The 54581-nt window shown below is 66.8% G+C and carries 57 protein-coding genes, 1 tRNA gene and 1 pseudogene (2 of these 59 cut by a window edge); 39 read left to right on the top strand and 20 right to left on the bottom strand.

The features are described from left to right. Together O4G76_RS09070 and O4G76_RS09065 are read right to left on the bottom strand one after the other, a co-directional pair. On the bottom strand, positions 1–300 hold the 5' portion of the coding sequence (locus O4G76_RS09070; protein ID WP_269397027.1) for a DUF1178 family protein. 123 nt of this gene lie to the left of the window's left edge; 300 of the gene's 423 nt are visible here — the first part of the coding sequence; it begins with the start codon at positions 298–300; its stop codon lies off the left edge, out of view. Positions 301–369: 69 nt separating this feature from the next. Beyond that, positions 370–861 (bottom strand): NUDIX hydrolase, encoded by a 492-nt coding sequence (locus O4G76_RS09065; protein WP_269397026.1) that lies wholly within the window; start codon positions 859–861, stop codon positions 370–372. A gap of 138 nt (positions 862–999) precedes the next feature. On the opposite strand from O4G76_RS09065, the gene O4G76_RS09060 reads away from it, so the two are divergent. From O4G76_RS09060 to modC, 4 genes are all read left to right on the top strand, one after another. Next, positions 1000–2124 carry an acetoin utilization protein AcuC gene (locus O4G76_RS09060; RefSeq protein WP_269397025.1) on the top strand — a complete coding sequence of 375 codons (1125 nt, stop codon included), beginning with the start codon at positions 1000–1002 and terminating at the stop codon, positions 2122–2124. A gap of 62 nt (positions 2125–2186) precedes the next feature. Then, a complete protein-coding gene (gene modA, locus O4G76_RS09055) occupies positions 2187–2966 on the top strand; it encodes a molybdate ABC transporter substrate-binding protein (RefSeq protein ID WP_269397024.1) in 780 nt (259 codons plus the stop codon). Next, positions 2963–3655 (top strand): molybdate ABC transporter permease subunit, encoded by a 693-nt coding sequence (gene modB / locus O4G76_RS09050; protein WP_085894681.1) that lies wholly within the window; start codon positions 2963–2965, stop codon positions 3653–3655. The genes modA and modB overlap by 4 nt, the downstream gene beginning before the upstream one ends. Beyond that, on the top strand, positions 3652–4716 hold the full coding sequence (gene modC, locus O4G76_RS09045; protein ID WP_269397023.1) for a molybdenum ABC transporter ATP-binding protein: 1065 nt from the start codon (positions 3652–3654) through the stop codon (positions 4714–4716). Before modB ends, modC begins: the two co-directional genes overlap by 4 nt. A 58-nt stretch (positions 4717–4774) precedes the next feature. On the opposite strand, the gene O4G76_RS09040 is transcribed toward modC, so the two are convergent. Together O4G76_RS09040 and nhaC are read right to left on the bottom strand one after the other, a co-directional pair. Further along, positions 4775–5044 carry a DksA/TraR family C4-type zinc finger protein gene (locus O4G76_RS09040; protein WP_085894682.1) on the bottom strand — a complete coding sequence of 90 codons (270 nt, stop codon included), beginning with the start codon at positions 5042–5044 and terminating at the stop codon, positions 4775–4777. A gap of 132 nt (positions 5045–5176) precedes the next feature. Further along, positions 5177–6685 (bottom strand): Na+/H+ antiporter NhaC, encoded by a 1509-nt coding sequence (gene nhaC / locus O4G76_RS09035; RefSeq protein WP_269397022.1) that lies wholly within the window; start codon positions 6683–6685, stop codon positions 5177–5179. 253 nt (positions 6686–6938) lie between these two features. Here nhaC and yghU point away from each other — a divergent pair, with 253 nt between their 5' ends. After that, positions 6939–7805 (top strand): glutathione-dependent disulfide-bond oxidoreductase, encoded by an 867-nt coding sequence (yghU, locus tag O4G76_RS09030; protein WP_269397021.1) that lies wholly within the window; start codon positions 6939–6941, stop codon positions 7803–7805. Between the two features lie 74 nt (positions 7806–7879). Here yghU and O4G76_RS09025 read toward each other — a convergent pair whose 3' ends face one another. Both O4G76_RS09025 and O4G76_RS09020 read right to left on the bottom strand, forming a co-directional pair. Beyond that, on the bottom strand, positions 7880–9310 hold the full coding sequence (locus O4G76_RS09025) for a phospholipase D-like domain-containing protein (RefSeq protein ID WP_269397020.1): 1431 nt from the start codon (positions 9308–9310) through the stop codon (positions 7880–7882). Between the two features lie 80 nt (positions 9311–9390). Continuing rightward, a complete protein-coding gene (locus O4G76_RS09020; protein WP_269397019.1) occupies positions 9391–10620 on the bottom strand; it encodes a lytic murein transglycosylase in 1230 nt (409 codons plus the stop codon). A 191-nt stretch (positions 10621–10811) separates the two neighbouring features. Here O4G76_RS09020 and O4G76_RS09015 point away from each other — a divergent pair, with 191 nt between their 5' ends. The 6 genes from O4G76_RS09015 (at position 10812) to O4G76_RS08990 (ending at position 16766) form a co-directional block, all read left to right on the top strand. After that, positions 10812–12089, top strand: a complete 1278-nt coding sequence (locus O4G76_RS09015) for a cation:proton antiporter (RefSeq protein ID WP_269397018.1) — start codon at positions 10812–10814, stop codon at positions 12087–12089. A gap of 460 nt (positions 12090–12549) precedes the next feature. Next, positions 12550–12771, top strand: a complete 222-nt coding sequence (locus tag O4G76_RS09010; RefSeq protein ID WP_269397017.1) for a hypothetical protein — start codon at positions 12550–12552, stop codon at positions 12769–12771. Beyond that, positions 12768–13565 carry a bifunctional DNA primase/polymerase gene (locus O4G76_RS09005; RefSeq protein WP_269397016.1) on the top strand — a complete coding sequence of 266 codons (798 nt, stop codon included), beginning with the start codon at positions 12768–12770 and terminating at the stop codon, positions 13563–13565. Before O4G76_RS09010 ends, O4G76_RS09005 begins: the two co-directional genes overlap by 4 nt. A gap of 53 nt (positions 13566–13618) precedes the next feature. After that, entirely contained in the window at positions 13619–14629 is a 1011-nt protein-coding gene (locus O4G76_RS09000; protein WP_269397015.1) for a helicase RepA family protein, read from the top strand. Between the two features lie 375 nt (positions 14630–15004). Beyond that, entirely contained in the window at positions 15005–15238 is a 234-nt protein-coding gene (locus O4G76_RS08995; RefSeq protein ID WP_269397014.1) for a hypothetical protein, read from the top strand. 271 nt (positions 15239–15509) lie between these two features. Continuing rightward, complete coding sequence (locus O4G76_RS08990; protein ID WP_269397013.1) at positions 15510–16766, top strand: phage major capsid protein; 1257 nt, start codon at positions 15510–15512, stop codon at positions 16764–16766. Between the two features lie 660 nt (positions 16767–17426). Here O4G76_RS08990 and O4G76_RS08985 read toward each other — a convergent pair. Together O4G76_RS08985 and O4G76_RS08980 are read right to left on the bottom strand one after the other, a co-directional pair. Then, positions 17427–17828, bottom strand: a complete 402-nt coding sequence (locus tag O4G76_RS08985; RefSeq protein WP_269397012.1) for a hypothetical protein — start codon at positions 17826–17828, stop codon at positions 17427–17429. Positions 17829–18053: 225 nt separating this feature from the next. Next, positions 18054–18473, bottom strand: coding sequence for an Arc family DNA-binding protein (locus O4G76_RS08980; RefSeq protein WP_269397011.1), 420 nt, complete (start codon positions 18471–18473; stop codon positions 18054–18056). An 84-nt stretch (positions 18474–18557) separates the two neighbouring features. Between O4G76_RS08980 and O4G76_RS22035 the strand changes: the two genes are divergently transcribed. From O4G76_RS22035 to O4G76_RS08955, 6 genes are all read left to right on the top strand, one after another. After that, entirely contained in the window at positions 18558–18713 is a 156-nt protein-coding gene (locus O4G76_RS22035; protein WP_373568025.1) for an Arc family DNA-binding protein, read from the top strand. Between the two features lie 63 nt (positions 18714–18776). After that, on the top strand, positions 18777–19235 hold the full coding sequence (locus O4G76_RS08975; protein ID WP_269397010.1) for a hypothetical protein: 459 nt from the start codon (positions 18777–18779) through the stop codon (positions 19233–19235). Then, positions 19232–19432, top strand: coding sequence for a hypothetical protein (locus O4G76_RS08970; protein WP_269397009.1), 201 nt, complete (start codon positions 19232–19234; stop codon positions 19430–19432). Before O4G76_RS08975 ends, O4G76_RS08970 begins: the two co-directional genes overlap by 4 nt. A gap of 88 nt (positions 19433–19520) precedes the next feature. After that, positions 19521–20081: a hypothetical protein gene (locus O4G76_RS08965; protein ID WP_269397008.1), complete on the top strand. Its 561-nt coding sequence runs from the start codon at positions 19521–19523 to the stop codon at positions 20079–20081. A gap of 128 nt (positions 20082–20209) precedes the next feature. Then, on the top strand, positions 20210–20497 hold the full coding sequence (locus O4G76_RS08960) for a hypothetical protein (RefSeq protein ID WP_269397007.1): 288 nt from the start codon (positions 20210–20212) through the stop codon (positions 20495–20497). Beyond that, a complete protein-coding gene (locus O4G76_RS08955; RefSeq protein ID WP_269397006.1) occupies positions 20484–21551 on the top strand; it encodes a tyrosine-type recombinase/integrase in 1068 nt (355 codons plus the stop codon). Before O4G76_RS08960 ends, O4G76_RS08955 begins: the two co-directional genes overlap by 14 nt. 74 nt (positions 21552–21625) lie before the next feature. Here O4G76_RS08955 and O4G76_RS08950 read toward each other — a convergent pair. Then, a tRNA-Cys gene (locus tag O4G76_RS08950) sits at positions 21626–21699 on the bottom strand. A 413-nt stretch (positions 21700–22112) separates the two neighbouring features. On the opposite strand from O4G76_RS08950, the gene O4G76_RS08945 reads away from it, so the two are divergent. From O4G76_RS08945 to O4G76_RS08935, 3 genes are all read left to right on the top strand, one after another. Continuing rightward, the gene (locus tag O4G76_RS08945) at positions 22113–22766 is read left to right on the top strand and encodes a protein-L-isoaspartate O-methyltransferase (RefSeq protein WP_085894688.1); all 654 of its coding nucleotides are present in this window, start codon (positions 22113–22115) and stop codon (positions 22764–22766) included. Positions 22767–22799: 33 nt separating this feature from the next. Beyond that, positions 22800–24188 (top strand): TolC family outer membrane protein, encoded by a 1389-nt coding sequence (locus O4G76_RS08940; protein WP_269397005.1) that lies wholly within the window; start codon positions 22800–22802, stop codon positions 24186–24188. Positions 24189–24261: 73 nt separating this feature from the next. Then, positions 24262–25149, top strand: a complete 888-nt coding sequence (locus O4G76_RS08935; protein ID WP_269397004.1) for a hypothetical protein — start codon at positions 24262–24264, stop codon at positions 25147–25149. 4 nt (positions 25150–25153) lie between these two features. Here the strand turns inward: O4G76_RS08935 and O4G76_RS08930 are convergent, their stop codons facing one another. Next, the gene (locus O4G76_RS08930; protein WP_269397003.1) at positions 25154–26605 is read right to left on the bottom strand and encodes a cobyric acid synthase; all 1452 of its coding nucleotides are present in this window, start codon (positions 26603–26605) and stop codon (positions 25154–25156) included. Between the two features lie 72 nt (positions 26606–26677). Between O4G76_RS08930 and O4G76_RS08925 the strand changes: the two genes are divergently transcribed. Further along, positions 26678–27247 (top strand): cobalamin biosynthesis protein CobQ, encoded by a 570-nt coding sequence (locus O4G76_RS08925; RefSeq protein WP_269397002.1) that lies wholly within the window; start codon positions 26678–26680, stop codon positions 27245–27247. 73 nt (positions 27248–27320) lie between these two features. On the opposite strand, the gene O4G76_RS08920 is transcribed toward O4G76_RS08925, so the two are convergent. Continuing rightward, a complete protein-coding gene (locus tag O4G76_RS08920; protein ID WP_026147324.1) occupies positions 27321–27644 on the bottom strand; it encodes a DUF6280 family protein in 324 nt (107 codons plus the stop codon). Between the two features lie 241 nt (positions 27645–27885). Between O4G76_RS08920 and efp the strand changes: the two genes are divergently transcribed. Continuing rightward, positions 27886–28449, top strand: a complete 564-nt coding sequence (gene efp / locus O4G76_RS08915; RefSeq protein ID WP_269397001.1) for an elongation factor P — start codon at positions 27886–27888, stop codon at positions 28447–28449. 98 nt (positions 28450–28547) lie between these two features. Then, entirely contained in the window at positions 28548–29375 is an 828-nt protein-coding gene (locus O4G76_RS08910; protein WP_269397000.1) for an inositol monophosphatase, read from the top strand. Here O4G76_RS08910 and O4G76_RS08905 read toward each other — a convergent pair. From O4G76_RS08905 to O4G76_RS08895, 3 genes are read right to left on the bottom strand one after another with little or no spacing between them, the layout of a single operon-like run. After that, complete coding sequence (locus tag O4G76_RS08905; protein ID WP_269396999.1) at positions 29372–30109, bottom strand: folate-binding protein YgfZ; 738 nt, start codon at positions 30107–30109, stop codon at positions 29372–29374. The two genes, O4G76_RS08910 and O4G76_RS08905, sit on opposite strands and share 4 nt — an antisense overlap. Before the next feature lie 32 nt (positions 30110–30141). Next, positions 30142–31935 (bottom strand): ABC transporter ATP-binding protein, encoded by a 1794-nt coding sequence (locus O4G76_RS08900; RefSeq protein ID WP_269396998.1) that lies wholly within the window; start codon positions 31933–31935, stop codon positions 30142–30144. Then, positions 31932–32612, bottom strand: a complete 681-nt coding sequence (locus O4G76_RS08895) for a tyrosine-protein phosphatase (RefSeq protein WP_269396997.1) — start codon at positions 32610–32612, stop codon at positions 31932–31934. The genes O4G76_RS08900 and O4G76_RS08895 overlap by 4 nt, the downstream gene beginning before the upstream one ends. 120 nt (positions 32613–32732) lie before the next feature. Between O4G76_RS08895 and O4G76_RS08890 the strand changes: the two genes are divergently transcribed. Both O4G76_RS08890 and O4G76_RS08885 read left to right on the top strand, forming a co-directional pair. Then, entirely contained in the window at positions 32733–33347 is a 615-nt protein-coding gene (locus O4G76_RS08890; RefSeq protein ID WP_269396996.1) for a hypothetical protein, read from the top strand. Positions 33348–33414: 67 nt separating this feature from the next. Beyond that, complete coding sequence (locus O4G76_RS08885) at positions 33415–34596, top strand: alanine--glyoxylate aminotransferase family protein (RefSeq protein ID WP_269396995.1); 1182 nt, start codon at positions 33415–33417, stop codon at positions 34594–34596. A gap of 448 nt (positions 34597–35044) precedes the next feature. Here the strand turns inward: O4G76_RS08885 and phaZ are convergent. Then, positions 35045–36298: pseudogene (phaZ, locus tag O4G76_RS08880) on the bottom strand (polyhydroxyalkanoate depolymerase); the annotation flags it as partial. 124 nt (positions 36299–36422) lie between these two features. Here phaZ and O4G76_RS08875 point away from each other — a divergent pair. From O4G76_RS08875 to O4G76_RS08860, 4 genes are all read left to right on the top strand, one after another. Further along, positions 36423–38255, top strand: coding sequence for an alpha/beta hydrolase (locus O4G76_RS08875; protein ID WP_269396994.1), 1833 nt, complete (start codon positions 36423–36425; stop codon positions 38253–38255). Positions 38256–38397: 142 nt separating this feature from the next. After that, positions 38398–38862, top strand: a complete 465-nt coding sequence (locus tag O4G76_RS08870; RefSeq protein ID WP_085894700.1) for a phasin family protein — start codon at positions 38398–38400, stop codon at positions 38860–38862. Between the two features lie 120 nt (positions 38863–38982). Next, positions 38983–39522 carry a polyhydroxyalkanoate synthesis repressor PhaR gene (gene phaR, locus O4G76_RS08865; RefSeq protein ID WP_085894701.1) on the top strand — a complete coding sequence of 180 codons (540 nt, stop codon included), beginning with the start codon at positions 38983–38985 and terminating at the stop codon, positions 39520–39522. 175 nt (positions 39523–39697) lie between these two features. Next, positions 39698–40492, top strand: coding sequence for a class I SAM-dependent methyltransferase (locus O4G76_RS08860; RefSeq protein WP_269396993.1), 795 nt, complete (start codon positions 39698–39700; stop codon positions 40490–40492). A 64-nt stretch (positions 40493–40556) separates the two neighbouring features. On the opposite strand, the gene O4G76_RS08855 is transcribed toward O4G76_RS08860, so the two are convergent. Both O4G76_RS08855 and O4G76_RS08850 read right to left on the bottom strand, forming a co-directional pair. Further along, positions 40557–41333, bottom strand: a complete 777-nt coding sequence (locus O4G76_RS08855; RefSeq protein WP_269396992.1) for a Bax inhibitor-1/YccA family protein — start codon at positions 41331–41333, stop codon at positions 40557–40559. A 12-nt stretch (positions 41334–41345) separates the two neighbouring features. Next, positions 41346–41855, bottom strand: a complete 510-nt coding sequence (locus O4G76_RS08850; protein WP_269397097.1) for a hypothetical protein — start codon at positions 41853–41855, stop codon at positions 41346–41348. Between O4G76_RS08850 and O4G76_RS08845 the strand changes: the two genes are divergently transcribed. Next, positions 41811–42179 carry a helix-turn-helix domain-containing protein gene (locus tag O4G76_RS08845; protein WP_085894704.1) on the top strand — a complete coding sequence of 123 codons (369 nt, stop codon included), beginning with the start codon at positions 41811–41813 and terminating at the stop codon, positions 42177–42179. The two genes, O4G76_RS08850 and O4G76_RS08845, sit on opposite strands and share 45 nt — an antisense overlap. 101 nt (positions 42180–42280) lie before the next feature. Further along, positions 42281–43093: a histidinol-phosphatase gene (hisN, locus tag O4G76_RS08840; RefSeq protein WP_269396991.1), complete on the top strand. Its 813-nt coding sequence runs from the start codon at positions 42281–42283 to the stop codon at positions 43091–43093. Between the two features lie 115 nt (positions 43094–43208). On the opposite strand, the gene guaD is transcribed toward hisN, so the two are convergent. Further along, entirely contained in the window at positions 43209–44498 is a 1290-nt protein-coding gene (guaD, locus tag O4G76_RS08835) for a guanine deaminase (RefSeq protein WP_269396990.1), read from the bottom strand. A 109-nt stretch (positions 44499–44607) separates the two neighbouring features. On the opposite strand from guaD, the gene mgtE reads away from it, so the two are divergent. From mgtE to O4G76_RS08810, 5 genes are all read left to right on the top strand, one after another. Beyond that, positions 44608–45996: a magnesium transporter gene (gene mgtE, locus O4G76_RS08830; protein WP_269396989.1), complete on the top strand. Its 1389-nt coding sequence runs from the start codon at positions 44608–44610 to the stop codon at positions 45994–45996. Further along, positions 45993–46559 carry a 5-formyltetrahydrofolate cyclo-ligase gene (locus O4G76_RS08825; RefSeq protein WP_269396988.1) on the top strand — a complete coding sequence of 189 codons (567 nt, stop codon included), beginning with the start codon at positions 45993–45995 and terminating at the stop codon, positions 46557–46559. The genes mgtE and O4G76_RS08825 overlap by 4 nt, the downstream gene beginning before the upstream one ends. Before the next feature lie 136 nt (positions 46560–46695). Beyond that, positions 46696–47511 carry a TIGR00282 family metallophosphoesterase gene (locus O4G76_RS08820; protein ID WP_269396987.1) on the top strand — a complete coding sequence of 272 codons (816 nt, stop codon included), beginning with the start codon at positions 46696–46698 and terminating at the stop codon, positions 47509–47511. A gap of 66 nt (positions 47512–47577) precedes the next feature. Beyond that, positions 47578–49356: an SLC13 family permease gene (locus tag O4G76_RS08815; protein WP_269396986.1), complete on the top strand. Its 1779-nt coding sequence runs from the start codon at positions 47578–47580 to the stop codon at positions 49354–49356. Between the two features lie 75 nt (positions 49357–49431). Further along, positions 49432–50181 carry a YebC/PmpR family DNA-binding transcriptional regulator gene (locus O4G76_RS08810; RefSeq protein WP_269396985.1) on the top strand — a complete coding sequence of 250 codons (750 nt, stop codon included), beginning with the start codon at positions 49432–49434 and terminating at the stop codon, positions 50179–50181. A gap of 68 nt (positions 50182–50249) precedes the next feature. On the opposite strand, the gene O4G76_RS08805 is transcribed toward O4G76_RS08810, so the two are convergent. Together O4G76_RS08805 and O4G76_RS08800 are read right to left on the bottom strand one after the other, a co-directional pair. Next, a complete protein-coding gene (locus O4G76_RS08805; RefSeq protein ID WP_269396984.1) occupies positions 50250–50855 on the bottom strand; it encodes a LysE family translocator in 606 nt (201 codons plus the stop codon). A gap of 810 nt (positions 50856–51665) precedes the next feature. Then, positions 51666–51875, bottom strand: a complete 210-nt coding sequence (locus O4G76_RS08800; protein WP_269396983.1) for a DUF1127 domain-containing protein — start codon at positions 51873–51875, stop codon at positions 51666–51668. Between the two features lie 318 nt (positions 51876–52193). Between O4G76_RS08800 and O4G76_RS08795 the strand changes: the two genes are divergently transcribed. From O4G76_RS08795 to rsmH, 3 genes are all read left to right on the top strand, one after another. Next, positions 52194–53297 (top strand): Mrp/NBP35 family ATP-binding protein, encoded by a 1104-nt coding sequence (locus O4G76_RS08795; RefSeq protein WP_269396982.1) that lies wholly within the window; start codon positions 52194–52196, stop codon positions 53295–53297. 662 nt (positions 53298–53959) lie between these two features. After that, positions 53960–54454, top strand: a complete 495-nt coding sequence (locus tag O4G76_RS08790; RefSeq protein ID WP_085894713.1) for a division/cell wall cluster transcriptional repressor MraZ — start codon at positions 53960–53962, stop codon at positions 54452–54454. A 3-nt stretch (positions 54455–54457) separates the two neighbouring features. Beyond that, positions 54458–54581, top strand: partial view of a 16S rRNA (cytosine(1402)-N(4))-methyltransferase RsmH gene (gene rsmH, locus O4G76_RS08785; protein ID WP_269396981.1) — the beginning only. The gene runs 851 nt beyond the window's last position; 124 of the gene's 975 nt are visible here — the first part of the coding sequence; its start codon is at positions 54458–54460; its stop codon lies off the right edge, out of view.

Genomic DNA, 54581 nt, shown 5'->3' with positions numbered 1-54581 from the left:
ATGCATGGCACGGGCCTCGCGCGCGAAGGCGTCGCCGACGTAATCCGAACTGCTTTCGACCTTGCGCCTGAGTTCGGCCATCGCCCGCTCCAGCGGGTTGCCGGGCTCGGAGAGACGACGCGCGGGCGCCTTGGCGTTCTCGCTCACCGACGGCGCCATCAGCGCCTTGGAGACCCGCGCATCGCCGCAGACCGCGCAGGACAGCTGTCCGGCGCGTTCGAGGGCGTCATAGGCGCTCGCGGAGGCGAACCAGCTGTCGAAGGCGTGGCCGTTCTTGCAGGTGAGGTCGTAGCGGATCATCGGCGCAGGTCCCGGTGGAGGATATGCTTCAGATAGGCGCTGTCGGGGCCGGGTGCAAAGCGCGGCCGATCACGAGCCTGCAAAGGGTGGCGGCGGCGCCGCAACCGGGCGCAGCGGCGCCGGGTCGAACAGCAGCACCATCTGCCGCAGCTCGGGGGCGTCGAGCTTGGTCGCCGCGCGCTCGCGGCTAAACCATTTGCGCCGCCTCTGGCCGCGCTCTGGCCAGTCGCCGAGCACCTGCGTGACATGCACCGGGAACACCATCGCGAAATGCGGGGAGCCGGTCTTGGCGCCGCCCTTCACGTAGGACCAGACGCCGAGGCAGCGATCCTCGGGCTGGCCGATGAGACCGGCCTCCTCGCGCGCCTCCCGCGCCGCGGCCTCTGCGGGGGTGGCACGGTCCATCGGCCAGCCCTTGGGCAGGATCCAGCGGCCACGCCCCCGGCTGGTGATCAGGCAGATCTCCAACGAGTCGTTCACCATGCGCCAGGGCAGGGCGGCGAATTGGGTGCGCCCGAGGCGCTGGTGGCGCCTTGCGACGCGGAGCGGAAGCTGAATCATGGGGCCTCTGGGATCGCGCCTGTCGGGCGAGGTTCCACGACCGCGCCGGGGCTGGCAAGACTGCAATCGGTGCTATCTGCCACGCGGGCGGCGGCGACTTCGCGTCGGGTCCCGCAGAGGTTGCAGCGAAAGGGCCGCATGACCGCCACGGCACGTTTCATCGGATCCGAAATCTATCGCGGCTCGAGCTACGGGGCGTGGCACCCGCTCCGGGTGCCGCGCGTCTCGACGGTCATGGATCTGGCCCGGGCGCTGGGCTGGCTGCCGCCCGATGTCTATCTGCGGAGCCCGCGCGCCCGGCCGGCGGCACTGCACGGGTTTCATACGCCCGAATACGTCGCGGCGTTGATCGCGGCCGAGGCGACGCAACAGGTCGGGCCCGAGATCCGCGCCAAGCATCATCTCGGCACCCCAGCGAACCCGGTCTTCGCGGAGATGTTCCGCCGCCCCGCCACGGGAGCCGGGGGTGCACTGCTGGCGGGCGAGTTGCTGCGGCATGGCGGCCGGTTGCACCTGCCGGGCGGCGGCACCCATCATGGCCTCCCCGACCGGGCCAACGGGTTTTGCTACCTCAACGATCCGGTTCTGGCGATCGGCTCGCTCAGGGCGCATGGCGCCCGGCGCATCGCCTATGTCGATATCGACGCGCATCATTGCGACGGGGTCGAGGCGGGCTTCGCGCATGACTCCGACACGCTGATCGTCTCGACCCATGAAGAGAACCGCTGGCCCCGTACCGGCGCGGTCGAGGACGAGGGGGCGGGCCAGGTCTTCAACCTGCCGCTCCCCAGCGGCGCGGGCGACGATGTCATGGCAGTGGCGCGCGATCGCGTGATCCTGCCCGCCGTCGCGATGTTTCGCCCCGATGCCATCGTGCTGCAATGCGGTGCCGATGCGTTGCTCGAGGATCCGCAATCGCGGCTCGCCATGTCGGGGCACGCGCATCTCGGAGTACTGCGGGCCTTGCTGCCGCTCGCTCCGCGGTTTCTTCTGCTGGGCGGCGGCGGCTACAACCCCTGGAGCGTCGGGCGTCTCTGGACCGCCGCGTGGGCGGTGCTGGCTGGCCGCGAGATTCCCGATCGCCTGCCGGTGCCCGCGCAGGCGGTGCTGCGGGGGCTGGAGTGGCACAAGCAGAGGCGGGCGGTCTCCCCACCCGAAAGCTGGCTCACGACGCTGCTCGATCCGCCGCGCCCGGGCGAGATCCCGGGCGGGTTTCGGGACCGTGTCGCGACGCTCGAGGCACGGCTCCTGGCCTGGGTGTGAGGCGTGCTCTTGCGGGGCGGGGCCACGGGATGCGAGAGGGAGGTCGAGACACGAGGTGGATGATGCTGTTGAGACCCCTGATCGCGGCGCTGTTTCTGGCGCTGCCCGGTGCCGCGCGGGCCGACCTGCTGGTTTTCGCGGCGGCGAGCCTCGGAGGCCCGCTGGACCGGGTGGTCGCGGCTTGGGAAGAGCAGGGCGGTTCGGAGGTGACGGTCTCCTATGCAGGGAGTTCGGCCCTCGCACGGCAGATCGCGGCGGGCGCGCCGGCGGATATCTTCATCTCGGCCAGCGCGGAGTGGATGGACGATCTCGAAGGCGCCGCCCTGATCGAGCCGGGCAGCCGCCGCGACCTTCTGGGCAACGACCTCGTCCTGATCGCTGCCGATCCGCAGGCTGTCCCGGTCGATATCGACCCCGATCTCGACCTCGTCACGATGCTGGGCTCTGGCCGCCTCGCCATGGCTCTGGTCGATGCCGTGCCCGCCGGCCAGTATGGCCGCGCCGCGCTGGAAAGCCTTGGTCTCTGGGCGGAGGTGGAGGCCCGGGTCGCGCAATCCGAGAACGTGCGCGCGGCGCTGGCTCTCGTTGCCAGCGGTGCCGCGCCGATCGGCATCGTCTATGGCACCGATGCCATCGAGGAGCCGCGCGTAACGGTCTTGGGCCGGTTTCCCGCGGATAGCCATCCGCCGATCCGTTACCCCGCGGCGCTCGTCGCGGATGCCGATCCCGCTGCGGCGGCATTTCTCGATTTCCTCTCCGGCGCGGAGGCGGCCGCGACCTTCGAGGCGGCGGGGTTCTCCATACCCCGGACGTCTCAACCTGACGAGAAGGTTTCTCAATGACCGACTGGCTCGGGCCAGAGGAATGGCAGGCGGTGCGCCTGTCGCTCAAGGTTTCGGCCAGCGCCGTCGCCGCGAGCCTGCCGCTGGGGTTGATCTGCGCGCTGGCGCTGGCCAAGGGTCGATTTCCGGGGCGGCAATTGCTCAACGGGCTGGTGCACCTGCCGCTGATCCTGCCGCCTGTGGTGACGGGCTACCTGCTGCTGATCGCCTTCTCGCGGCAGGGCCCGCTGGGGTCGCTGCTCGAACCGTTTGGAATATCCTTCGCCTTCAGCTGGACCGGCGCGGCGCTGGCCGCCGCGATCATGGCGTTCCCCCTCATGGTGCGGCCGATGCGGCTTGCCTTCGAGGCGGTCGATCCGGGGCTCGAAGCGGCGGCGGCGACGCTCGGAGCCTCGCGGCTCAGGGTCTTTGCCACGGTGACGCTGCCGCTAGCGCTGCCGGGCGTGGTGGCGGGCGCGATCCTCGCCTTTGCCAAGGCGATGGGCGAATTCGGCGCGACGATCACCTTCGTCTCAAACATTCCCGGCGAGACCCGGACCATCCCGACCGCGATCTATGCCTTCCTGCAGATGCCGGGCGGCGAGGGCGCGGCGCTGCGGCTGGTCGCGGTGTCGGTGGCGCTGGCCATGGGCGCGCTGCTGGCATCCGAATGGTTGTCGCGGCGGATCGCGCGGCGGGTCGCGGCATGATCGCGATTCACGTGAAAAAGCGCCTCGGTGCCTTCGATCTCGACGCAGGCTTCGAGGCACCGCCCGGCGTCATCGCGCTGTTCGGAAAATCGGGCTCGGGCAAGACCAGCCTGATCAACGCCGTGGCGGGGCTTCTGCGTCCCGAGGCGGGGCGGATCGAGGTGGACGGGGCGGTACTCTTTGACGGGGCCGCGCGCATCGACATCCCCGTGCACCGTCGGCGCGTCGGTTATGTCTTTCAGGATGCGCGGCTGTTTCCGCATATGAGCGTGGCGAAGAACCTCGCCTATGGCGGCCGCCACGACCGCGACAGGGTGATCGACCTGCTGGGGCTGGATACGCTGCTCGATCGCCGCCCCGCCGCGCTGTCGGGAGGCGAGCGGCAGCGCGTGGCGATCGGACGGGCGCTGATGTCGGATCCGCGCCTGTTGCTGATGGACGAGCCGCTTTCGGCGCTCGATGCCGAGCGCAAGGCGGAGATCCTGCCGTGGCTGGAGCGGCTGCGCGACGAGGCCGGGCTGCCGATCCTCTATGTCAGCCACGCCGCCTCCGAGGTCGCGCGGCTCGCCACCACGGTGGTGGTGATGGAGGCGGGTGGCGTGCGCCGGGTCGGCGCGGTGGGCGAGGTACTTTCCGATCCGGCCGCCGTGGGCATGATCGGTGCGCAGGAGGCGGGTGCGGTGGTGCGCGCGCGCATCGCGGGGCTGGACCGGATCGACGGCCTGACCGAACTGGCGCTGTCGGGCGGGCGGATCGTGCTGCCGGGGCGGCTGGGGCGGCTCGGCACGCATCTTCGTCTCAGGATCTCGGCACAGGACGTGATCCTCGCGCGCGAAAAGCCGCAGGGGCTGAGCGCGTTGAATATCCTGCCCGCCGAGGTGACGGCCGTCGACGAGGGGCCGGAGGGCGCGGCGGTGGGGCTGCTATGCGGTGCGGACAGGCTGCTTGCCCGGGTCACCCGCCGCTCGGCTCGCGCACTTAGGCTGGAGCCTGGCCAACGGGTCTGGGCCATCGTCAAGGCCAGCGCGGTGGCGCCGGACGATGTGGGCGGCGCGGTCTGAGAGACACGCCGGCGCGTTGCTCGATCCTCATTCGAATTCGCAGACCCGGCACCGGAAATCAGCGCAGCTGGCTGTCCTTGGAGCCGCGCCGGTTGATGCCGCCCCGCGCCTCCGGGCGGCTGTCGCGCCCCTGCTGGCAATCGACGCAAAGCTTGACCCCCGGGATCGCCGCGCGCCGCCTTTCGGGGATCTCCTCCTCGCATTCGGCGCAATGGGTGCGGCTTTCGCCTGAGGGGCCACGCCGCGCCTGCATGCGCTTCAGCTCGTCATTGATCGAGGCTTCGATCTGCTCTTCCACCGCACCGTCGCGGGCCCAGCCTCCGGCCATGTGATGTCCTTTCGCATGAGGTCTGTTTCCGACATAGGCAGAACCCATCGCGATCCAACCCGTGAGACGCGAAACGCCCCGCCGGTGAGGGCGGGGCGTTCCGTCGCATGACTTGCGGCTCGGAGCCTTGGATCAGACCGGCATGGCCTCCTTGGCCGGGCCGGGATCGCCGAGGTGGTCATGCTCCGACAGGTCCATGATGTCCTCGTTGTCGCGTGCCCAGTTGGCGCGGTCCTTCTCCGACGCCTTCGGCGAGAAGAACCCGGTGACGGCGTAGAAGATACCGATCACCGGCGCGGTCCAGCAGGCGAAGGCCAGCGGGATGTAGAGCAGGTTCTCCATGTTGCCGTCCATGATGCCGAGGCCCAGCGCGGTGATCACGAAGGCACCGCCGGCGTTCCACGGAATCAGCGGGCTCATCAGCGTGCCGCCTTCCTCGGTGGCGCGGCTCAGGTTGAGCGTGGAGTAGCCCATGCCGCGATAAAGCGGGGCATACATCCGGCCCGGCAGGGCGATCGAGATATAGGGGTCGCCCGCGACGACGTTGGTGGCGAAGGAGGTGACGATGGCCGAGGACTGCACCGCGGCGAAGCTCTTCACCCGGTTGACGATGGCGAGGATGATCGCTTCGAGGCAGCCGGTACGCTCCAGCGCGCCGCCGAAGCCCAGAGCGATCAGCATCAGCGAGATGGTCCACATCATTGACTGGATGCCGCCCTTGTTCAGCAGCGCGTCGATGTCGGCGATGCCGGTCTCGATCGAGTAGCCCGATTGCGCGTAGGTGAACACGTCATGCAGGCCGACGCCCTGCTGGAACATGGCGATGATACCGCCCAGCAGCACGCCCGCGAAGAGCGAGGGCAACGGCGGCTGGCGGAACAGTGCGAGGCCGATGACCAGCAATGCCGGGGTCAGCGGGATCAGCCCGAGGGCGAAGTCCTGCTCCAGCCGCGCGGTGATCTGGGTGATCGCCTCGAGCGAGGTGTCGGCCGGTTCGATCAGGCCGTAACCCGCCACGATGTAGACGCCCAGCGCGATCAGCATCGCGGGTACGGTGGTCGGCAGCATGTTCTGGATGTGGTCGAAGATGTTCACGCCGGTGACGGCGGGAGCGAGGTTGGTGGTGTCCGACAGCGGCGAGATCTTGTCGCCGAAGAAGGCGCCCGAAACGATCGCGCCCGCGGTCCAGTACATCGGGATGCCGAAGCCCGCGCCGATGCCCATCAGCGCGACGCCGATGGTGCCGACGGTGCCCCAGGACGTGCCCAGCGACAGCGAGACGACCGCACAGAGGATCATCGCGGCGGCAAGGAAGATCGAGGGGTTCAGAAGGGTCAGGCCGTAATAGATCAGCGTCGGCACGGTGCCCGAGGCGATCCAGACGCCGATGATCATGCCGACCACGATCAGAACGGAAAGCGAGGGAAGGGAGACGTGGATGACGTGGAACACGCCTTCGCGGATATCGGTCCATTTCTGGCCGCGCATCACGCCCAGAAGGCCGGTGATGGCGAGGCCGATCACCAGCGGGATATGCGGCGTGAAGTCGCCGAAATAGAAGAGCTGCAGGGCCAACAGGCCCAGCGTCAGCACGACCGGCAGCAGCGCCAGTCCGAGGGAAGGCAGGTTTCTATCGGTCACGTGGGAGCGTTCTCCTAGCTGTTTCGAAAGGCGCCTTATGACGGAACTAGCGGAGAATTGCCACCGGGGTAGGGGAAATTCGGCTGGATTGTTCCGTTTTGGCGGGAAACCGGGGCAGTGAAATGCCATGATTGCAGGCTGATCGGCGTGTCGTGCGATAGGGCGCACCGACTTGTGCGCGGCACTCCCCTCGACAGATCCGGGCTGGGGCCGCATTTCAGTCATCAATCCGGACAAACCGACAGGACGCCCGATGAAGGATCTCAACGACTATACCCCGCCCAAGGTCTGGACCTGGGACGCGGAGAATGGCGGCCAGTTCGCCAAGACCAATCGCCCCGTCGCCGGGGCGACCCATGATGCCGAACTGCCGCGCGGCGAGCATCCGTTCCAGCTCTACTCCATGGCCACACCCAACGGGGTGAAGGTCACGGTGCTGTTCGAGGAACTGCTCGAGGCCGGCCATTCCGGCGCCGAATACGATGCCTGGCTAATCCGGATCGGTGACGGGGACCAGTTCGGCTCGGGATTCGTGGAGATCAACCCGAATTCCAAGATCCCGGCCCTGCTCGACCTGAGCGGCGACAAGCCGCAGCGGGTGTTCGAATCCGGGGCGATCCTGCTGCATCTGGCCGAGAAGTTCGGTGCCTTCCTGCCGAAAGATCCCGGTCAGCGCACCGAGGCGCTGAGCTGGCTTTTCTGGCAGATGGGCAGCGCGCCCTATCTGGGCGGCGGCTTCGGCCATTTCTATGCCTATGCGCCCGAGAAGTTCGAATACCCGATCAACCGCTTTGCCATGGAGACCAAGCGCCAGCTCGACGTGCTCGACCGGCACTTGGCCGAGGCCGAGTACATGGCTGGCGAATACTCGATCGCCGACATGGCGATCTGGTCGTGGTACGGGCAGCTGGTTCTGGGACGTCTCTATGACGCGGCCGAGTTCCTCGACGTGGAGAGCTACACGCATGTGATGCGCTGGGCCAAGGCGATCGACGCTCGCCCGGCGGTGCAACGGGGCCGCATGGTCAACCGTGCATTCGGCGATCCGGCGTTGCAGCTGCACGAGCGGCATTCGGCCGAGGATTTCGAGACCAGAACGCAGGACAAGATCGGCGGCTGAGCCGGTTCAGCCCGTAGATGCGAAGGCTGGCGCAACCGGGCGCCAGCCTTTTTTCATTGCCCGATCAGCGGCGGTCAGCCAGTCCAGGATCGTGCCGTGCTTTCGGGGTCGAGCAGATCGGTTTCGGCCAACTCTTCCTCCACGATCTCGGAGAAGTCCGGCGCCTCGAACGGTACGAGGCTGCGCCCGTCGCCGCGGAGCCGGTCGATGGTCCGCACCAGCGACCCTGTTTCTCGGAGTGTCGCCTCGATCTCCGAATTGGCGCGGTTCAGATGCTCGGCCACGAGGTCGTTGCGCAGGCCGACGATCCTTTCTCCCAGTTCCGGCGCGCTCTTGTCCTCGACCTCGATCGAGAGGTCGCACTCGGTGTCGAAGCCCATGGACCGGTTGTTCATGTTCGACGAGCCGACGCGCAGAAGCCGGTCGTCCATGATCACCACCTTGGCATGCACATAGATATGCGTGCCGGCTTCGGCCACCGGGGTGTAGAGGCGGAACCGATCGTGCAGGTCGGCATCGCGCACCAGTCGCAGCAGCCGCGCCCGTGCCGTGCCCATGGCTTTTTCCTCGAGCCAGCCCTGCGCCGTGTGCGGGTTCACCACGACGATCTCGGGACCGTCGGGCTCGCGCAGCCGCGCGGCCATGGCTTCCGCGATGCGGCGCGATGCGAAATACTGACTCTCGATGTAGAGCGTCTTTTCGGCGCGGCCGATCACCTCGAGATAGAGCGCCTCGATCTCGCGCACCTCCTCGCGATCCTTGTAGGCGGGCAGGGTACGCGAGATGGCGGCCGGCTGGCCGGAGGCCAAGGGGGCGAGGCCCGAAGGCCAGATCGGCGCCTGGGGGCCGGGCGGTTCCAACTGCTCACCCGTGGCGGCGTGCCAGCGTTCGCGTGCCAGATCGCCCAGCGCCGCCGCTGCGTCGCCCGAGACGGCGGTGGTGATATCGTGCCACGGCCCGTAATGACGCTTCGAGGTGGGTCGCCTGCGGCGCGGGTCCTCGTCGGGATGCGACCGGGTGTCCCAGCGCTTGGCGGTGATGTCGATGCCGCCGCAGAAGGCCAGCACGTCATCGATCACCACGATCTTCTGGTGATGCGCGGCCCCGGAAGGGTGGGCATGGTCGAGCTTCATGTGGATGCGTTCATTGGTCATCCAATCGGCCAGAACCAGCGGTGTCGAGCCGCGCGACAGCGTCTCGATGATGCCGAGATCCCACTTCAGCAGATGCACCTGCAGGTCGGGCGTCTTCTCCACCACCCATTCGAGATAGGCGCCCAGCGTGTTGGGCACACCATCCACCTCGGCATCGGGTTCGAGCTCGATCCGCGTGTCGAAATCCCAGCCGATGAACAGCACGCTGCGCTTGGCATGGCGCACCACCTCGCGGATCGTCGCGAAGTAATCGGCGGCATCGACGATCACGGCCAGCCGGTCTGCCCGCGCGATGCGCCAGCAGGTCTCGCCCTCGCGCAGGAAGGGTCGCGTCGGATCGGGGGAACTCATTGCCGGTCTCCTGCTCTTGCCGTCACGAGACAAACGGATGCTGCCCGCCCGCGTTCCGCCATTTGACCGATCCGAAGCGTTCAGCCGTTCAGCGCGCCGCGCATTCCGGCATCGGGAAAGCAGGTCGCGGCGCGGCCCTGCGCTTCCTGCCAGCGACCGATCGAGCGCCGGGTCTTGAAGCCTGCCAGCCCGTCGGCGCCGCCCACGTCGTGCCCTTTCGCCTCGAGCGCGCGCTGCATTGCGGCGACGTCCGAGCGCATCAGCCCGCCCACGCGGCCCCAGCCGCCCGCGAAATCACCCACCCCATAGGCGATGCGGTCTCCGACATGGCCCACGAAAAGCGCGTAGAGATCGCTCATGTTGTAGCTCTTGAGCACGTAGAAGTTGGGTGTCACCACGAAGGCGGGGCCATGCCGCCCGGCCGGCATCAGCAGGAAGCCATCGCGCGCGGCCTCGTGGTCTGGAAAGGGTTTGCCGGACACGCGGGTGATGCCCATGGCCGCCCAGTCTCGGATGAGCCGCCCCTGATCGGGCCCTTCCAGCGTGCAGGAGACCGCCTCCGGCACCCGGACCTCGAACCCCCAGTCGCGGCCGGCGACCCAGCCATGCCGGGCCAGATAGGTGGCGATCGAGGCAAGGGTATCGGCCTCCGAGCGCCAGATGTCGGCGCGCCCGTCGCCATCGCCATCGGCTGCGTATTTGAGGAAGCTCGTCGGCATGAATTGCGGCTGGCCGAGCGCGCCGGCCCAGCTCGATTTCATCGCGGCGCCCGGTGCGTGACCCGCCTGGGCGATGCGCAGCGCCGCGATCAGCTCCTCGGTGAAATACCCGGCGCGACGCCCGATGAAACCCTTGGTGCCCAGTACCCGAAAGACGTTGTGCGGGATCGCGGCGCGGCCATAGCCGCTTTCGCGGCCCCAGATGGCAAGAACGACGTGCCCGGGCACACCGGTCGCGCGCTCGATACGGGTCAGCGTGGCGGCATGGTGCGCCGCCATCTGCCGCCCCACCGAGGCCGCGCCCTGCACCGCGCCTGCGCTGAAATAGGCGCCGGGGCTGCCGAACTCGGCCTGTCGCTGTCGTTGCGGCTGCGCCGGTGCGCCAGGGGGGACGAGATCGGGCAGGTCCCAATCGAGCGTGACCCCCGAAAAGGCCGCTTCGAATGTGGAGCGGGACACGCCCGCGCCTTGCGCGCGCGGCCAGACGGTCTGCTCCAGCCAGCCCCGAAACTGCCGTTCGAGCGCGGCGCGGTCCTGCGCGGCAAGGGAGGCGGGGAGAAGGGCGAGAAGCAAGGCGAGAATGCGCAGCATGGGGGCGTTCGTTCCGGTCGGTTCGGGAATACGCCACCAGCCTAGGCGGCGCCGGCGGCGCTGTCACGGCGGGGTGGGGCTGCCTTACCGCCTGCGGGCGCGATCCCGCCTGCCGCTGCGCGACCTCCCCTTGCCTCGGGGCGCGGGCGGCGCAGTTTGTCGCACTCGAAAGGGTGATCGAGGAGGGGCCAGTGGAGGGCGAGCCGTTTTTCGGGCTGAATCGGTATCACATCGCATTGGCAGTGCTGGGCCTCGTGATCATCCTCGCGCGCTGGCTGCCGCGGCTGATCTCGCGCCGCGAACCGGCGGCGGCGCCGTTGATGATCCTGTTCGGCGCGGGAATCGCGGTCTGGCTGCCGGATCTCGCGACGTTGCCCGACCCCCGCGAGACGCCGCTGCCATGGGAGTTGGCGAGCGAACTCACGGTGATCGTCGCGCTGTTCGGCTCGGGAATGCGGCTCGACGAGCTTCGGCCCTGGTCGCGTTGGAGGCCGACCTTCCAAATGCTCGGCATCGCGATGCCGCTGACCATCTTCGCGGTGGCCTTCCTGGGGGTCGGCCTCACCGGCATGACCGTGGCCGGGGCGGTGCTGCTGGGCGCGGTTCTCGCCCCGACCGACCCGGTGCTGGCGGCCGATGTGCAGGTCGGACCGCCACAGGAGGGGGCCGAGCATCCCGTCCGTTTCACCCTGACCACCGAGGCGGCGTTGAACGACGGCCTCGCCTTTCCCTTCGTCTATCTCGGGCTGATCCTCGCGGCCGAGGGGCTCAACCCCGGTGCCTGGGCGCTCGACTGGCTGTTGCGCGATGTGATCTACCGGATCGCACTGGGCACCGCGATGGGCTGGCTCGGCGGCAAGGCGCTGGGCTACGTGCTGTTCCGCTTCCCTGCCGATGCAGCCTTGGCCCAGACCGGCTCGGGGGTGGTCGCGCTGGCGGGAATCCTGCTGTGCTACGGCTCGACGGAGCTGATCGAAGGCTACGGCTTCATCTCGGTGGCCGTTCTCGGCCTGACCTTGCGGCGGATCGAGAAGGACCACCATTTCCACAAGCGACTGCACGATTTCTCCGAATCGATCGAGCATGCCCTCACGGCGGCATTGCTGGTGGCGCTCGGAACGGTGCTGCCGTTGCTGTTTCGCGACCTCACCTGGTCCCAGATCGCCGTCGCGGCGGTGCTTCTCCTAGTGATCCGCCCGGCTGCCGGCTGGTTGTCGCTGGGGCGAAGCGGGCTCGGATGGCGCGACCGCAGCATCGTCGCGGTCTACGGCGTGCGCGGGATCGGGTCGATCTACTACCTGTGCTATGCGGGGAGCCACATGGAGTTCGTCGACGAAGATTCATTGTGGTCCCTCGTGGCGCTGGTCATCCTCGCCTCGACCTTCCTGCACGGCTTCAGCGTCGGCTGGGCCATGGATCAATCATCCGAAAAGCAAGGGACCCGGGCCCTCGGTTCCGCGGAGCCTTAAAAGGAAGGAGTTGGCGCTTCGTCTTTCGAGCGGGCTCGCTGCGCGCGGAGGCTGGGCCGGATGCAAGATCGGTTGGCTGCCAGGAATGTCCCTTCACCATGGCAGCGAGGTCCGGCGGCGCGGTTCAAAGCCCGTCAGCCTGGGTCGTGAATGGATGTGTAGGGATATGGAGGCGGGTACCGGAATCGAACCGGTCTACACGGATTTGCAATCCGCCTCAAGCCACTGACAGGAAAGGCGTTTCCGGTAAACGTTCTCGGTCAGTTCACGACGAACATTCAAGGGGTTACCGGGCAGGAGTAAACAGATCAAGCGGGGTCTGCGCAAAGAGAAACGCCGCAGCCCGGGCAGGGGCATGCGGCGTCGAAACTGTCGAGCCTCGGGAAATAGCTCGCGCTGAACATAGCGCGCGCTGGGCCATTCGTCATCCCATAATCGCTATGCACTGGGGGATGGCCGTATGAGCGTAGTCCTGTTTCCTACCATGCTTCGCCTGCCTCTGCCGAACCCGGATGAGGCGCTGAGCATCTACCCGGATGGTGATGCGGTCGAGGTGAATGGCTTCAACTTCCAACGAGGTTTCGGATGGCATGTGGGTCGCTTCCCCGACTGGGGGAGCGCCATGGGGGGCGCCCGCGCCCACTGGCTGGAAGAGGCCGAGATGCTCGGAGGTGCAGCATGAACCTCCCCTTTGCGATATTCCCGGCCGGCCCCGACAAGGCCCCGCTCATCTCGGGCTGGCAGGCCAAGGCGACCCGCGATCCGCACACGATTACGCAGTGGCACGCGAACGGCGCGCGCGCATGGGGCATCCCGTGCGGCGCGGCCAATGGGCTGTTCGTGATCGACCTGGACGTGGACAAGGAGACCGGCGCACGGATCGGGCGTGACAGCCTGCTGGCGATGCCGCGCTACGCAAGCCTCTACGACCACGCCTATGTCATGACGCCCTCGGGCGGCCGGCACATCTACTGCCAGCACTTCGAGGGAGCCCGGAACAGCACGTCCAAGATCGGGCCGAAGATCGATACACGCGGCGAAGGCGGCTACGTCATCGCGCCCGGCTCGCAAGTCGCGGGTGGCTTCTACGCGGGCAGCGTCCCGCTCCAGCTGCCGCCGGTCCCGTTCGGCCTCCGGGCCATGCTGCTGCAAGCGCCTCCCCCTCCGCCGCGCAACCTCGATCGCTTGACGCCCACGGGCGAGGTGCAGGAGCTGCTGTCGCACATCCCGCCCGATCTTCCCTATGGCGACTGGGTGTCGGTGCTGATGGCGCTGCATGACCGCTTCCGGGGCTCCGACGAGGGGCTGGCGCTGGCCGATGCCTGGAGCGCCAACGGCAGCAAGTATCGCCCCGGCGAGGTTCTGATGAAGTGGCGCAGCTTCAAGCGCACCGGCGTGAGCTGGGCGACCATCCCCGCCCTGGCGCGCCAGCACGGCGCCGACCTCTCGGAGATCGCGCGGAGGCACCTGCAGTGAACGTCATCAACCTGAACCGCAATGCGAACCGGGCCTCCGAGATCGAGGGGCGGATGCTGAAGCTCGCCGACATCGGGCCGGTGCTCAACCTCAATTACCTGGTCAAAGGCTGGCTGTCCCGGCGCGGACTCTCAATGCTCTACGGGCCGTCGAACGCCGGCAAGACCTTCGTGGCCCTCGATCTGGCGATGCATGTCGCGGCGAACAAGCCGTGGCGCGGGTGCAAGGTGAACGGCGGGCCGGTGCTCTACATCGCGGCCGAGGGCGGGGCGGGTGTTCGCAACCGCCTCGCCGCGTTCAAGCGCGAGCACCCCGAAATGGCCTCGGCGGACTTCGTACTGCTGCCGATAGGACTGGACCTGCACGGCCAGCTAGATGCGCTCGCGGTATGTGAAGCTCTGCCTGGCGACGCCTTCGCCCTGACGGTGATCGATACTCTGGCGCGCAGCATGGGCGCGGGCGACGAGAACACGGCCAAGGACGCGGCGATGTTCGTTCGCAACTGCGACCTGATCCGCGAAGTGACTGGCGCGCATGTCATGGTGGTGCACCACACGGGCAAGGACGAGGACCGGGGCGCTCGAGGTTCCTCCGCCCTCCGTGCCGCTGTCGATACCGAGATCAACGTGACCTCCGAGGGCGAGATCGTGTGCAAGAAGCAGCGCGACATGGCCTATGCCGACACGCTGCACTTCACCCTCCGATCGGTCACGCTCGGGGTGGACGAGGACGGCGACCCGGTGACGAGTGCGGTGGTCGAGACAGCCGAACCGCCCAAGCCCAAGCGCAAGCCGCTGTCGGGCAAGAACGAGGTGGCGATGCAGGCGCTCTATGACGCCCTGCGCGACCATGGGGAGGTCAAGTCCGGCGATCTCTACCCGCACAACAGGAAGGTGGTTCATATCGACCACTGGCGCGAGGCCTGCGGCGTCCACGGGCTGACCTCAGGCGTCGCCGACAGTTCGGCACGCATGGCGTTCAAGCGCGCCAAAGACAAGCTGATGGACCTGAACGAGGTGCGAGAGTTCGGTGAGTATGTCTGGCGGGTGCAGGATGAAGACTGAGCACCGCCGTCACGAACGTCACACCCCGTCACTGTGCGTCACAAGTGCGGGCCAGTCTGACCGTCACGAACGTCACACACCTCTAGGAGGTGTGACGGTTGTGACGCTGGCTCTGGCCGCTCCCCACGGCAGGACCCGAGGCGCTCTGGGGCCTGAACAGCATTGCCTCCGCGCTGGGCGTACCCACCGACAAGGTGCGCGGCCCGGGCGGGAGCTGCTCCGCGCTGCGAGTTGCGCCCAGCGCAGGAGTGGGTGCGAAGTGATGGCGGACGGCAAAGCCCGCGTGGTGGTGCAGCCGGCGCAGCAGCCCGAGGCGAAGGGCTGGCTCTTCCTTGCTTGGCGGCTGGGTGCGCGCGCTGGAATGGAGGACCGCTCATGACCGAACGACAGATGATCGTGAAAGAGAGGGACCGCGTTTCCGGCCTTCTCAGTGAGGCGGTATCAGGCCTGGAAGCTGAGGGCGGCGACCTGCGACTGTTCGCTGCGGCGCTTCTCATGGCTGCGGTGCAGCTGCACATCGAGGTGGAAGGCGTGGACGGGCTCAAGCGGGCGCTGTCCCGACTGGCGGCTCACGAGATGACCCGCTGCGGCGTGGCAGGGCGAGCATGATGGGAGGTGGTGTGCCGACTTCTCAGCGGGGCCGATCCAGAACCGACCTGAGCCCTGAAATTTCTGTGCGGGCAAAACTGAGGCAAAAAGTTGAGGGCTTGAGGCATGGGCGGTAGTGGGGTATACTATTACCGCTTACGCATGCTCCGAAATAGACGAGCACGCGCCCGGCGGGAAACATCGTCGGGACCCTTCGCAGCGACGGAGGAGGCGCAACCCGAAATGTCGGGCGCGTCTCCATGTGCGTCCGACGCAGGCGAAGAGCACGAGCATGACCAAACACGACATGAAGACCCTTCGGGCGAAGCAGCGCGAGATCGCAGCGGAAGCCCGCGCGAAATACCGCAGCATCAAGGACGACACGCCGGAAAGCGAAGCCCGGAAGATCGAGCGCGACTTCGAGGCGCTGATGCTGGAGCATGATGAACTCACGGCGCAAATCGAGGAATTGCGGGACGCTGCGGACGACCAGGGCGACCCGCGCCGACCCCTCGGTCAGGACACGGTGGCGGCTGGCGACGGCGGCGACGTGGCGGCCGAAGAAGTTCGGCATGCGCTCCGGCCCGAGCAGCGTATGACCGCATGGGCCGAGGCGAAGAAGCCGGACGAGTACCGTGGCCTCTCGCTGGGCGGCTATCTTCGCTCCATGGTCATCGGCGCCAAGACCGACACCGAAAAGCGGGCACTCGCTGAAGGCTCGGACAGCGCGGGCGGCTACACCGTGCCGACCGTCCTCTCGGCGCGACTGATCGACCTCCTGCGGGCCAATTCCGTCGTGAACCAGGCGGGCGCTCAGACGGTCCCGCTGACCTCTGACGATCACTCCATCGCCAAGCTGGCTTCCGACCCGACGCCCGCGTGGCGTGCTGAGGCCGGGGCAGTGGCTGAGAGCGATCCGACGTTTGCCCGTGTGCCGCTTCGGCCGAAGTCCCTCGCCGTCATGACGAAGGTCAGCTTCGAGCTCATGGAGGACAGCCTGAACCTCGCCACCGAGCTTCCCCGCATCCTGTCCGTCGCCCTGGCGAAGGAGCTCGACCGGGTGGCTCTGCTGGGCACTGGCACGGCCCCTGAGCCGCGCGGCATCGCCAACACCTCGGGCATCGGCACCACTGCCCTTGCAGGAGCTCTGACAGGCTACAGCCCCCTCGTGGCCGCGCGCACTGGCATCCTCTCCGCGAACGCCGGGCCCGTCTCTGCCATCATCATGCACCCGCGCGACGAGGGCACGCTGACCGGCCTGATGGATGCTAACGAGCAGCCGCGCATGGCGCCGCGTGCGGTTGAGCAGATCCCGATGCTGACCACCACGGCCATCCCGACCGATGGCGGTGCAGGTAGCAACGAGAGCACGATCTTCGCAGGCAACTTCTCGCACCTTCTGATCGGCATGCGTTCGCAGATCACGGTGACGGTCCTGAAAGAGCGGTACGCTGAGAACATGCAGTACGGCCTCCTCGCCCACATGCGGACCGACATCGCCGTTCAGCATGCTGGGGCCTTCTACACCGTCACGGGTGTGCAGGGCTGATGAGATATGCGGTGCCGCTCGAGTAGTGGCACCGCATCGGCAGGATGCGCCTGGGCTTTTGATTTCTTCGCCCGAAGCATCCCCGCAACTCGGCGAGTGCGGCAAAACCCCGAGAGGGCGCGGCGACCATCTATCGCGCGGCGTTGTCGGGGGAGGGGAGGGTCAATCTCCAGGCCGTCCCCTCTCCAACCGACTGCTCCCGTTAAGCTCGCGCATCTGCAATTCAGACATTTCGGGTCTGGCCCCGACTTAGCGCCGTTTTGAGGCCCTCGTGGCCATGGGCGCGATCTGGAAGGGGACGGCCCACGAGCGGCAGCGCTAGCCCGAGGGCGTGAAGGCGCTGCCGCAGAGATCGGGCGAGACTATGACGCCGGCGCTGTTCGATCTAGCGATGGCTAGGGGCAAGATGCCCCTACGGGCCAACATCCAGCGCCGTGAAGACGATCGCGAGTACCACCAGGCCGATGATCGATATCACGGCAAAGGTGGTGTAGGCTTCTTTGTCCTGTTCGTGGACTCCAACCGCCCCGCCGCACTTCGGGCACGGGCGGGTGATGTTCTTGGGAGCCCGCCTCGAGGTCCATCCGCATCTGGCGCATCGACACTTGAACCCGTGATTGGGTGCCATGTCTATCTCCTCCGGTCTTCAGGTGGCGGCCCTTAGAGGGCAGGCGGCGTCTCTGCATAGGAGATGCGCGGGCACCTCTGTCCACCCTTGGTCCAGTACTCCAGCCAGTTCATGCTGGACTGGGGGGTCTGCGTAAGGGACTTGAGGCTGACCGTGGCGCCGGTGCCGTTCTTATCGATCCGGATCTGATTGTATGGCTGATAACCGAACATGCCGTTCACGCCGAAGATGATCTCCCCGTACCCGAGCTCGGGATACAGCTGCCCATCCACGTTGAACTCAGCCATACCGACAGCGAAGCACTCACGCATCTGGCTGTTGGAGCGCGCATAGACGGCTTGGTAGTTCTCGGCGAGAGAGAATTGCCGCTGGAAGGCGGTGGTTTCGAGTTGAGTCTGGGAAGTACAGGCGGCAAGCGCCAGCGCCCCGGCCAAGGAAGCAAATCGTATCATGGGACCCCAATAGGTAGCAGAACGGTATCCGCCGTACCGTCGGGAGTGTCCCTTGATGAGTCAAGATACGGAGCTGTCGCGAGACAAGGTCATGGCTGCAAGGGCACGCTCTCCCCCCGTTACTCATGACTTAGGAAACAGATCTGCGGACCGGGTGGCGCTCTTCTGATTTGTTTCGGATCCGGGGAAGCGTGTTTCTTCCAGGGGCTATCTCATTTGTGGTGCTGGGCGCGGGTCCGGATCAGGCTCCGTTGTAGCATTCCTGAGAGATTTCACCTGCTCATTGAGTTCGAGTATCGTCCCCTGCAAGTGCCTCAGGTGCATATTGAGAACATCCAGTCTCTCCTCAATATCTGGACTTGGCTCTGCTCGGGGCGGTGTCCAGCCTTCATCGGCCATGCAGGCAAAGATGCCCTCCGCGACCCTCTGCACGATCTCTCCAGGGATCTCTTTCGAGCCTGCCGCCGCCGAAGCGGTGTCGAAGGAGGCTAAGAGCCTCGCGACGATCTCAGCGTTCATTGAACGGTTGCTCGCCTTGGCAGCCACTTGGATGCGCTCTTTGAGCTCCGGCGGCAGGCGGAGACCATAGGGCGGCGTACGAGGGGGGACTTCAGAATCACCAAGCATAGCATCACTTGGTAGCGATATTATCCTTGCGCTCAATGCCGACCATTGGTAGCTAGCAACCAATGGTAGCTATGGAGGCGAACAATGATCCCAAATCGAACGCCGTTCGGACTTCGGATGCCCGAGTCCTTGAAGAAGCAAGTGAAGGAATCGGCCGAGGAGAACGGGCGGAGCCAGAACAGTGAGATCTGTTTTCAGCTTCAGGCGGCTTACCGCGCCGAGGCTTCCGCGCAAAAGTAAAGACCGCCAGGGCGGCCACCCTGACGGTCTTCGATTGAAACCCACCTGAAGAGAAGGTCCAACATGACCCTACCAGATTCTATCCATCCGATCCAGCCTGTTACGCGTCGGGCTATCCTTGGCGCGCTGCCGGTTGCCGCGCTGGGCGCTACCTCGGCCGCCGCTCTGGGCGCTGACCCTGCCGCCATGGCGCCCCCGGAGGCGGATCCGATCATCACTCTCTACCAGGAATGGGCGGAGGCTCGTGCGCAGTGGGTGCATCTCGCTGAGACGAGCCCTTCGGGCGATGCCGATGAGCCCGACTGCGAAGCCGCTTGGGATCGCAAGGAAGCCGCACTGTTCGAGATGATGCGCAGCCGGGCGACTTCCGTCGAGGGCATCCGCCTGTTGGCTCATGTCATGTGGGAAGAAGAGGGCTGGACCGATGCGGCGGCGGGCGATCTCTATGACGACCCCAGCCAGTACGATGCCCTCCGGCTGCTAAGGGCCATCATCCGCTCGGCGGAGGGGATGGCAGCATGAGCGACACCCTTGATGCCCTCGACGCACTGAGCCGCGCGCGCAGCCTCTGCCACCTGTTCGGCATGACCGTCAGCCCCGACGATCTGCGCGACGGAGAGGCGATCTCCACCCTTGCCGACATCATCGACAAGGAGCTGGAGGAGGCCCAGCGGCTGCTGCGGAAGCAGACTGCGGTGCAGGGCGGAAACGCGGTCTGACAGGAGACGAGTCAACAAGTGGTAAGTAAAGAAGTCTCACGTAGGATTTCTCTTGCTGGCCACTTAGAAGCCTCGTATGAGTTTATGCATGGACATCATTCATCGCACCTATCTTGCCTCCGAGGTTGCAGCCGCGACTGGCGCCACCCCGAGGGATATTCAAAACTGGGCCCTGCGCGTCATGGTCGGCCATCGTGTCGGCGGCGGCGGCGGCAAAGGGAAACGTCGCCAGTTCTCCTTCAACAACCTGATGGAGGTCGCGATCGCGAAGGCCATTCTGGATGTGGGGAGCCGGAACGTAGAGGCAGCCTTCGGAGCGGCCGCAGGCTTCTCGCACTTTTCGGATGGCGGTTCCGGCTGGGGAGGCGAAAGCCCGAGCGCCATGCGGCTTCCTGCCCTTCCGTTCCATCACAACCTCGGCGAGACCCGTCTTCTGGTCAACGGCGACCAAGGCATGACCGTGCTCGAAGCGCCTCGCAATGCAGAGCTCAGCAAGGAGTTCGGCGAGCTGCGAGCCATGCGCTATCTCGGCAATCCGCCCGTCTACATCGTGGTCAACGCCTCGACTGTCTTCATGGAGGTCTGCCGCCGCCTCGGTGTCGACTTCCGCCACGTCCTCGATGCGGCATATCCGAACGAAGCCAGCTGATCATTCATGTGGGGCATCCCGGCGCCGGCACGGCCGCCGCACCCTCCAAGGTGAAACCCGGATGAAACCTTCCCGCATATCTCTCAGCCTGGCGGCCGCCAAACATGGCGCACAGGAGGAGGCCAAGCATGTCTAACCGCTCTACCATCCTCGCGCATACCTTCGCTGACATGATCGGCCTGATCCCCGGTGCCGATCTTGCCGAGGCTTGGGGGTACTCCGGGACGAACAATGCCTTCCGCGACTTCTGCGCGAAGCATCGCATCACGCCGGTGCCCGGCCGTCCCGGATGGTACGATCCGCACCTCGTCCGCCGCCGCCTGAACGAGGCGCAGGGCCTCAACGACACGGCAGCCGATACCGGCCGCCAGCTGAGCCTGACCGAACAGCGGAGGCAGCGCCGTGGCGCGGTATGACCTCCCAAAGGGGATCCATCGCGTCCGCCGAGCCGTGAAGGGCGGGAGCCGGTGGCACTTCTACGCATGGCGGGGCGGCCCGAAGTTCTGGACCGACACCAAGCGCCATCCCACTGACCCCGAGTTCTTCGTCGCGCTGGGCAAGGCCTGCGAAACCCCGAGGCCCGCCGCCTACATGACGCCCCAGATGGTGGACGACTTCCTCTCGAGCCCGCACATGCCGAAGGGAGAGCGCACCCGCCAAGACTACCGGAAATGGGCGCTGCGCTTCGCCGAGGCGTTCAAGGACGACCCGGCTGCCTTGTTCGAGGAGCCGGAGTCCCGTGCCGAGGTCAACGAGTGGCGGCAAGCCTGGGCGCACTCCCCCAAGCAGTTTGACTATGCCGGGACCGTGGTGACCCGCATCCTGAACTGGGCGTGGAAGGATGCCGGCAAGATCCGGCTTCACCACTGCGCCGGCTTCTCGAAGGTCTATGAGGTCGACCGCTCCGACATCGTCTGGTCGCCCATGCATCAGGATGCGGTCATGGCAGTGGCGCCCGAATGGGTGCGGCGCATCCTGGTTGCCGCCTGTGAAACCGGCCTGCGGCCCGGTGACCTGATCCGCCTTGGCTGGCAGCACATCGAGGAAACCCCGCGCGGCCGCCGTATCCAGGTGCGCACGAACAAGCGTGGCCGCCGGGCTACGATCCCCGTGACGCCGGCCATGGCCGAGGTCCTGGACGCTACGCCGCGAGATAGAATGCTGATCCTGCTGAGTGAGCGCGGTCGCCCACTGACCACCCACCGGGCCTCCGAAGGGCTCCGCCAGTGGCGCGACAAGGCAGGACTGACGCCTGCGGCGCTGGGCCTCGATCTGCGGCTACAGGACGCCCGGGGAACGGCAGCAACCCGACTGCTCAACGCGGGTCTGACCCTCGCAGAGATCGCCTCGCACATGGGCTGGAGCATCCGGCACGCGGCAGCGGTGATCGAGAGCTATGCCCGTGTCTCCCCCGACGAATCTGACGCCATCCTTGTGAAGCTGGCGCAGGCGAAGGGGAGGCTCGCATGACTGACACTGTAAACGCCGGTGTAAACGGCTCAACCTCGAAAGGAGGCGACGTGACGCAAGTCATTGAAAGAGAATGGAGGCGGGTACCGGAATCGAACCGGTCTACACGGATTTGCAATCCGCTGCGTAACCTCTCCGCCAACCCGCCTCGGTGTCGGCTTCACTATGGTTTGTCGTGGCAGGCGTCAAGCAATTATCGATGTCTTTCCGAGCAAGCTGGTGGGCTTGAATGCGCGACTCGTCGAAGGGTGGTTTCGAATGGCTCATGTCGTGAGACGTGCAGAAACATTATGGTATGGCTGCCCGCATCGCGACTCCATCAAGCGGTCAAAAGTCTGCATACAATCACTTTACCGCTCTTCGAACATCGTCTTGCAGGCTGCCTACCGCAGTTCGTGGCCAGCGGGGTACGGCGTCGCCGCCTCCGTGAACAATCTGCATGTGTGGCCGCAAGGCACGACCAAAGCGGTGCGGCGGCCTCGCAAAGGCGCTGAGCAGTTGCCGCTTGCCGGAGGTTGTGGCATCACGGCCATGGAGAAATTGAACGAAAGAGTCCGGTCCGTGGTTGATTATGCGACCCGCCGCGTCTTCATGGTCGATACGCAGGTACGGCCTTCTGACGTGACGAAATTTCCGATCATCGACGCGATGCTCGATGTGCCGCGTGAGGCCTACGTGCCCGCGGCGCTGCGCGAGGCGGCCTATGTGGGCGAAAACCTGTCGCTGGGCGGGGACCGCGTGGTGCTGGAGCCGCGGACGCTGGCCAAGATGCTCGACGGGCTCGAGATCGATCCGCAGGACGCGGTGCTCGATCTGGGTTGCGGACTGGGCTACTCAACCGCGCTCTTGGCGCGGCTCGCGGGCTTCGTCGCGGCGGTCGAGGATGACGAGGCGCGCGCCGCCGAGGCGCAGTCGATCCTTTCCGAGCATGGCGTCGACAACGCGGCGGTGATCTGCGCCCCGCTGGCCGAGGGTGCGCCCAAGAGCGGTCCCTATGACGTCATCATCATCGAGGGCGCGATCGAACGTTTTCCCGATGCGCTTGACGCGCAGCTGCGCGAAGGCGGCCGGGTCGCGGCGATCTTCGCCGAAGGCGCGCTGGGCGTGGTCCGGATCGGCTACAAGATCGACGGGCGGATCTCGTGGCGCTTCGCGTTCAACGCGGGAGCGCCGCTTCTGAAGGGTTTCGAGGCGGAACAGGACTTCGTGCTGTAAGGGCACGAGTGAAAAACAAGAGGGCAGGGTGGTATGCGGCGAATTGTAGGTAGCTTGATTTTGGGTGCCGGCCTTGCCGCCGCCGTCGTGGCGCCCGCGCGGGCTGACACGCTCGCGCAAGCCTTGGCCTATGGCTATGAGAACAGCGGGCTGCTCGATCAGAACCGGGCGCTGCTGCGCGCGGCCGACGAGGACGTGGCGCAGGCGATCGGTGCGCTGAGGCCGATCATCAGCTGGTCGGCTCAGACCGCTCTTTCCACCAGCAGCGCGCTGCGCGACGCCGCTCCCGGCACGGCCGGTGTCGACAGTTTCGACGTCTCCAGCTCTGCTACCCTTTCCGCGTCGCTGCTGCTCTATGATGGCGGTCAGAGCCGCTACGGCATCGACGCGCAAAAGGCGCTGGTGCTTTCCACGCGGGAAGGGCTCCGCGGCGTGGAGCAGCAGGTGTTGCAGCGGATCGTCCAAGCCTACATGGAAGTTCAGCGCGCCAGCGCCTTCGTCGAACTGCGCCGCAACAACTTGCGTCTGATCACTCAGGAACTGCGCGCCGCGCAGGACCGATTCGAGGTTGGTGAGGTCACGAGGACCGACGTGTCGCTGGCCGAGGCCGCCCTGGCGTCCGCGCGCAGCCTTCTTGCCTCCGAAGAGGGCGGATTGACCCAAGCCATCGCCGAATTCCGTGCGGCGGTCGGGCGCAATCCGGATGGCCTCGCCCAAGCGCCCGATGCGCGAATTCCGGGAAGCCTTGCCGAGGCGCAGGCCATCGCGCGGCGCGAGCATCCGTCGATCAAGGGCGCGCAGTATGCCGTCACTGTCGCCGAACTCAACATCGCCCGGGCCGAGGCGACGACTCGCCCGGAACTGTCGCTCACTGGCAGCATCTCGGTCGACGACAATTTCGACGACGAAGAGCAGATCGGCATCAGGATGCAGCAGTCGATCTATTCGGGCGGCCAGCTGGCCAGCCAGATTCGGCAAGCCAAGGCCAATCGCGACGCGGCGCGGGGCGATCTGCTCAACACCAGCCGCACGGTCGAGCAGACCGTGGCCAACGCCTATTCGCTGCTCTCCGTCGCGCGCGCCAGCATCGAGGCCTCGACCCGCGAAGTTAGGGCGGCGCAAGTGGCCTTCGACGGCCTGCGCGAGGAGGCCCGGCTCGGGGCGCGGACCACGCTCGACGTGCTCAATGCCGAGCAGGACCTGCTCGACGCGCGTGCCACGCTGGTTTCGGCGCAGATCGACGAGACGCTGGCGGGTTACGTCGTGCTGGCAGCGATCGGCCGGTTGACCGCCGAGCAGTTGGGGCTGCCGGTACAGGTCTATGACCCGGTGGCCTACTACAACCTCGTGCGCAATGCGCCCGCCGCCACATCGGCGCAGGGCAAGGCGCTGGACCGTGTGCTCGAGGCGATCGGCCGCTGAACCGCTGCTGGCGGGGTTGTTGCCGGGCGACCGGGGCTTCGCTAGACTTCTCTCGAGGCAAGCAGGGTAGATCATGTCCGATCCGGTCAAGAGCGTCGAAATCGAGGATGTGCTCTCCTCCATCCGCAGGCTGCTTGCGGATGGCGAGGGGCAGGACGGAGGACGTCCCGCGCCGCAGCAATCGGCCGATGCAGCCGGCAGATCGCCGGTGGCGCCATCGCGGGTGCGTGCCGAAAGACGCGGCGATGCGCCGCTGGTCCTGACGCCGGCCCTGCGGGTGTCCGGCCGAGAGGGTGCGGCCGAGCGGCCATCGCGCTTTCCGGCCCCCGTCGCGGCGAACACGGGAACGCCCGGCGCGGCATCGGCGGATGATGATTTCGAGCCTGCCGACCTGACCGCCGCATCTTCCGACAAGGGCGGCTCGTTGCGCTCGCGTCTCGAGGAGACGATTGCCGAACTCGAATCGGCGATCACGCATCGCGCCGACGAGTGGGAGCCCGACGGCAGCGAACCGGCGCCGGTGATGGATTGGTCCTCGGCGCGGGCCGAGGACACCCCGTTCCTGAGCCGCCGCCATGTCGGCCCCGTGTCCACCGGACGCGCCGCCCCGAGCGTTCCGCGCGAGATGCAGAGCGCCCCGCAACCGCAGGCGTCTGGTCCCGATGTCGAAGATCAGCAACCCCTGAGCAGGCCGGAGACGGCCGCCGAGATGCAGGAGCAGTCGGCGGCGACAGCGCCCGCTGGGCCGCAGGTCGCGGAGCCAGCGGCCAAGTCGGGCGAGGCGGCCGCTCCAACGCCGTCCCCCGACGCTCTTGTCGAAGAGGACATGCTGCGTCGTCTGATCACCGAGGTGCTGCGCGAGGAACTGCGCGGTCCATTGGGCGACCGGATCACCGGCAACCTGCGCAAGCTGGTGCGCCGCGAGATATTCCGGGCGCTGGCAAGCGGCGAATTCGAGTGATCCTTCAGACCGGCGCCGCGAGCGCGAGCAGCCGGTCGATATCGAGATGCCGCTCGAGATGCGCGGCCAGCGCGTCGAGCGTCGTCTCCACCGCATCCTCGTAGCCGGGGCGCGAGACGACGCCCAGTTCGGCCAGAAAGGCGGCGCGGAAAGCGTCCTCCGAGAACAGCCCGTGCAGATAGCAGCCGCGCACCAGCCCGTCGGTGCTTGCCGCCCCCTCGGGGCGACCCTCGATGTCGAGCCACGCCCGCGCGGCGTGATCCGGTCCGGTGGTTCGGCCGATATGGATCTCGTAGCCCCGGAGCGGCGTACCATCCGCACGCAACTGCGCCGCCACCAGGCCCAACCGCTTTTCGGGCCGCATCACCGTCTCGACATCGAGCAGGCCCAGGCCCTCGACCTGGCCCGGCGGCCCTTCGATGCCCTCGGGGTCGGCGATCGAGCGGCCCAGCATCTGGTAGCCGCCGCAGATGCCCATGACGCGGCCGCCGCGGCGCAGATGCGCGCGCAGGTCGATGTCCCAGCCCTCCGCCCGAAAGGCTGCGAGATCCGCGATGGTGGATTTGGAGCCGGGGATCAGCACGAGATCGGCATCGCCGGGCAGGGGGCGTCCCGGTTCGATCATCGTTACGCTGACACCGGGCTCGGCGGAGAGCGGGTCGAGATCGTCGAAATTGGCGATCCGGTTCAGCCGCGGCACCACGATCTTCAGCGCACCGCCGGGCCGCGATACGATCTCGGCCGCGTCCTCCGCGGGCAGCCGCCAAGCTTCGGCGAAATGCGGCACGATCCCCAGCGGCGCCCAGCCGGTGCGGCCTGCGATGAAACGCATGCCTTCGGCAAAGAGGCTGACGTCGCCGCGGAACTTGTTGACGGCAAAGCCCCGGATCAGAGCCCCGTCGTCGGCATCCAGAACCGCATGGCTGCCGACCAGTTGCGCGATCACGCCGCCCCTGTCGATATCCCCCAAAAGCACTACCGGTACACCGGCCGCCTGGGCGAAGCCCATATTCGCGATGTCGCCCGCCCGCAGATTGACCTCGGCCGGGCTGCCCGCGCCTTCGACGATGACGAGATCATGCGCGGCGGCGAGCCTGCGAAAGCTTTGCAGCACGCGCGGCAAGAGTTGCGGCTTCAGGGCCGCGTAATCCCGGGCCCGCGCCGTGGTAAGACGCTGGCCTTGCACCACCACCTGCGCGCCGGTCTCGCTTTCGGGCTTGAGCAGGACCGGGTTCATGTCGGTATGCGGCGGGACCCCGGCGGCGCGCGCCTGCAGCGCCTGCGCCCGGCCGATCTCGCCGCCATCCTCGGTCACGGCAGCGTTGTTCGACATGTTCTGGGGCTTGAAGGGAGCGACAGAGAGGCCGCGCCGCCGTGCCGCGCGTGCCAGCCCGGCGACGATCATCGACTTGCCGACATTCGAGCCCGCCCCCTGGATCATGATCGCTCGTGCCATGCCTGCCGCCGCTTTCCGTCGCCTGTCGCCTGAGATAGCTGTCTAGGGACGGCACGGCCCAAGGGAAAGCCCATGAACACCCCCGCGCATCTGATCTTCGGCGCGGCAGCCTTCGGGCGGCCGGGGAGGCCCGCTGTGACGTCGGCGGCGCTGCTCGGGGGGCTGGCGCCGGACGTGTCGCTCTACCTCATGGTGGCCTGGGCACGGTTCGTCGGCGATGTGCCGGCACGCACGATTTTCGGCGAATACTATTTCTCGGATGCGTGGATGTCCGTCTTCGCCGTCGACAACTCGTTCCCGATCTGGGGCGCGCTGCTGGCGCTCGCGATCTGGCGGCGCTGGCCCGTTCTCACCGCTTTTGCCGGTGCGGGGCTGCTGCACCTCGCGCTCGACCTGCCGCTGCACGGGGCGGACGCCCGGCCGATGTTCTGGCCGCTGAGCGACTGGCGGTTCGTTTCGCCGCTGAGCTACTGGGACCGCAGCCACCATGCCGGGATCATCGGGCCCCTGGAGGCGGGCCTGTCCGTGTTGCTGACGGGCTTCATGCTCTGGCGGTTCAGAAGCCTCGTCATGCGGGCGGGGCTGGTGCTGCTGCTTGCGGCCGAACTGGGATCGTCGGGGATCTGGCGTTTCGTCTTCTGAAACGGCTGCCGGGCAAGAAAAAACGCGGCTCCGAATGGAAGCCGCGTTTTTTCAGCAGGTCGGGAAGCGTCGATCAGGCCGCGCGGGATTCCAGCTCGGCCGCATGACGACGCTCGCTCTCTTCGCGCGACAGCGCGACCGAGGTGCGCACACCCTTGCCCACGAATTCCATCAGGCCCGCCACGACGCGCTCATTGGGATCGATGCCGGCGCAGGACAGCACCTCGCGCCCGTCGCGCGACCGCGCCCAGCGGGCGATCTGCTCGGGGCCGTTGCCATATTTCTTGTCGTCGGCGATGGCGTCATCCAGAGCGGCAAGCACGACGGCCGCAAAGAGCTTGCGGGCGCGGTTGCCCTGCTCGTTGTTGTAGGCGGTGCCGTCAACGAAATCCTTCATCATGCTTCCTTACGTTCTTTTTGCTCTTGTCGCCAATGCGTCAGAGTGACTAGCCCGAAACCACGGTGATTCGGGTCACCGTTTTCGGAATGTCAGCCATGTGTTCAGTGCATGGCTCCGCGCGTGACGACCTTGCGGGGCTGGGGCGAGTCGGCTCAGCTTGCCTTGGGGCGACCCGCGAGATATAGGCGGGGGCCAATCTCGATCAACCCATCGCCACAATTCCGTCACATGGACCGACATGCCCAAGATCAACGGTAACGAAATCCGCCCCGGCAACATTCTCGAGCACAATGGCGGCCTGTGGGCTGCCGTGAAGGTCGATCACGTGAAACCCGGCAAGGGCGGCGCCTTCGCGCAGGTCGAGATGAAGAACCTGCGCAACGGCTCCAAGCTCAACGAGCGCTTCCGCTCCGCTGACAAGGTCGAGCGCGTGCGCCTCGAGCAGAAGGACCAGCAGTTCCTGTTCGAAGCCGACGGCATGCTGACCTTCATGGACAGCGAGACCTACGACCAGATCGCGCTGCCGGCCGAGCTTCTGGGCGATCGCCGCCCGTTCCTGCAGGACGGCATGACCGTGCATATCGAGTATTACGGTGACGAGGCGCTGAACGTGTCGCTGCCGCAGAAGGTCACCTGCAAGATCGTCGAGACCGAGCCGGTGGTGAAGGGCCAGACCGCGGCCAACAGCTTCAAGCCGGCGCTGCTCGACAATGGCGTGCGGGTGATGGTGCCGCCCTTCATCGGCCAGGACGAGGACATCGTCGTCAACACCGAGACCATGGAATACGCCGAGCGCGCTTGAGCCCCTCCGGCCTTGCGGCCGGACCGGGGATCGGCAGACTGCGCCCTATCGGGGGCGGCTCCACCGGGGCCGCCCTTTTTTCTTGGCGGGAGGCGACGATGATCGGCAACGGCGAACTGGCGGAGATCCTGAAGGCCGCGGCGCGGGCCGAGATCCTGCCCCGGTTCCGGCGGCTCGGGGAAGGCGACATCGCCACCAAGAGCGGTCCCGACGACCTCGTCACCGAAGCCGACACCAGGGCCGAGGCCCGCATCGCGGCGGCGCTGCGCGACCTGCTGCCCGGCGCGTTGATCGTGGGGGAGGAGTCAGTCTCCGAGGATGCCACGCTCCTCGACGGGCTGGGCACGGCCGAACTTTCGGCGATCATCGACCCGGTCGACGGGACCTGGAACTTTGCGCGCGGCCTGGCGCTCTTCGGCATGATCCTGGCACTCGGGAAGCGAGGTCGTGTGACGCATGGCCTCCTCTACGACCCGTTGCTCGATGACCGCATCGAGGCACATGAGGAGGGTCCTTGCGAACTGGTGACCTCGGACGGCGGGCGCCGGGTCCTGTCGACCTCGAAGATCAGCGATCCCGATCGCATGAACCTCTACGTGTCGCTGGCGCTCCTGCCGGCTGAACGGCAGCATGCCGTCGCCGCCGCATTTCCCGGCTTCGGCCGGGTGACGAGCCTGCGCTGCTCCTGCCATGAATACCGGCTGATCGCCCAGGGCCATGCGGAGGCGGCGCTGGCCGCGGTGCTGAATCCGTGGGACCACGCTGCGGGCGCCTTGGCGGTGACGCGCGCGGGCGGCGTGGCGCGGATGCTTGACGGTCGCGGCTACCATCTCGGCCTGCCGCGCGACGCGGGCTATCTGCTCACCGCGTCGAGCGAGGCGGCCTGGGAGGCCGTGGCGGCACGTCTCGGCCCGGCGCTGCTCTAGTCGAGCCGCGCCACCCTCGCCGCGCCGGCCTGCATCTCTTCCGATGCCCTGTCGAAGCGCAGCCAGGCGATGGCGCGGTCGCCCGCGCGGCTGTGCAGCGTACCCACGACCTTCTCACTGCTCGTGATCTCGGTGCCGGGCTCCGCCGGGCCTTCGACCGCGACGCGGACGAAGCCTTTGCGCAGTTCGGTCTTGTGCTTCATCCGTGCTGTGACCTCCTGCCCGACATAGCAGCCCTTGCGGAAATCGACGCCGTTCATGCGTTCGAACCCGGCTTCGAGGATGTAGCTCTCGGGCCCCAACTCGTGACCCCATTCGGGGATCAGGTGCTCGACCCGCAGCGCCGTCCAGTCGCTGCCATCATCGCCCGCCTGCGCGCCGTAGAGCCGCCAGCCAAGCGCCGTGTGGCGTGGATCGGGCAGGGCGCCGTCGGGCGCGGGACCGGTCCCGCGCGAGACCTTGAGATCGGCCTCGGCCAATGCCACGTCGGCGCGGAGCTTGTACATCGACAGCCGCTGGAACAGCTGCGGCGCCACCTCGGCGGCGACATCGATCAGGAAACGGTCGCTCTCTCCCTTCAGGAAGAAATCGGCGATGAGCTTGCCCTGCGGGGTCAGCAGCGCCGCATAGGCGAGGCCATCCTTCGCCCGGGCGATATCGTTGGTGACGAGCCCCTGAAGGAACTCCTCGCGGTCGGCGCCGGTGACGGCGATGATGCTACGGTCCTGTGTCATGCCGCCCTACATAGGGGGCCATGCGACCGACGTCAGCCCGTCTCGGGGTCGCGGAACTGCAGCGCATGCAGATCGGCATAAAGACCGCCCCGCGCCAGCAACTCGGCATGACTGCCCTGATCGACCACCTGACCGTGGTCCATCACCACGATGCTGTCGGCGCCCTGCACGGTGGACAGGCGGTGCGCGATCACCAGCGTCGTGCGCCCCTCCGAAAGCCGCTCCAGCGCCTGCTGCACCACCGCCTCGGATTTCGTGTCGAGCGCGCTGGTCGCCTCGTCGAGCAACAGCACCGGCGTGTCGCGCAGAAGCGCGCGGGCGATGGCCACGCGCTGGCGCTGCCCGCCCGAAAGCGCCGAACCGCGCGGCCCGGCCGGGCTGTCGAGGCCCTTGGCCAGTCGCGGCAGGAAATCGGAGACATGCGCCGCGTCGAGCACCTCGCGCAGACGCTTCTCGGAGACGTCGGTCCGGCCGAGCAGGATGTTGTCGCGGATCGATTCGTCGAACAGCAGCGCGTCCTGCGTCACCACCGAGATCAACCCGCGCAGATCCTCGAGCGCGAGCGCGCGGGTCGGCACGCCGCCAATGGTGATCTCTCCCGATTGCGGATCGACGAGCCGGGCCAGCAGGTTGAACACCGTGCTCTTGCCCGCTCCCGATGCGCCGACCAGAGCGGTGGTGCGGCCCGCCTTGGCGGTGAAACTCGCGCCGCGTAGCACCGGCAGATCGCCATAGGCGAGGCGTACGTCCTCCAGCCGGATCTCCGGAGCTCCTTGGGGGGCAGGGCGCGGCGTCGCGGGCGAAACGAGAGAGGGCTTCGCGTCGAAGATGGCACGCATCCGCTCGAGGCTGGCGGCGGCGGTCTGCCATTGGCCCGAGATGTTGCCGAGCCGGCGCAGCGGTTCGAAGGCAAGGCTCATGGCGGTAAAGAACGCCATGAACTGGCCGACCGACTTGTCACCGGCGATGATCTCGGCGCCGCCGTAGAACAGCACGCCGAGGAAGCCGAGACCGGTCATGATGTCGATCATCGATGGAATGGCAGCCTGGCCCGAAGAGGCATGAATCTCGGCGCGCACACGGGCGCCGATCAGGCGGTCATAGCGCTCGGATTGGTAGCGCTCGAGCCCGTTGAGCTTGATCGGCGCGATGCCGTGGAACACCTCGTCGAGCCGGGTCGACATGCGCGCCGCGATCTCGCGCGAGCTGCGCGACCGACGGCGCACGTATTTCTGCGCGAGCAGCGAGGGCAGCACGAGGATCGGGATGCCGATCAGCGCCACCAGCGTCCAGCGCCAATCGACCGAGAGCGCCACCGCGAACAGCGCGACCACCGAGGTCACGTCGCGCCCGGCCCCGGTGATGAGCGCGGCCCAAACCTGGTTGATCGAGTTGACGTCGCCCTGCACCCGCTCGATCAGGTAGCCCGGCGGATGCGCCTGATGCCAGCCGCCGTCGAGCCGCATCAGATGCGCCAGCAGGTCGGCCCGCAGCCGGGCGGCGCTGCGCTCGCGGATCGTGGTCATCAGCACGCGCTGGCCCAGCGAGGTCACGGCGCGCACGATGAAGATGCCCATTACCACGACGCCAACGATCCACAGCGCCTCGGTCCGCCCGGCGACGAAAACCTCGTCGAACATCGGCTTCATCATCGAGGCGAACAGCCCCAGCGAGCCGCCCTCGATCGCCATCAGGACCATCGCGACCACCAACCAGCGCCAGTGCCGCGAGAGGTAGCTGCGCCACAGCCAAAGAAACAGCCCGCGGCGGTCAGGGCGCGGCGCAGCCGGATCGGCGTCGGCGGGAGGGCGCAGCGCGGTGGTCATCGCCTGGCCCGTCCGGCCTCGAAGCTGCTCTGCGCGGCCTCGGCATCGTATTCGGTGGCGATCCAGTCCTCGATCCCGATCGGGCCGCGCTCCTGCCGCGTGGCATAGAGGTCGAGGATGTGGTCGAGGATCCCGGTGCGGGAGCGGCGAAAATGCAGGAAGCGCGGATGCAGTTGGCGGCGCGCCTCCTCGATCGGCCGGCCCTCGGCCAGAAGATGCAGGGCCGAGGCGAAACCGGCGCGGTCGGCACCCGATTTGCAATGCATCACCACGGGGCGCTCGGCCTCGCGCAGCAACTCGAATAGCCGCAGGATCTGGCCGCGCGGTGCGGCGCGACGCGCCGAAAGCTGGGTCGAGACAAGCCGCAGCCCCAGCGCCCGGCAGCTCTCGGCCTCGAACAGGTAACGCGGATGCCCGCCCTCGCCGCGCAAGTTGATGACCGTGCGAATGCCGATCCTGGCCATCTTCTCGAACCGGCCATGCGTCGGCTGGTTCGAACGGAACACGCCCGGGGTCACGAGATGGAAATTGGTCCACCAGTAGCGCAGGATCGCGTGGTCGAGTATCAGGTAGCTCGCCAGCGCGCGGCGGCGGGCGCCGGCATCGTCGAGGTGATGATGCCGCCCGGTGCGGGCGCGCCGCTCCCAGGCCTTCAGATCCTCGAGAAGCTTCATCATCGGTCCTATCCCACGCATCCGGCATTCCATAAGCATCCCGAGCCCCTCTCGCAAGGCAGGCGGGTTTGACGGGGCCGCAGGCGCGGCCTAGGGCAGGGCGGAGCGATGAAAGAGGCGGGCATGGATCACGAAGGCATCGAGCTGATCGACAAGGTAAGGCTGTGGCCCAGCCACGCCATGATCGCCGGACGACCGCACCGGGTGAAATGGGGCGCCTGGGCTGTTTACCTGCCCGGCCCGCAGATCAAGCTGATGCACGCGGTGGCGGGGCGGCAGCATTGCATCTACCACAAGGCGCCCCGGCGCGAGGAGGTGCTGGGCGGCTTCGACCGGCGCCGCGATGCCGAGGATTGGGCGCGGGCCTTCTCGACGCCGGTGTTGCGCCGGGTGGCCGAGAACTGGGTGATGTTCCAAAGGCTGCACGCGGCGGGGCTCGGCCCCGAGCCGATGGGGCTGGTGGCGGTGCGCGACTATCGCAGCTTCTTTTCGCGCGGACGCGGGATCACCGCCGGGCTGAGGCTTGCCGATCTGACCAGGTATCCGGAAAAGACGCCGGCCACCGAGGCGGAGCTGCGCGCGGCGGGCATCGTTCCGGACCGTAGCCGCGCTTCGCTGCGCGAGCAAATCCGCGGCTATGTAAGCGACCTCAACAACCTGCATGGCGCGATGCCCGAAGAGGGCGAGGCCGAGGTGGCGGCGGTCGAGGCGGCGCTGGCGCGGGCGCTGGGGCACTGAGAGGGCGTTGACGGCGGCGTCGGGCGGGGCGAGGCTGCGCGCCGATCAACCCTCGCGAGGCCCACGCATGTCGCTTTCCCACGGTCGCCCCTATCTCGCCATTCCCGGCCCCTCGGTCATGCCCGACCGGGTGCTCGCGGCGATGCAGCGCCCGGCGCCCAACATCTATACCGGCGCGCTGCACGAGATGACCGCGACGCTGTTTCCCGACCTGAAGCGGGTCGCCGGCACCGACCATCACGCCGCGATCTACATCTCGAACGGCCACGGCATGTGGGAGGCGGCGCTTCTGAACGTGCTGGCGCGGGGCGACCGGACCCTTGCACTTGTGGCAGGGCATTTCGGCCATGGCTGGGTCGCCACGGCACGGGCGCTGGGCGCCGAGGTCGAGGTGATCGAGAGCGACGGGGCCGGGCCGGTCGATCCGGGCCAGCTCGCCGACCGGCTTCGCGCCGATCGGAGCCACGAGATCCGCGCCGTCATTTCCTGCCATGTCGATACCGCGACCGGGGTCCGGGCCGACATGGCGGGCTACCGCGCCGCGCTCGACGCGGCGGGGCACCCGGCGCTCCTGATGGCTGATTGCATCGCCTCCATGGGCTGCGACCGCTTCGAGATGGACGCGATGGGCGTCGACGTCGCGATCACCGCGAGCCAGAAGGGGCTGATGACGCCGCCGGGGCTGGGCTTTGCCTTCTTCAACGAGCGTGCGGCCGAAGCCCGCCATCGCGCGGACATGGTCACGCCCTACTGGGACTGGCGGCCGCGCGCCGCGCCCGACCTGTATTACCAGTATTTCGCGGGCACCGCGCCGACCCATCACCTCTACGCGCTGCGCGCTGCGCTGGACTTGATCGTCGAGGAGGGGATCGAGGCGGTATGGCGCCGGCATGCCCGCCTCGCAAGCGCGATCTGGGCGGCCGTGGAGGCATGGGGCTGCGAAGGAGAGATGCGGCTCGGCGTGCGCTCGGCGGAGGATCGCAGCCACGCCGTGACGTCGATCCATCTGGGCGCACCTGACGCGGACCGGCTGCGCGACTGGTGCGAGACGGAAATGGGGGTGACGCTCGGGATCGGGCTGGGACGGACACCGCCCGAGGGCTGGTTCCGTATCGGCCATATGGGCCACGTGAATGCACATATGGTGCTGGGCGCGCTCGGGACCATCGAGGCGGGGCTCTCGTCCCTGTCGATCCCGCATGGCGCGGGCGGGGTGACGGCGGCGGCCAAGGCGCTGGCCGCCGCCTGATCGCTCAGTCGTTGGCGGCGCGGGTCGGCTTGCCGGGCTGCGCGGCGTCGGATTGCGTCTCAGCGGGCTTGGCGGTCCCGCCCTTCGGCGCATCCGTCTTCGACGGTTCGGCCTTCGATGCATCGGCCTGCTGCGGGGCCGCCGCGGGTTTGGTCGGCTCCTGCTTCGGTGCGTTGCTGTTCGAACTCACCAGTGTCGGCTTCGATACGGCCGGCTCGGCGGCGGCAGGCTCGCTCGTCGGCTGCTTCGCCACGACCGGTTCGGCCGTCTTCGCCACGGGCTTCGCTTCATGCGCCCCGGCTTCGGCCCCCTTGGCGATGTCCTTCGCGACCTTCGCCTCGGGCTTGGCGGCCTTGGGCTTGCTCGTCCCGGACGGCTTCGCCTTTGTGGCGGCGGGCTTGGCCGACCGGGCGGGCTTCGACGGCTGGGCCGGCTTGGGAGATCCGACCTTGGTCGTGTGCTTGGCCGGCGCATCGGAATTGGCGTCGATGAATTGCAGCACCAGCGGCCGGATGTTGTTGCGCCAGCTCGACCCGGCGAAGATCCCGTAATGCCCGGCGCCGGGCTCCAGATGCGCCGCCTTGCGATCATCGGGCAGGCCGGTCAGCAGGTCGAGCGCGGCGAGGCACTGGCCAGGGGCCGAGATGTCGTCCTTTTCGCCCTCGACGATCTTCACCGCCACCGAGGTGATCTTGCCCAGATCGAGCTGGCGGCCATCCACGGTGAAGGCGTTGCGCGCGATGTCGCGCGACTTGAAGACGCGCTCGACGGTCGAGAGGTAGAACTCTGCCGTCATGTCCATCACGGCGAGATACTCGTCGTAGAACTGGTTGTGCTTGTCGTGCTCGGACGCCTTGCCATGGGCGGCACGGAAGATCTGGTCGGTGAAGGCCTGCGCATGGGTGGCGGCGTTCATCGCGATGAAGGAGGCGAGCTGCAGCAGCCCGGGATAGACCTCGCGGCCCACGCCCTTGTACTTGAAACCGACCCGCTGGATCATCGAATGCTCCAGCTGGCCCATCGTGACGCGGCTGCCGAAATCGGTGACGTCGGTGGCGGCGGCGTCGGGATCCACCGGCCCGCCGATCAGCGTCAGCGAGCGCGGCTGCGCCTCGGGGTCGTCCTCGGCCAGCATCGCCGTGGCCGCGAGGGTGAGCGGCACCGGCTGGCACACCGCGATCACGTGCAGGTCCGGGCCGAGATGGCGCATGAACTCGGCCACGTATTTGGTGTAGTCCTCGACGTCGAACTTGCCCTTGCTCACCGGGATGTCGCGGGCGTTGTGCCAATCCGTGATATGCACGTCGCAATCGGGCAGCAGGCTGATCACCGTCTTGCGCAGGAGGGTGGCGTAGTGGCCGGACATCGGCGCAACCAGCAGCACGCGCCTCTTCGGCGATTTTCTGCCGGGGGTGGTAAAGCGGATCAGGTCGCCGAAGGGGCGTTCCACCAGCGTCTCGACGCGGACGATGTGGTCCTTGCCATCGGGGCCGGTGATCGAGGGGATGCCCCAGTCAGGCTTGGCCACCATGCGTGCGAAGCTGCGCTCGGTCACGTCGCCCCATGCCTTGAGCAACTGCATCGCCGGGTTGGCGGTCATCGCCATCGCCGGGTAGTCGCCCATGGCGCGCGCGGTCGCACCCAACCACTGGTTGGTATTGCGCACGCTTTCCATCAGGTCGTAGGTCGGCATATACTTCATAAGACTGCTCCAGGCAGGGGTCGTAGGTCCGTCGGGCCAGCCCCGCCTCGGCGGCACGCGGGGCGCACAGGCCCGCCCCGGCAGGCCGCATGCTGCGCCTGCAAACTAGGGCGCGGGAGGGTGTATGACAACTGACGATCACGGCAAGGGCGCGGATCAGGGCGGGACCGGTGACGGTTTGGCCACGGGCGCCAAGGCACGGCTGGAAGCCAATCTGACCCGGATCGAGGAGCTGACGCAGCGGCTCGTCGGCGCGATGGGGCAGGGGCGACAGGTGCCGCCCAGCCTGCAGGGGCCGAGCCACGACCTCTACATGAAGGCCGCCGGGACCTATTGGGCCGAGATGATGCGAGACCCGGCCCGGATGATGGAGCACCAGCTCGGCTACTGGGGCAAGACGCTCAGGCATTACGTCGAGGCGCAGCAGCAACTGGTGCCCGGCGCGGCCCCCGTGGCCGGCGACAAGAAGGGCGACCGCCGGTTTTCCAACCCGCTATGGGACACCCATCCCTGGTTCAACTTCATCAAGCAGCAATATCTGACCAATGCCGAGGCGGTGCGGATGGCGATCGACTCGATCGAGGGTCTGGAGCCGCGCGAGAAGAAGCGGCTCGACTACTTCGCGACCCAGATCGTCGACATGTTCAGCCCGACCAACTTTCTCGCCACCAATCCCGACGCGTTGCAAAAGGCGCTCGAGACGGAAGGCCAGAGCCTGATCGACGGGCTCGAGAACCTGGTCCGCGATCTCGAGGCCAACAAGGGCAACCTCGTCGTGACGCTGGCCGACGGCAATGCCTTCCGGGTGGGCGAGAACCTCGCCACCACGCCGGGCGAGGTGGTGTTTCGCAACCATCTGTTCGAACTGATCCAGTACGCGCCGCAGACCGAGGACGTGCATGAGACGCCGGTGGTGCTGTTCCCGCCCTGGATCAACAAGTACTACATCCTCGATCTGAAGCCGCAGAACAGCCTGATCCGTCACGTCGTCGAGCAGGGCTACACGCTCTTCGTGGTGAGCTGGATCAACCCTGACCCGAGCTATGCCGAGATCGGCATGACCGACTATGTGGAAGATGGCTATCTTCAGGCGATCGAGACGGTGAAGGAGATCTGCGGCGTCAAGAAGGTCAACGCGGTGGGCTACTGCATCGCCGGGACCACGCTGAGCCTGACGCTGTCGGTGCTCAAGGCGCGCAAGGACAACTCGGTCAACTCGGCGACCTTCTTCACCACCCTTACCGATTTTTCGGATCAGGGCGAGGTGGGCGTGTTCCTCGACGACGACTTCGTCGACGGCATCGAAGCGGAGGCGCGCGAGGCGGGTGTGCTCGACAAGTTCTACATGTCGCGCACCTTCTCCTTCCTGCGCGCGCGCGACCTGATCTACCAGCCCGCGATCCGGAGCTACATGATGGGCGAGGCGCCCCCCGCCTTCGACCTGCTCTACTGGAACGGCGACGGCACCAACCTGCCGGCCCGCATGGCTGTCGAATATCTGCGCGGCCTGTGCCAGCAGGACCTGTTCGCGACCGAGGGCTTTACCGTGGCCGGGCATCTGGCCAAGATCTCGGAAGTGACGGTGCCGGTCTTCGCGGTCGGATGCGAAAGCGACCACATCGCGGCGTGGGATTCGAGCTGGCGCGGCATTCAGAAGATGGGCTCGAAGGACAAGACCTTCGTGCTGTCGGGCTCGGGCCATATCGCGGGCATCGTGAACCCGCCTGCCAAGAAGAAATACGGCTATTGGACCAATGACAAACCGGCCAGGACGCCCGAGGAATGGCGCGCGGCCGCGACCAAGCACGAAGGGTCTTGGTGGCCGGTCTGGATCGAATGGCTGAAGCCGCGATCGGGCGAACTGGTGCCAGCGCGTCAGCCCGGTTCCAAGTCGCATCCAGCACTGGGCCCGGCTCCGGGGCGCTACGTAACGGGGGGCCGCCTCGCAGCCGAATAAGGCGCTTCCTGCCCTTGGGGAAGTTTTTTGCTGCACCGCAGAAAAACATCTTGAAATGCTGCGGCGCAGCATTCATATTCAGCTCATCAGTTCGACAGAGCGGGGCCATGGTGCTGCCGCAGCGACCAGAAAGGGACTTCTGATGGCCAACACGCAAGACTTCACCGCGATCTTCAAAGACATGATGGGCTCCTTCCCCGTCGACACCAAGAACATGGAAGAGATGTTCAAGAACCAATCCGCGCTCGCCGAGAAGCTCTCCGCCGCCAATCTCGAAGCGGCGCAGAAATCAACCGAGCTTTCGGCCAAGTGGGCCCAGGACACGCTCGCCAAGTTCGGCGAAGTGACTCGCGCCAAGTCGGAGCCCGCCGATTACGCCAAGGCGATGAGCGACTTCGCCTCCTCCTCCGCCGAAGCCGCCTCCGAGCACATGGCCGCCTTCGCGGAAATCGCGAAGAAGCTGCAGACCGAGACCCTCGAGCTGATGCTCTCGGCCGGCAAGGACATGAGCGACGACATGACCGCCGCCGCCAAGAAGGCCGGCGCCGATGCTCAGGCCGCGACTCGCAAGGCCTCTTCGCAGACCGCTCAGGCGGCCTCGAAGTAAGCCGCACTGCGGCGCTCCTCCCACGCCGCGGTGGGCGGGCTGTCATCGACAGCCCGCCCTTTCTTTTTGCGAAACACCGTCCTAGGCTTTGCTGCAGCGCATCATGCCGGGGGGAAAGAGATGGCCGAAACCACGAAACCGCTTCTGATCAAGCGATATGCCAGCCGGCGGCTCTACAACACCGAAACCAGCGACTACGTCACGCTCGAGGATATCGCCGGCTTCATCCGCGCGGGCCGCGAGGTGCAGATCGTCGATCTCAAATCCGGCGACGACCTGACCCGCCAATACCTGTTGCAGATCATCGCAGAACACGAAAGCCGGGGCGAAAGCGTACTGCCCGTCGATGTGCTGACGGATCTGGTGCGCAGCTATACCAGCCAGGCCAGCTCCGTGGTGCCGCAGTTCCTCGCCGCTTCGTTCGAGATGCTGCGCGACGGGCAGTCGAAGCTCATGGAGAACATGACCAAGGTTTCGCCGATGGGGCAGATGCCCGGCTTCGAGGCGATGCGCGCGCAGCAGCAGGCCTTCTTCAAGGCGATGACGGGGGGCATGATGGGCTCCACCGGTCCCAAGCCGGAAAAGGAAGACGACAACCTCGACGACATCAAGAAGCAGCTCGCCGAACTGCAGTCCAAGCTCTCGAAGATGGGCAAGTAGCTTAGCGGCCGGGGTGAGGCGAGGATCAACCCGATCGACGCACTCGCATCCTCGCGGACGCACGCCCTTGGCCGCGTGACGGGGCAGATGACCCATCCGCATGGCGGACCGCGATGCAGCGCCACGCGCCCGATCATGATAGGATAGGGCGAAGGAGATCGTGGAGGGGTGCGCCATGGACGGGATTGTCGCGCGGGCCGAAGCCGAGGCCTACGAGTTGTTCATGGGGCGCTGGAGTCGCCCCGTCGCTGATCGGTTCCTGGATTGGCTCAAGGCGCCCACCGGAGGCGACTGGATCGATATCGGTGCCGGAACCGGCGTCCTGACCGCCGCGATCCTCGAACGCTCGGCGCCGCGGCACCTGCTTGCGATCGAGGAGTCGGAGAGCTTCGTCGCGCATCTGCAACATCGCTTCTCCGACGCCCGCCTCAGCATCGAGCATGGCGACGCGCTCCAACTGCCATTGCCGGAGGAGAGCCGCGACGTCGCCGTGGCCGGGCTCTTCGTCAATTTCGCAACTTCGATGGAAGCGGCGCTGGCCGAGATGCGCCGGGTGCTGCGCCCCGGTGGCCTGCTGGGGTTCTATGTTTGGGACTATCCCTCTGGCGGCATGGGCATGCTGGATGCGTTCTGGCAGGCGGCCGGGTCCATCGACCCCGAGGCGGTGCGGTCCTCCGAACGGCACCGCTTTGCCGATTGCGACTTTGCCGGTCTTGAACGGGCCTGTCGCGCCGTGGGGCTGGAGCCGGCGATAGGGCAGATCGACACGATGAGCGAGCACGAGGATTTCGAGGCCTATTGGCGTCCCTTCACCCAGGCCCCGAGCACGGCGAAGCGGTACCTCGACGGTCTCGACCCCGATGCCCGGGCGCGGCTGCGCGGCGCGTTGGCGCAACGGCTCGACCATGGCGGACCGATCCGCCTGCCGGCACGGGCCTGGTGCGTGAAGGCGCAGCTGCCGGACGAATAGCCCCACATGGAAAAAGGGCCGGCGTTGCCGCCGACCCCTGGATCGATTTCGTCTGTCACGAAGCTTATTCGCGATTGCCGAAAAGCTGCAGCAGGAACATGAACATGTTGATGAAGTCGAGGTAGAGCTGCAGCGCGCCCATGATGGCGGCTTTCCCCAGCCACTCGCTGTCACCGTGGGCCGCATGGCTCACATAGATGTTCTTGATGTTCTGCGTGTCATAGGCGGTCAGGCCGGCGAAGATCAGCACGCCCAGCACGGAGATGGCGAAGGCCACCGCCGAGGAGGCGAGGAAGATGTTCACGATCGAGGCCACGATCAGGCCGATCACGCCCATGATCAGGAAGGTGCCGAAACCCGACAGGTCCTTCTTCGTGGTATAGCCGTAAAGCGACAGCCCCGCGAAGGCGATGGCGGTGATCAGGAACACCTGAATGATCGAGACGCCGGTGAAGATGAGGAAGATCGAGCTGAGCGACAGGCCCATCACCGCGGCGAAGGCGTAGAAGACGACCTGCGCGGTGGCGGCCGACATGCGGTTCATGCCGGCGGAGAAGCCGAAGACGAACAGCAGCGGCGCGAACATGATCAGCCATTTCAGCGGCGAAGCATAGATCGCGGCACCGAAGCTGGTCAGATACTTGCCAGTGCCGATCTGCGCGGCCGCGAGCGCCGGGTCGGTCGTGGTCGCCAGACCCGAAATAGCCCACGCCGCCGCGGCGGTGATCAGCATGCCCACGGACATCGTGCCGTAGACCTTGTTCATGTGGGCGCGAAGCCCTTCGTCGATCCGAGCGGAGCGGGCCCCGGCCGTCGCGCGGATCGTATTGAATTCAGCCATTGAGACCTCCGGTCAGAAGAAAAACTGCTCGGTTTCGATATTGGGGATTGGGCGGCGCTTTTCAAGCCTGACGCCGTTGGCGCCGCAGTGTGGTAACAAGGCTCGAAGGCCACTGATCACGGCGCCGATGCGCGTCCGGAAGTGCGGGAACGAGCCTCGCCGCAGACTGCTTCCCGGGTTGGTTTGGCAGCCCCTGATCGCAAGCGCGCCGTTCAAGACAGGTTCATGGACCGATCCCGTGCTGTTCAGCCACGATTCGCCAAAGGAAACACGGGTTTGCTCTGCGGTCCTGACCTTCCGGACAGTTTCACTGTCCATTTGACCCGGGTCATGACCAAAAAGCCATGATGACCTTTGCAACCGATGCGTGTCTAAATGGATATATACTGATGGGCATGCGTGCCCGAAAAACATTTGCAACGCGCAGCGTCCGGTCGAGTACCGCATTTGGGCGCAGAAGGTTAAGAAGGACAGCCGATGAAGCATCCCGTTGACGTCCATGTTGGCAAGCGCATCCGTCATCGCCGTTGGATGAATGGCACGACCCAGCAGCAGCTAGCCGAAAAGGTCGGCATCAAGTTCCAGCAGATCCAGAAATACGAAACCGGCATGAACCGCGTCAGCGCCTCGCGTCTGTGGGACATCGCCCACGCGCTCGGCGTGCCGGTGTCCTTCTTCTTCGAGGGCATGGACGCGGCGGAGCCCGAGGCCCGGCCCGGCGACATGCCCGGCGACGTGATGGCCGACCGCGAGGCGCTGGAACTGCTGAGGTCCTATTACGCGATCCCCGAACAGCAGCGCCGCCGCCTGTTCGACCTGGCCCGCGTGCTGAGCGACGCCGCCTGAAAGCACCCGTTGGAGGACGGTCCCCGGTCTTGACCGGGGCGCCGTCCGCGCGCTACCGCCGCCGTCGGGCGGCCGATCCGTCCGAGCAGGATGGGCGCTTCATGACCGGCACATACTCACCCGATCTCATCCGCGACATCGTTGCCACGGCCCATGCCTTGGCCGATGCCGCGAGGCCCGAGACGCTGCGCCACTTCCGGCAGGGCATCGGCGTCGATGACAAGACCGGCGACGGGGTCGGTTTCGACCCGGTCACCGAGGCCGACCGCGCGGCCGAACGCACGATGCGGGCGGTATTGGCACAGCGACGTCCCGAGGACGCGATCCTCGGCGAGGAATACGGCGCCGAACCCGGAACCAGCGGGCTGACCTGGGTGCTCGACCCGATCGACGGCACCCGCGCCTATATTGCCGGGACCCCCACATGGGGCGTTTTGATCTCGGTTCGCGACGAGAACGGACCGATTTTCGGAGTGATCGACCAGCCCTATATCGGCGAACGTTTCGAGGGGGGCTTGGGCATCGCGCGTCTTGACGGGCCGCTGGGGGAAAGTCGTCTTGCGACGGGTGCGTCCCGCGCGCTTTCCGAAGCGATCGTGATGACCACCTTTCCCGAAGTCGGCAGTCCGGCCGAACAGGCGGGCTTCGAAGCCGTGAGCCGGAAGGCCCGGCTGACGCGCTATGGCATGGATTGCTACGCCTATGCGCTGGTGGCGCTGGGGCAGGTCGACCTCGTGATCGAGGCGGGGCTCAACAGCTATGACATATGCGCCCCCATCGCCGTGATCGAGGCCGCAGGAGGCGTCGTCACCAACTGGCAGGGCGGCCCGGCGCATGAGGGCGGGCGCGTCATTGCGGCCGCCAATGCGGGCATTCACGCCGAGGCGCTGGAACTGCTGCGCCAGACCTGCTGAGCGGCGCGCGGCTGGCAATGGCAGGATTTGCGTATTTCAGGAACAAAGTCATCAGGCCGCTGCGCACCGTGGCAAAGGTGATCTCGCCTCGACGCGCAGCTTTCCGAAACGGGGACTAGCCCTTCATACGCTGGCCCGCCACATAGGTAGCGGTGATTGCGCGGTCGTCCCCCATCATGATCGTCGGGAACAGGGCCTCCCAGATGTCCGCGGCCAGCGCCGAGCGCTGGGCGATTCCGGGGGTCGAGGCGAGATCCAGCACGATCATGTCGGCAGCCGCGCCGGGCGCGAGGCGGCCGATATCGCCTTCGGCATGCAGCACCTTGGCCGAGCCTTCGGTGGCGAGCCACAGGAGCTGCGCGGGGTGGATCGGGTTGCGCCTGAGCTGGCCCAGCTCATAGGCGGCGCCCATTACCCGTAGCATCGAGAAGGACGAGCCGCCACCCGTATCCGAGGCCAGCCCGATCCGCTGCCCCTCGGCCACCCGCGCGGCCATGTCGAAGATGCCCGAGCCGATGAAGGTGTTCGATGTCGGGCAGTGCACGAGCCCGGCCCCGACCTCGCGCAGGCGGTCCGCCTCGCGCGGCTCCAGATGGATGGCGTGGCCGTAGAGACCGCGTTCGCCCAAGAGGCCATGCGCCTCGTAGGTGTCGAGATAGTCGCGCGCCTCCGGGTACAGGCCCTTCACCCATTCGATCTCGTCCACCTGCTCCGATAGGTGCGTCTGCATCAGGCAGGACGGATGTTCGGCCCAGAGCGCGCCCAGCGCGTCTAGCTGCTCCGGCGTCGAGGTGGGCGAAAAGCGCGGCGTGATGACATAGCGGGCGCGGCCCTTGTCGTGCCAGCGCGCGATCAGCGCCTTGCTGTCGTCATGTGCGCTCTGCGCGGTGTCTCGCAAGAAATCGGGCGCGTTGCGGTCCATGCAGGTCTTGCCCGCGAAGGCTGCCATGCCGCGCGCCTCGGCCGCCTCGAAAAAGGCATCGACGCTGCCGGGATGGATCGTGCAGAAGCTCGTGAGCGTCGTGGTGCCGTTGGCGATGGCGAGGTCGAGCGTACGGCCCGCGACCTCGTCGGCATAGGCGCGGTCGGCGAACTTGCCTTCCTCGGGAAAGGTGTAGCTGTTGAGCCAGTCGATCAGCCGCTTGCCCCAGCTCGCGATCATCCCGGTCTGGGGGTAATGCATATGCGCATCGACGAAGCCCGGCAGGATCAGCCCCTCGCCGTGATCGATCACCTCCGCGCCGCCATGTCGCGCCCGCAGCGCGTCGGCCTCGCCGGTGGCGACGACCCGGCCACCCTCGACCAGCACCGCGCCGCGGCTTGAATGGGTGGCGGCGGCGGGGCCTTCGATGAAGGGATCGCCGGTGAAGTTCAGGGTCTGGCCCAGGTGCAATGTCTGTGTCATGGGCGAAGGATAGGAGCGGCGCGCGCGCAGGTAAATCGGCCGGTGCCCTGCGCTCCGGTTGCCGTTGCGCGAACATCCATTATGGTCCGCGCCAACACCGGGAGATGCCATGGACGACCAGATCGAAAGCCACGAGCCGGACAGCGACGAGGACGATTTCGGCCTTCCGGCGCGGCTCTTCGACGAGGTGCTCGACGCGGTCGAGGCCGGCGATGCGGCGCGGCTCGACACGATCTTCGCGCCGCTCCACCCCGCCGATATCGCTGACCTGCTTGAGCAGATCGACGCGCGAGATCGCCGCGCGCTGCTGGCCCTTTGGAAGGGCGGGATGGATGGCGAGATCCTCTCGGAACTCGACGACAACCTTCGCGAGGAGATCATCCAGTCGCTCGCGCCGACGGAGCTGGCCGAGGCGGTTCGCGAGCTCGAATCCGATGACGTGGTCGACCTCGTCGAGTATCTCGACGAGGATCAGCAGGCCGCCGTGCTCGACGCGCTGGCCGCCACCGACCGGATCGCGGTCGAAAAGGCGCTGGCCTATCCCGAGGAATCCGCCGGCCGCCTGATGCAGGTCGAGGTGGTGCGCGCGCCCGAACATTGGACCGTGGGCGAGGCGATCGATTTCCTACGCCGCTCGGATACGCTGCCGGATCAGTTCTACCACGTGATGCTGGTCGATCCGCGCATGAAGCCCGTGGGCTACGTGCAGATCGGGCGGCTCCTGTCCAAGCCCCGCTCGACGCCACTGCGCGACATCACCGAAGAGAGCTTTCGCACCTTTCATATCGAGGATGACGAGGGTGCGGTGGCCTACGCCTTCAACCAGTATCACCTGATCTCGGCGCCGGTTGTCGATGACGACGACCGGCTGGTCGGGGTGATCACCATCGACGACGCGATGAACGTGCTCGACGAGGAGCACGAGGAGGACATCCTTCGCCTCGCCGGCGTCGGCGGCGAGAGCGAATTGTCGGATTCGGTGCGCGAAACCACCAAGCAGCGGCTGCCATGGCTCGCGGTGAATCTCGGCACGGCGATCATCGCCTCGCTGGTCATCTCGTTGTTCGAGGAGACCATCGCCGGTCTCGTGGCCCTTGCCGTGCTGATGCCGATCGTCGCCTCGATGGGCGGCAATGCGGGGACCCAGTCGCTCACCGTCGCGGTGCGCGCCATCGCCACGCGCGACCTGACCACCTCGAACGTCTGGCGGGTGATCCGGCGCGAGGTGGCGGTGGGGCTGATCAACGGGCTGGCCTTCGCCGTGGTGATGGGAATCGTCGGCCTCGTCTGGTTCGGCTCGCCGATGCTCGGCGCGGTGATCGCCGTGGCCATGGTGATCAACCTCGTGGTGGCGGGGCTGTCGGGTGTGGTCGTGCCGGTCGTGCTCGACCGCTTCGGCATCGACCCGGCGCTGGCTTCGGGCACCTTCGTGACCACGGTCACGGACGTGGTGGGCTTCTTCGCCTTCCTCGGCCTCGCCTCGGTGATCCTGTTGTGAGCGGCATCACTGGCCTTGCGGCTCGCAAGAAGGCCGCGCGCGAGGCGGCGTTTCTGCGCCGCGAACTGGCGCACCGTTCCGCCAGCACCCAGGCCGAACACTTGACCCGCTGGCTGCTGGAACACCCGGCGCGACCGATCGCGGGCTACATGCCGATGCGCAGCGAGATCGACCCGCTGCCCGCCATGGAGGCCGCATCCTCCCATGCACGCATCGGCGTGCCGGTGATCGAGGGGGCGGGGCGGCCATTGCGGTTTCGCGAATGGACCCCGGGCTGCGCGCTCGAAGAGGGGCATTTCGGCGCGCATGTCCCGGTGGCGGGCGAGTGGATCACGCCCGAGATCGTCATCGTGCCGCTGGTGGCCTTCGACCGGCACGGGCACAGGCTCGGCTATGGCGGCGGTTTCTACGACCGGACACTTGAACGGCTGCGGGCCTCGGGGCCGGTCATGGCGGTGGGGTTCGCCTTCGCCGCGCAGGAGGCGGAGGAGATTCCGGTCGAACCCACGGACCAACCGCTGGACCTGATCGTGACCGAAACCGGAATCGTCGTGCCAGGCTGAGCCGGGCTGGCGGAACGGGCGTTTCGTTACGGCCCCTGCCGGCGGATCGGGCGGTTCGCGCGGCATCGCAACGTGACATCGCATGGTGGCGACGCTTCGCTTGCCCTTTGCAAATGGCCGCCCTAACACCGACGGGATGAGAATATTGTTCCTTGGCGACGTGATGGGTCGCGGTGGCCGGCAGGCCGTGGCGGAGCGGCTCCCGGGCCTGCGCCGCGACTGGCGGCTCGATTTCGTGGTGGTCAACGGCGAGAACGCCACCGGCGGGCGAGGTCTCTCGATCGAGCATGCCAAGGGCCTTCTCGAGGCGGGCGCCGATGTCATCACGCTGGGCGATCACGCCTTCGACCAGAAGGACATGCTGCGGTTCTGCGAGGCCGAGCCGCGCATCATCCGGCCGCTGAACTACTCCAAATCCGCCCCCGGCACCGGCGCGCGGGTGTTCGAGGCGACGCGGGGCCGCAAGGTCCTGGTGGCGCAGGTTCTGGGGCAGGTCTTCATGAGCCGCCCCTATGACGATCCCTTCTCGGCGTTGGAGCCGGTACTCAAGGCGCACCCGCCGGGGGGGGCGGTCGCGGCGAGTCTGATCGACATCCATTGCGAGGCGACGAGCGAGAAGATGGGCGTGGGGCATTTCTGCGACGGTCGCGCCTCGATCGTGGTGGGGACTCACACCCATGTGCCCACGGCGGATGCGACGATCCTGCCGCGTGGCACCGCCTTCCAGTCGGATGCCGGCATGTGCGGCGATTACGACAGCGTCATCGGCATGCAGAAGGACGAGCCGCTCAGGCGCTTCGTCACCGGCATGCCGGGCGGGCGCTTCACCCCGGCGATGGAGGAGGTCACCCTGTGCGGCCTCTATGTCGAGACCGACGACCGCACCGGCCTCGCCTCGCGGGTGGAGATGGTGCGACAGGGTGGCCGCTTGTCGCAGACGGGCCCCGCGTGAGATTTCGGCCATGGGCCATAGTAGAGTTCCGGCCGTGACACTCGGCCGCCCCGGAAGGTTTTGACGATGTTCGGCATTTCCCTGTCGTCCGAGGCCGAAGCGATCGCCGCGATGCTGATCGTGCTGGCCATGTTCCTGGCGTTCCTGCGCGAGATCTATCCCGTCGAGGTGGTGGCGATCACCGGCGCCATCACCATGCTCGTTCTGGGCATCCTGCCCGAGGCCGCAGCCATCGGCATCTTCGCCAACCCGGCCCCGTGGACCATCGCCGCGCTTTTCGTGGTGGTGGGTGCCCTCGTGCGGACCGGTGCGCTCGACTGGATCTCGGCCCAGGCCGCCCGTCATGTCGAAAAGCGTCCCAGAACGACGCTGATCACGCTCACCTTCACCGTGCTCGCCATGTCGGCCTTCATCAACAACACGCCGATCGTGGTTGTGATGATCCCGATCTTCGTGCGGCTTTCGGCGCAGATGGGGCATCAGCCTTCGAAGCTGCTGATCCCGCTGAGCTACTTTGCCATCTTCGGTGGCATGCTGACGCTGATCGGCACTTCGACCAACCTGCTGGTCGACGGCGTGGTGCAGGCCGCCGGCATGGAGCCTTTCGGCATCTTCGAGATCACCGGCGCCGGGCTGCTCATGGCTGGTGTGGCAGTGGCCTATCTGGGGCTGATCGGCCGCAAGTTGCTGCCGGACCGGGATTCCATGGCGGGGCTGCTTTCGGGCAAGTCGAAGATGCGCTTCTTCACCGAGGCGGTGATTCCGCCCGACAGCAACCTGATCGGCCGCGAGGTCACCGACGTGCAGCTGTTCAAGCGCGAAGGCGTGCGGCTGATCGACGTGGTGCGCGGCGACGCCTCGCTCCGGCGCAACCTCACCGGTGTCACGCTCGAGGTCGGCGACCGGGTGGTGCTGCGAACCGCGATGACCGAACTTCTGTCCCTTCAGGCCAACAAGAGCCTGCGCCGCGTCGATCAGGTGTCGGCGGTGGAAACCACCACGGTCGAGGTGCTGATCACGCCCGACTGCCGCATGGTGGGCCGCAAGCTCGGCGATCTGCGCCTGCGCCGCCGCTACGGCGTCTATACCCTTGCGGTCCATCGCCGCGACAAGAACATCGGTCGCCAGATCGACGATCTGGTGGTGAGGGTCGGTGACACGCTGCTGCTCGAAGGTGCGATGGCCGACATCCAACGGCTTGCCACCGACATGAACCTCGTCAACGTCGCCCAGCCGACCGAGCGTGCCTATCGCCGCAGCCATGCGCCGATCGTGCTCGCCGTGCTCTTTGCCATCGTCGGCCTCTCGGCAATCGGTGTCGCCAACATCGCGGTGATGAGCTTCATCGGCGTGGCGGTGGTGCTGCTGACACGCTGCATCGACGCCGACGAGGCGTTCGGCTTCATCGACGGGCGCTTGCTGGCGCTGATCTTCGGGATGCTGGCGGTGGGGGCGGGGCTCGATCACTCCGGCGCGGTATCGCTGCTGGTCGAGTGGCTGACACCCGGTCTGATGCACCTGCCGAGCTGGGCGCTGGTGCTGGTGGTCTATCTGCTGGCCTCCGTGCTGACCGAGATCGTGTCGAACAACGCTGTGGCAGTGATCCTGACGCCGGTGGCGATCGGCCTGGCGCAGGCGCTGGGTGTCGATCCGCGGCCGTTGATCGTGGCGGTGATGTTCGGCGCCTCGGCCGCTTTCGCGACGCCGATCGGCTATCAGACCAACACGCTGGTCTATGGGCCGGGGGGCTACAAGTTCTCCGACTTCCTGAAGATCGGTGTGCCGCTCAACGTGCTGACCGCGCTGACCGCCTCGCTGGTGATTCCGCTGTTCTTCCCGCTTTGAGGGACCGCTTGCCCCCTTCGCGGGGGCTGGCATATAGAGACCCGGACTTTCGCATATCACGACAGGAGCCCCGCCATGGCCGGCCATTCCAAATGGGCCAACATCCAGCACCGCAAGGGGCGGCAGGACGCCGCGCGCTCCAAGCTGTTCTCGAAGCTCTCCAAGGAGATCACCGTCGCCGCCAAGATGGGCGACCCCGATCCCGACAAGAATCCGCGCCTGCGCATGGCCGTGAAGGAGGCCAAGTCGGTCTCGGTCCCCAAGGACGTGATCGACCGCGCCATCAAGAAGTCGCAGGGCGGCGACGCCGAGAGCTATGACGAGATCCGCTACGAGGGCTACGGTCCCGGCGGCGTCGCCGTCATCGTCGAGGCGATGACCGACAACCGCAACCGCACCGCCTCGAACGTGCGCTCGACCTTCGGCAAGAGCGGCGGCAATCTCGGCGAGACCGGCTCGGTGTCCTTCATGTTCGATCGCAAGGGCGAAATCCACTACAAGGCCGAGGTCGGCGATGCCGACACGGTGATGATGGCCGCGATCGAGGCCGGCGCCGAGGATGTCGAGAGCGACGAGGACGGCCACTGGATCTACTGCGCCGACACCGATCTCAACGAGGTGGCGACGGCGCTCGAGGCCTCGCTCGGCGAGAGTGAGACCACCAAGCTGATCTGGAAGCCGCAGAACCGCACGCCGCTCGACGCCGAGGAGTTCGCCAAGCTGATGAAGCTGGTGGAGACGCTCGAGGATGACGACGACGTGCAGACCGTCACCACCAATGTCGAGGCCTCCGACGAGGTGATGCAGGCCTATGCCGAGGGCTGAGGCCTAGCCGGCTGCGTGGCAAAGCGATCCGAGCGCCGGGGACCTTGACGGGTCTTCGGCGTTTCGCGTTACAGCGCCGCGAGGATCGGCCACAGCGTGGCGACGAGCAGCGCTGCCATGACGATGTTGAAGATCCGCAGCCGCAGCGGGTCCGACAGCAGCCGGCGCAACCCCTGTCCCAACACGGTCCAGAGCCCGGCCGAAACCGTGCCCATCGCCGCGAAGACTGCGACCACGAGCGCGACGCCGAACAGCCCGGCATCCCCCACATAGGCGCTGGTCGCGGTCACCGACATCGCCCATGCCTTGGGGTTGACCCATTGGAAGGCCGCGGCCTGCAGGAAGGTCAGCGGCCGCCCTTCGGTCTCGGGTGCGTCCGCCGATCTCGGGGCGGCCGTGGCGATCTTCCAGGCCAGCCAGAGCAGGAAGCCGATCGAGATGACGCGGAGCAGGCTGGTCAGCACCGGCCAGATCTCGAACACCTGCGCCAGCCCCAGCCCGACGAGCCCCGCCATCGCGGCGAAGCCGAGCGCCACCCCCGCCATGTGCGGCACCGAGCGGCGCAGGCCGAAATTGGCGCCGGACGCCATGAGCATCAGGTTGTTCGGCCCCGGGGTGAACAGGGTGACGAGGGCGAAGCCCATCAGGGCAGGGAGGAGCGAGAGCGCGGTCATGCGCGCCAATCTGCACCGCCGGGCGGAAATGGAAAGGCCCAAAACGAGAAACGGCGACGCCCAGGGAGGAGGAGGGGCGCCGCCGTCTGTACCGGTCGGCGGATCCTCGGGGAGGAGGAGGAGAACCCGCTGCCGTCTCGGTCGACCGGCACGAACCAGGGAGGAGGGCCCGGCCGGTCTATGCAACGAATGCCGTGTTGGGAGGAAGGGCATCCGTATCCTGTGCGACCGGCGGGGTCAGGGAGGAGGAGGACCCCGCCGGTCTGATGCGCGCCGTTCCAGGGAGGAGGAGGGAACGGCCCGTATTCGAATTTCGCGAGCGACGGGACAGGGAGGAGGAGGTCCCGTCGCTCTGATCCGCGTGCGCTCCAAGGGAGGAGGAGAAGCGCCCGTGGTGTGCGACCGGCTGGGTCAGGGAGGAGGAGGACCCTGCCGGTCTGATCTACGTGCGCGCCCCAGGGAGGAGGAGGGGGCGGCCCGTATCCGTGAATTCCTGCGAGCGACGGGGCAGGGAGGAGGAAGCCCCGCTGCTCTATGGTCCGCGTGCGCTCCAAGGGAGGAGGAGAAGCGCCCGTGGTGTGCGACCGGCTGGGTCAGGGAGGAGGAGGACCCTGCCGGTCTGATCTACGTGCACGCCCCAGGGAGGAGGAGGGGGCGGCCCGTAACTCTGTCGTTCTTCAAGGCGACGGCATCAGGGAGGAGGAAGATGCCGTCGCCTCGTTGCGGGCCACCCAGGGAGGAGGAGGGGCGGGACCGCGGCTCGCGACCGGTTCAGGGAGGAGGAGGAACCGGTCGGGAACTGGGAAACTTTTACTTGGCCTCGGCGGCCTCGATCGCGATCCGCTTGATCATCGAGCGGCTGATGCCGAGATCGGCGAGGTCGCGATCGGTCAGCGCCTGCAGCTCGTTATAAGTCGAGCGATAGATCTTGTTCTTCGCCACGCGGTCGGCCAGAGTGGCGCGGAAGGCGGCGATGCGCTGGCCAAGGCCGGCGCTGCGGGTTTCGGTCGTGTATGCCATGTCGCATACCTCTTTCATTCGGGGCCCAATCGGCGGGCCGGTCTGCTCGGTTCTGGTCGATCCCAGATCTCGGGACCGGTCGTCGAAGGCGCCGTATTGCGTCTTCGAGGATCAAAATAGCCACGTGCTGCGGATGCACAATCCCTCGGAACGGCAATGCTGCTATGCAGCGAGCGCATGGTAAAAATTTCATGAAAACATGGACTTCCTTAGCGTCATGTCAGGTTTTTCATGGCTGCTTGCGCATTGGGCGGCAAAGCACGAGTCTTGCGCGGCAATCGGGCAGCGCCCTGATGGAACATAGGAAACGGAACCGAGATGACAGTGACGCGTGACCAAATCCTCGACGAATTGCGCCGCATCGGGCTGCCCGGTGGCGGCGATCTGGTGACGCGCGACATGGTCCGCGCCATTGGAATCGATGGCGGCCATGTGCGGTTCGTCATCGAGGCTCCCGATTCCGACGCCGCGCGCGGCATGGAGCCGGTCCGCCGGGCGGCCGAGGCCGCTGTGGCGGCGCTTTCCGGCGTCGACCATGTCAGCGTTCTGCTGACGGCGCATGGTCCGGCGAGCCCCGCCGCGAGGCAGGCGCCGCAGGGCGAGGCGCCCTCGCTCAAGATCGGTCGTCATCCGACGCCGCAGGCCCCCGGTCAGACCGGGCCGCAACGGGTCGCCGGAGTCGACCGCATCCTCGCGGTCGGATCCGGCAAGGGCGGGGTGGGCAAATCGACCGTCGCCTCGAATCTCGCCGTGGCGCTGGCGCGCCAGGGGCGACGCGTGGGGTTGCTCGACGCCGACATCTATGGCCCCTCGCAGCCCCGCATGATGGGGGTGAACAAGCGCCCCGGCTCGCCGGACGGCAAGACCATCGAGCCGCTGCATGCGCATGGCGTCACCATGATGTCGATCGGGCTCATGGTGGATCCCGACAAGGCGGTGGTCTGGCGCGGCCCGATGCTGATGGGGGCGCTGCAGCAGTTGATCGGCCAGGTGGCCTGGGGCGAGCTCGACGTGCTGATCGTCGACCTGCCGCCCGGCACCGGCGACGTGCAGCTTACATTGTGCCAGCGCACGCATCTGACCGGCGCGCTCGTGGTGTCGACGCCGCAGGACGTGGCGCTGCTCGACGCGCGCAAGGCGATCGACATGTTCAAGACGCTCAAGACCCCGGTGCTGGGCCTGATCGAGAACATGTCTCTCTATATATGCCCGCAATGCGGCCACGAGGCACATATCTTCGGTCATGGTGGTGTGGGGCTTGAGGCCGAGCGGCTGGGCGTGCCTCTGTTGGGCAGCTTGCCCATCGATCTCGACACGCGTCTCGCGGGCGACGCGGGGACACCCGTGGCGGCCGGTGAAGGGGCCATGTCCGAGGCCTATGCCAAGATCGCGCGCGGGCTGATCGCAGGTGGCATGGCCTGATCGCGCCCCGGTCCGGGATCTCATGGGATCTCGGGCCGGGAACTCATGGAACCTCTGGGCCGTTATCCGAATCGAGCCTGTCGATTCGGGCAGGTTGGTAAGGTTATCCCCGGTCTTATCCACAACTTAGGCGACTCTGTTGAGAATGCGGGGCTTTTTGCCAATCCCTGCGCGGGATCCTGCTAAGCGAACCGCGCCGCTCTTTGGGAAAGGCGAGGATTTTAGGTCACAATCTTAGATCACAATATCTTGTATTCAGTTCGACATGATCTCTAGATCGTGTGGTTTTTCGACGAAATCAGCGTCATTCGCGGGAAGCGAGCGGCAAACACTGTCCCTCGAACCGGCATTTTAGACCTGAAATTTGTTGCCTCCCATGAATTCCCATGGCATCCCTGTGGCCAAGGAAACGGTGGACAAACGGACTAGGGGCACCAAGACCCCATCGGCAAAAAATTAGCAGGTTCATACAGGCAACCCGCTGTTTTCTAACAAGAGATCCGGCGCGCGAGCGAGCAGACATCCCCCCAGGTGGCGCGCGCGATCGGACATCCCGGAAACGGGACGATGCGGCGGATCGAGCAGTGGCAGCAGCTCGGTCCGCCGTTTTCGTATCACGAGGTCTCTGACCTGGGCGGGCATGGGCAAGGGTCTCGATACGCGTGCTGGGTTTCACCGGAGAGTATCCGCAGAAGATCGACGGGAAAGGGCGCATGTCCATCCCGGCCGACTTCCGCCGCGTGCTCGAAGCCGGTGATCCGGATTGGACCGAGGGACTTTCTCCCAAGCTTTACCTGCAGTTCGGTGACCATCTTAAGGACAACCTGCGGGTCTATTCGGTCGAGGAGTTCGACCGTATCGCGGCCCAGATCCGGGCCATGCCTGCCGGCTCCAAGCAAAAGCAGATGGTCAGCCGGCTCTATCTGGGCCAGTCGATGAAGCTCGAGGTCGACCGCGACGGCCGGATCGTCATGCCGATCCGCCAGCGTCGCAAGCTCGGGTTGGAGCAGGGCGAGGTTCTGTTCATGGGCGTCGGCGACTATTTCGAAATCTGGAAGGCCGACACCTTCGAGCAGACCGTGGGCCAGGAGGTCACCGACTGGCTCGAGGAACAGCCCGAGGGCTTCGATCCGCTCAGCCTCGTGGAAGGGCTCTGAATCATGGCCGATGCGCCTCATGTGCCGGTATTGCTGCGGCCGCTGATCGCGGCGCTGCAACCGATCCAGGGGGTCTGGCTCGACGGCACCTTCGGTGCGGGCGGCTATACGCGGGCGCTGCTCGATG

Origin of the sequence: Limimaricola sp. G21655-S1 (assembly GCF_027213785.1) — a bacterium.
GTDB lineage: Bacteria > Pseudomonadota > Alphaproteobacteria > Rhodobacterales > Rhodobacteraceae > Limimaricola.
Note: the sequence above shows the minus strand (reverse complement) of the source record. Positions and strands in the feature narration are given on the sequence as shown.

What these genes read in the sequence shown, in the direction of transcription:
- O4G76_RS09065 (WP_269397026.1), bottom strand. Translation starts at nt 861, where the DNA reads ATGATTCAGCTTCCGCTCCGCGTCGCAAGGCGCCACCAGCGCCTCGGG.
- O4G76_RS09060 (WP_269397025.1), top strand. Translation starts at nt 1,000, where the DNA reads ATGACCGCCACGGCACGTTTCATCGGATCCGAAATCTATCGCGGCTCG.
- modA (WP_269397024.1), top strand. Translation starts at nt 2,187, where the DNA reads ATGCTGTTGAGACCCCTGATCGCGGCGCTGTTTCTGGCGCTGCCCGGT.
- modB (WP_085894681.1), top strand. Translation starts at nt 2,963, where the DNA reads ATGACCGACTGGCTCGGGCCAGAGGAATGGCAGGCGGTGCGCCTGTCG.
- modC (WP_269397023.1), top strand. Translation starts at nt 3,652, where the DNA reads ATGATCGCGATTCACGTGAAAAAGCGCCTCGGTGCCTTCGATCTCGAC.
- O4G76_RS09040 (WP_085894682.1), bottom strand. Translation starts at nt 5,044, where the DNA reads ATGGCCGGAGGCTGGGCCCGCGACGGTGCGGTGGAAGAGCAGATCGAA.
- yghU (WP_269397021.1), top strand. Translation starts at nt 6,939, where the DNA reads ATGAAGGATCTCAACGACTATACCCCGCCCAAGGTCTGGACCTGGGAC.
- O4G76_RS09025 (WP_269397020.1), bottom strand. Translation starts at nt 9,310, where the DNA reads ATGAGTTCCCCCGATCCGACGCGACCCTTCCTGCGCGAGGGCGAGACC.
- O4G76_RS09020 (WP_269397019.1), bottom strand. Translation starts at nt 10,620, where the DNA reads ATGCTGCGCATTCTCGCCTTGCTTCTCGCCCTTCTCCCCGCCTCCCTT.
- O4G76_RS09010 (WP_269397017.1), top strand. Translation starts at nt 12,550, where the DNA reads ATGAGCGTAGTCCTGTTTCCTACCATGCTTCGCCTGCCTCTGCCGAAC.
- O4G76_RS09005 (WP_269397016.1), top strand. Translation starts at nt 12,768, where the DNA reads ATGAACCTCCCCTTTGCGATATTCCCGGCCGGCCCCGACAAGGCCCCG.
- O4G76_RS09000 (WP_269397015.1), top strand. Translation starts at nt 13,619, where the DNA reads ATGCTGAAGCTCGCCGACATCGGGCCGGTGCTCAACCTCAATTACCTG.
- O4G76_RS08995 (WP_269397014.1), top strand. Translation starts at nt 15,005, where the DNA reads ATGACCGAACGACAGATGATCGTGAAAGAGAGGGACCGCGTTTCCGGC.
- O4G76_RS08990 (WP_269397013.1), top strand. Translation starts at nt 15,510, where the DNA reads ATGACCAAACACGACATGAAGACCCTTCGGGCGAAGCAGCGCGAGATC.
- O4G76_RS08980 (WP_269397011.1), bottom strand. Translation starts at nt 18,473, where the DNA reads ATGCTTGGTGATTCTGAAGTCCCCCCTCGTACGCCGCCCTATGGTCTC.
- O4G76_RS22035 (WP_373568025.1), top strand. Translation starts at nt 18,558, where the DNA reads ATGATCCCAAATCGAACGCCGTTCGGACTTCGGATGCCCGAGTCCTTG.
- O4G76_RS08975 (WP_269397010.1), top strand. Translation starts at nt 18,777, where the DNA reads ATGACCCTACCAGATTCTATCCATCCGATCCAGCCTGTTACGCGTCGG.
- O4G76_RS08970 (WP_269397009.1), top strand. Translation starts at nt 19,232, where the DNA reads ATGAGCGACACCCTTGATGCCCTCGACGCACTGAGCCGCGCGCGCAGC.
- O4G76_RS08965 (WP_269397008.1), top strand. Translation starts at nt 19,521, where the DNA reads ATGGACATCATTCATCGCACCTATCTTGCCTCCGAGGTTGCAGCCGCG.
- O4G76_RS08960 (WP_269397007.1), top strand. Translation starts at nt 20,210, where the DNA reads ATGTCTAACCGCTCTACCATCCTCGCGCATACCTTCGCTGACATGATC.
- O4G76_RS08940 (WP_269397005.1), top strand. Translation starts at nt 22,800, where the DNA reads ATGCGGCGAATTGTAGGTAGCTTGATTTTGGGTGCCGGCCTTGCCGCC.
- O4G76_RS08935 (WP_269397004.1), top strand. Translation starts at nt 24,262, where the DNA reads ATGTCCGATCCGGTCAAGAGCGTCGAAATCGAGGATGTGCTCTCCTCC.
- O4G76_RS08930 (WP_269397003.1), bottom strand. Translation starts at nt 26,605, where the DNA reads ATGGCACGAGCGATCATGATCCAGGGGGCGGGCTCGAATGTCGGCAAG.
- O4G76_RS08925 (WP_269397002.1), top strand. Translation starts at nt 26,678, where the DNA reads ATGAACACCCCCGCGCATCTGATCTTCGGCGCGGCAGCCTTCGGGCGG.
- O4G76_RS08920 (WP_026147324.1), bottom strand. Translation starts at nt 27,644, where the DNA reads ATGAAGGATTTCGTTGACGGCACCGCCTACAACAACGAGCAGGGCAAC.
- efp (WP_269397001.1), top strand. Translation starts at nt 27,886, where the DNA reads ATGCCCAAGATCAACGGTAACGAAATCCGCCCCGGCAACATTCTCGAG.
- O4G76_RS08910 (WP_269397000.1), top strand. Translation starts at nt 28,548, where the DNA reads ATGATCGGCAACGGCGAACTGGCGGAGATCCTGAAGGCCGCGGCGCGG.
- O4G76_RS08905 (WP_269396999.1), bottom strand. Translation starts at nt 30,109, where the DNA reads ATGACACAGGACCGTAGCATCATCGCCGTCACCGGCGCCGACCGCGAG.
- O4G76_RS08900 (WP_269396998.1), bottom strand. Translation starts at nt 31,935, where the DNA reads ATGACCACCGCGCTGCGCCCTCCCGCCGACGCCGATCCGGCTGCGCCG.
- O4G76_RS08895 (WP_269396997.1), bottom strand. Translation starts at nt 32,612, where the DNA reads ATGATGAAGCTTCTCGAGGATCTGAAGGCCTGGGAGCGGCGCGCCCGC.
- O4G76_RS08890 (WP_269396996.1), top strand. Translation starts at nt 32,733, where the DNA reads ATGGATCACGAAGGCATCGAGCTGATCGACAAGGTAAGGCTGTGGCCC.
- O4G76_RS08885 (WP_269396995.1), top strand. Translation starts at nt 33,415, where the DNA reads ATGTCGCTTTCCCACGGTCGCCCCTATCTCGCCATTCCCGGCCCCTCG.
- O4G76_RS08875 (WP_269396994.1), top strand. Translation starts at nt 36,423, where the DNA reads ATGACAACTGACGATCACGGCAAGGGCGCGGATCAGGGCGGGACCGGT.
- O4G76_RS08870 (WP_085894700.1), top strand. Translation starts at nt 38,398, where the DNA reads ATGGCCAACACGCAAGACTTCACCGCGATCTTCAAAGACATGATGGGC.
- phaR (WP_085894701.1), top strand. Translation starts at nt 38,983, where the DNA reads ATGGCCGAAACCACGAAACCGCTTCTGATCAAGCGATATGCCAGCCGG.
- O4G76_RS08860 (WP_269396993.1), top strand. Translation starts at nt 39,698, where the DNA reads ATGGACGGGATTGTCGCGCGGGCCGAAGCCGAGGCCTACGAGTTGTTC.
- O4G76_RS08855 (WP_269396992.1), bottom strand. Translation starts at nt 41,333, where the DNA reads ATGGCTGAATTCAATACGATCCGCGCGACGGCCGGGGCCCGCTCCGCT.
- O4G76_RS08845 (WP_085894704.1), top strand. Translation starts at nt 41,811, where the DNA reads ATGAAGCATCCCGTTGACGTCCATGTTGGCAAGCGCATCCGTCATCGC.
- O4G76_RS08850 (WP_269397097.1), bottom strand. Translation starts at nt 41,855, where the DNA reads ATGACGGATGCGCTTGCCAACATGGACGTCAACGGGATGCTTCATCGG.
- hisN (WP_269396991.1), top strand. Translation starts at nt 42,281, where the DNA reads ATGACCGGCACATACTCACCCGATCTCATCCGCGACATCGTTGCCACG.
- guaD (WP_269396990.1), bottom strand. Translation starts at nt 44,498, where the DNA reads ATGACACAGACATTGCACCTGGGCCAGACCCTGAACTTCACCGGCGAT.
- mgtE (WP_269396989.1), top strand. Translation starts at nt 44,608, where the DNA reads ATGGACGACCAGATCGAAAGCCACGAGCCGGACAGCGACGAGGACGAT.
- O4G76_RS08820 (WP_269396987.1), top strand. Translation starts at nt 46,696, where the DNA reads ATGAGAATATTGTTCCTTGGCGACGTGATGGGTCGCGGTGGCCGGCAG.
- O4G76_RS08815 (WP_269396986.1), top strand. Translation starts at nt 47,578, where the DNA reads ATGTTCGGCATTTCCCTGTCGTCCGAGGCCGAAGCGATCGCCGCGATG.
- O4G76_RS08810 (WP_269396985.1), top strand. Translation starts at nt 49,432, where the DNA reads ATGGCCGGCCATTCCAAATGGGCCAACATCCAGCACCGCAAGGGGCGG.
- O4G76_RS08805 (WP_269396984.1), bottom strand. Translation starts at nt 50,855, where the DNA reads ATGACCGCGCTCTCGCTCCTCCCTGCCCTGATGGGCTTCGCCCTCGTC.
- O4G76_RS08800 (WP_269396983.1), bottom strand. Translation starts at nt 51,875, where the DNA reads ATGGCATACACGACCGAAACCCGCAGCGCCGGCCTTGGCCAGCGCATC.
- O4G76_RS08795 (WP_269396982.1), top strand. Translation starts at nt 52,194, where the DNA reads ATGACAGTGACGCGTGACCAAATCCTCGACGAATTGCGCCGCATCGGG.